The following is a 57,671-nucleotide window of genomic DNA, read 5'->3' on the forward strand; positions in this document are numbered from 1 at the left end:
AAATTGCCATCGGAATCAAAACTGATTCCACGCGGTTGGTTAAATTGGGCAATCGGCAAAGGACCGTCACGATGTGCACCATTGGTAGCGCCGGAAAGTTTTTGAAACGAAGCAAGGCGAACACCATCACTGCCGACTGTACTATCGGTAACATCCACTTTACATATACTATTGGAAACATCTCCTGCTCCGCTTGAATATGCGATCCACAACTCATTTTTATTGATCGGATGCATAGCTAATCCATAGGCAATTCCACTAGGGGTCATTCCTACAATGGTAGCCTTCCATGTTGTCGGATCTATCCGCACTAATTGTCCATCATTGTAGCGGGTATAATAGTTTCCGTCGGCTTCGCTCAAAAGACAGTGGTAATGTATATTACCGGGTAAATCATACTCCTTATTGGTAGCAGTATTTAAACCTCGATCCCATTCTTTAATAAAATAAAGCTTTGGAATCCAACCCGTTCTGGGATCCATAAAGCAAAAACGGTCACGCTCAGCTTCCGAACCCGTTTGTAATATATTTGTGAGAGGATTGGCGATAGGAGGACAACGATGGTTGTAGCCCTGCGCACCGGTAGCAACGACCGTGGCGCTATTTTCAGCCACATTTAACCTTAACAGATTGTCATTAGCTAAGGATACGAAAATATTGAAATCTTTATCAATTCCAATATAAACAGGAGTCAATTGAATCTTATCTAATCCCACACTATAGTCAGGATTCTCTCCGGCATCATTTCCATTACCCGCAACGGTGGTAACAGAAGCTGCAACTTTGTAGAGGAAATGATCGGAATATTCTTTCCGCTGATCTCCCACCTCCACACTCAAAATACAGGTATCACCCGGGAGACGGGGTACCAATGCAAGTATACGCGTTCCGATGGAACCAATCACCGCAGCTTCCTTTGCATTGAAGAAAACTTTAATTTTGGAAGGATCCGTTCCGAAATTATCTCCATCCAATAATACCATCTCAGAGATCCGCCCTGAATCCGGCATAAATGATGTAAGCACCATCGGCTTATTCGGATCGTGCGCCTTACCACCGGTTTCTTCTTCTCCTTTACAGGAACTAAGAAAAAACAATGCCACAACCATACAGAATAGGAACGCAATATTCATATCTTTTTTCAAGTTTAACCCTGAAAAAAAATGAATAATTGGCTCAACATGTGTCGAAACATAATTTTGATTGTTTTTCATATTTAATCTATTTAGAAATAAATTTTTTTATTAATATTCTATTGTATATTTACTTTTTTATTCTCACTGAACAACCAAACAAACCCAATCAGGATGACAACAGCCATCACAAAGGGTACGGTCCATACAGAAACCCAGTTGTATGTACCCTGCACAGTAGTATGCTGATGCACTACGTTTCCGGCAACCAACGTCCCCAGATATTTACCTACTCCGTAGGTGGCAAAAGCAATCAGTCCCTGCGCCGAATTCCGTAATGACGAAGGCGCTTTTTCATCTACAAACAGTTGTCCCGAAACAAAGAAGAAAGTAAAACAGAATCCATGGAGCGGTAATACGGCATAGATGAATCCGGTCTGCCCCGTATGCGCTCCCAGTGCAAAGAATCCGTACATCAGCACCCAGGCCGTAATAGCGGCTACAATACTTCCTTTGTAACGCAACTTAAGGAACATCAGGGGAAAAGCAAAAAGGAAGATCACTTCGGCAACCTGCCCCATGCTCATGGCTGCAGCAGCGTTATTGATCCCTACATTGACGATGAAAAGGTTGGTAAAAGAATCATAGAAAGCAAGCGGAATACAGGTTAGTGCCGAGAACACCAGCAGTACCAAAAACGATTTCTCTTTGGTTAGTTTAAAGGCATCGAATCCGAGTATTTGCCCAACAGTCAGCTTATCTGCACGCTTTTCAGGCGCTTTGTAGGGAAGTAAAAAAGCGTATAACCCGGCGAGGAAAGAAATACCGGCAGCGATTACAAAAGGGGTTGCCAGTGGCTCTAAATTCATTGAACTGATCAACAAACCGGCAATAATCCACCCGAACGAGCCGAATAACCGGATGCGTGAGAATTCTTTCGACGGCTCAGGCAGGTTGTCAAAAGAGATAGAGTTGCATAACGACATGGTCGGCATAAAACAAATCGTATACAGCAACAATACAGGAAAGAATAATGAAAACTGAGTAATTCGCGTCAACCAGAATAATAATACCGCCCCCATAATATTTAAAAACGCTAATACCCTGTTGGCTGAGAAGAACCGGTCGGCTATCATGCCTACGATCACAGGAGATATAATGGCTGCTATGGCTGCCGTACTATATGCCAACCCGATTTGAACCCCTGTAAAATGGAGTGTTTGTCCCAGATAAGTACCCATGGTTACATACCATGATCCCTGAATAAAAAACTGAAAGAACATCATCAGGGATAGTTGTGTTTTTTTGTTTTTGTTTCCCATTATTTAATCTTTATACATTCATTTGTTTATTATAAATTTAAAACCTCCTCTTACACCGGACCATTGATAAAAAACAAAAAATATTCCCTAACAGCACATTAGCATAGCGATGGCTGTTAGGGAATATTTTTCGTACACGGCATAAAGGGGTGCGACAAATATTAATAAAAAAATTATCGTCGAAAAGGAACGAAAAAAAAGCGGGGAATAAATGTTTTGATTTACAGAAAAGTAGTCTGATAAAGAGCTTGTTATCAGCCGGAAAAGAGTCAGATAAGAGAGAATACCCCCCCCCCCATTAACTTTAGTTAACAAAAGAGAGGCATTGAATTTACCCCTGTTTGTTTTCATACGATTAAAACTATTTATTTTCAAAAGTTATCATATAGAACATTTGTATTAAGCTAGATGAGCAGCAAAAATAGACTTCTATTTACAAAGAAAATAAAAAAAAATTAAATAATAAACATATATAGAAGCAAATTATAAAAAAGAATAATCCATATAAAAAGTATCCATAAATGTTATGTACATTAAAAAATTACCATTCGTAATGCTTATTCTATTTCAATCATCACCACCGCTTTAGCGGGTAAAACAACCGAAAGGGCATTGCCTCCCGAAAGGGTTGCCCCTTTAAAATCCTTTACAATTATATTGGAAGGTTGCTCAAAACTGTTGTAATCATTGATCTTATCGGAGGTAAGTACTTTCCCCGTCACCTTTCGCGCCGATATACCCCGTAATTGTGTCCCGATGTGCTGTTCGTTCGAGAGATCGGCATTCACCAACGTGATATGTATCTTTCCGGTTGCGTCTTTCGATGCCGAAACGCTTACCGCATCGATCTCCTCATTACCGTGCCGGTATTTGTTGCCCGTAAAAGAAAGCGGCAGCAGAGTTGCATCTTGATGCACTTTATAGAGATAAAACACCCAGTAGGTAGGTGTGAGCACCATTTTTTCATTATCGGTAAGTATTACAGATTGTAATACGTTGACTGTTTGGGCAAGATTTGCCATCTTCACCCGGTCGCTATGGTTATTGAAGATGTTCAGGTTGATACCTGCCACAATAGCATCGCGCAGGGTATTTTGCTGGTGCAGGAATCCGGGATTGGTCCCCGGCTCCACGTTGTACCACGTTCCCCATTCGTCGATGATCAAACCTATCCGTTTATGCGGGTCGTGGCGGTCCATGAGGGTAGTATGCCGGGTGATCAGTTCATTCATGAACAGCGTTTTCCGGATGGTGGTAAAGTACTCCGCTTCATCGAAATCTATGGCTGAGCCTTTATCGCCCCAGTTCCGGGGTACTGTATAGTAATGCAGCGACAGGCCGTTCATATGCCCCCCGGCTTTTCTCATCAACGTTTCCGTCCAATTGTAATCATCCACATTGGCACCGCAGGCAATCTTATACAGGTGGTTATCTCCGTAATTGCGACAAAAGGTGGCATACTGCCGATACAGGTCGGAATAGAAATCGGGCGTCATATTACCGCCACATCCCCAGCTTTCGTTACCCACTCCCCAGAATTTCACTTTCCATGGTTCTTCCCGCCCGTTTTGCCGGCGGAGGTTGGCCATGGGACTCTCTCCGTCGAAAGTAATGTATTCTATCCATTTGGACATCTCCTCCACGGTACCGCTACCCACGTTACCGCTTATATAGGGCTCGGCATCAATCTGTTCGCAAAGGTCGAGAAATTCATGAGTACCGAAACTGTTGTCTTCTACCACCCCGCCCCAGTGGGTATTGATCATTTTGGGCCGCTGGTCACGCGGACCGATACCGTCCATCCAATGGTATTCATCGGCGAAGCAACCGCCCGGCCACCGTAGGTTGGGTATACGTATATCTTTCAGCGCCTCCGTTACATCGTTGCGGATGCCCCTGGTATTGGGTATGGATGAGTCTTCCCCCACCCAGTATCCGCCGTAAATACAACGTCCCAGGTGTTCGGAAAAATGTCCGTAGATATGCCGGCTGATGGTACCTTTTTCCTGATCGGCATCAATGATCAGTTTATTTTGAGCCGCGATGGGTACACTGCTAATAATAAGCATTACCAGTAAAATAGTTATCGACAGATATTTCTTTTGCATACAATTATTTTTTGACAATGAGGTTGTTTTCTATCTCCCCGGCGACGGGAAATCTGCATTTATCTGCTCAAAAATACTCAAATCCCATTTATCGAACCATGTAAGGAGAGGTAATCCATTCTCGAAGAGCACAGGCAACCATACATATCTGCCGTCAATGGGATTTTGAGGTCTCCATCGGTCTGCCATGAATATAAAAGCGTTCCGCTTTCCCTGTACGGGAAGAATGAATGTACTTTGTGAATGAAATGTAAGTTCCGCATCGTCTCCTCTACATGGATTCGGGTGCAGTGTCCATGGCCCCATAATATGGCCGGCTGTGAGCAAACGGGCGGCATTGGGATCCCATCCCGTGCAACCGGAAGTGATCATAAAATAACGTCCCTCATTTTTGAAGATAGCCGGTGCTTCGTTATGCCCTCCCGGCTCGACTCGGATATATCTCCCGGTGTAGTCCAGATAATCGTCCTTTAATTCGGCTATATGCAGGGTGAGATTGTCTTCAGACGAATAGATATGATACGCCTTGTTATCGTCATCCACAAACAAAGTCATATCGCGGGACATTTGTCCGCCCTCGAAATCGCGACGTACGAACAGGCCGTCTTTTATGGCTGCCATCCATTGGGGTGTCCACCATTTTTCAAAATCGGTTGATTTTACGGGTGAATCCCGCTGCTCTTCTGTCATATTCATGGGCCATTTTCCGGCATTTACCCTGCCGTTTTTTACAAGTTTGTAAGGACCCGTTATCCGGTCGCCGACTGCTACTGCTACATGAGCGGCCTCATAACCTTTGCCTTGGAGTTCAAGATGAAAGTACATCACGAATTTTCCAGTTTTGGCATTATAGATAACTTTAGGACGCTCAATGGTACTGCCTTTTACTATCGGGCTCTCCGGATCATCGCTCACGGGCAGGGCTATCCCTTCGTTTTCCCAGGTATATAAATCGGATGATGAGTAACATGTTACACCGACCAATGCGGCGTTAGACCGTTCGCTTTTATGTTCCCCGAACCAGTAATATTTACCTTCGTGGTATAGGATTCCTCCACCGTGGGCGTTGATATGATTTCCCAGGTCATCTTTCCATATTTCGGCGGGAGTAAAAAAAGCATATCTGTTCGGAGTATCGCGGGATTGCAATTTGTTGTAACCAATAGATATACCAAAAGCCACCACCCATAATATACATATTTTTAATTTCATGACCTTGTTAGTTGAAAGGGATTAGATCGATAAATCCGTCGATATTAGTTTTGCAAAGATAGTTCGCCAATCTTTGAATAAACTCTAATTATCATTCAAAAAGGTTGAAAAATAAGGAAGCGATGGCTGTCGATATGAACTATTTCGTTAAAACAATAACAGAAACAAAGTTTTATTTTGTAGTACCGGTCTCAGAATTATATCATTAACCTACCTGAAGAAGAATTTTTTAATTTTTTGTTTTTGATACATTCTTATATATTTTTTTAAACCACGTTGAATTTTCTTATTTTTGTGAAAAATATGTTGTAATGAAAAAGTTATCGGGCATCCTATCTATTCGTTTAACATTACCTTTTTACACCGTTTTCACTTTGCTGTTCGGTTGTATGGATTTCCTTTATCCTCAACAGAACAGGGGTGAACCGGATTTCAAAATTCTGAGCACGACCGATGGTTTCCCCACCAATGAAATCCAGGAAGTATATCAGGACAGGGAGGGGTTTATATGGTTTGCCACGAGAAACGGACTGTGTAAGTACGACGGATATCAGATAACGGTTTATAATTCTAACCAACCTAAACCGCATGTACTGACGAGCAACAATATTTTTTGTCTGGCGGATGATCAGAATGGAAACCTCTGGATCGGTACTTATAACGGAATAGACCGATTCGATAAATTATCGGGAAAATTCGAGCCGATAGAAATTCAAAATACGACCAATAAGGTGGTTTCATGTATTTTGGTAACGAAAAACAATGAGATCTGGATCGGAATGGATGACGGATTGTTCAGATACGATCCCCGGGAGAACACCTTTACCCACCATAGCCTGCAGAAAATCGGCGATATTGCCGTAACCGCTTCGGTGAAATCCATCATTGAAGACACCTATGGGGAGATATGGGTCGGTACATGGAATAATGGATTGTACCGTTATTCACCTTCCAAAAATATTTTTCATACTTACCCCAAACTGAATTCGCGGAATTCGGCTCACGTAATCTATGAAGACAGTAAGAAGAATATCTGGGTAGGGACATGGGGAGAAGGGCTTCATTTTCTTGAATATCCGCGTGATATGGAGAACTTCCGATGGAAAACATACCGGCACAATGCAAACGATCCGGCAAGTTTATCGGATAATATTATTTATGATATTTGTGAAGATATCAATACAAATTCACTTTGGGTCGGTACCCGTAGCGGGCTTAGTATACTGGGATATGACACCCCGTCCGGATTTATCAACAGGCGTGCGACCCACAAAACAAATGAGCTTCCCACCAATGAGATCAATTCCATTATCCGGGATAACAAGGATAATATCTGGATCGGTACTATCGGTGGCGGTGTCTTGTTTACCAACACGAAAGAATCCAAATTCGATTTCATCAGTGTAGATATTTCAGGAATACCCACAGGCGCAATACGATCGGTTTTTTTAGACAATGATGACAATATGTGGCTGGGCATAGGCACGTATGGAGTTGTCCGTTATGATAAAAAATCGGAAAAGGTCATTCCACAGCATGCCTTGCCTGAATTCAACGGGGCAGGACAAATCTCAATGTATGATATCAAGCAACGTAATACCGGCGAAATACTGTTGGGTACGTATGGAGAAGGGCTATGGGTATATGAAAAAGGAAAACCCATCCGAATGTACACTGAAGCCAATTCCGGTTTTATCAGTGATAATCGCATACGGAGCATCCACGTCGACCGGCAGCAGAATTGCTGGCTGGGGACGCAATATGGGCTGGGTGTCTGGCTCAGCGACGATACTGGATTTATTTTGGATAATATCTTAGTAGATGACAGACAACTGGTACCATCGAGTATGATCGATATCACGGAAGACGTGGCGGGCAGAATATGGATTGCCACAATCGATAACGGCGTACTGTCGGTGGAAGGTGATCCCCGGCATAGAGACGGGCTTACCTTCAGGAACTATACTGAAAAAAATGGAAAGATCTCAGCTCACACTATCAATGTGCTGCATTATGATACCTCCGGACGTTTATGGGCGGGTGCCGAAAACGGAAGATTGTACCTGTATGACAATGAGTCGGACTCATTTATCGACAAATCGCCCCAGTTCTCTATTCTGGGAACCCTGATCAGTTCCATCGAAGAAGACCGGCAGGGAAATCTATGGATCGGCACAAACAACGGCCTGATCAGGCTCACTTTCAATGAAACGGCCAAACTGACGGGGTACCGGGTTTTTACTATGGCCGACGGGCTGGGCGATAACTTCTTTATCCCCAAATCGTCCTATAAGGCCCAGGGAGAATTGTTTTTCGGGGGCTATAAGGGATTGGTACGGTTTAATCCCGATAATATCAATGTAGACATCTATCCTACCCCCTTCTATATAACAGATATAAGAATATTGAACACTTCATTCTATAAGTTGGATGAACAAATAACGAATAAAATATCTGCAAAAGTACCTCCTTTCTCCGATCGGATCACTATTCCGCATAAATATAACAATTTCAGTATCCATTTCGCAAACCTCAATTACAAAAATCCCGAACTGAACAGATATGCTTATAAACTGACAGGATTTGATCAGGACTGGACATACACCGATTCGAAACAAAATGTTGCTTATTACAACAATCTTTCGCCGGGACAGTATGTTTTTCAATTAAGGGCGACTACGCAGAACGGCGTATGGAACGATAAGATAAAAGAAATACAAATCAATGTCCTGCCGCCGTTCTGGCTTACATGGTGGGCTTTTATCATTTATTTTTGTATCCTGGCATTGATCGGTTACGCAATATACCGGAATATCCTGAATCGGATACATCTCCGTAATCAACTTAAATATAAAGAAATAGAGCGGGAGAAAGCCGAAGAGCTCAATCATGCCAAACTGCAGTTTTTCACGAATATCACCCATGAATTCCTGACCCCGCTCACCATTATTTCGGCTACAGTGGATGAGTTACAGCAAACATCGCCTCGAAATGACGACCTATATGCCACCATGGGACGGAATATCGTCCGGTTGACCCGGCTGTTGCAACAAATCCTGGAGTTCAGGAAAGCCGAAGCAGGGAACCTCAAACTACGCGTATCATACGGCAATATTTCTGAATTCGTAAAAAATTCTACCGATTCGTTCTATCCGCTGATCAGGAAAAAAAAGCTTCATTTCTCCTACGTAAGTGATCCCGAAAATATTCAGGGTTTATTTGACATCGACAAACTGGACAAGATACTTTATAATCTGATCTCAAACGCCGCCAAATACGTATCAAAAGGAGGCTCCATACAGGTAACGCTGTCGCACCGGGATGAAGAAAAAGATCATATCCGGATATCGGTAGAAGATAATGGTGCGGGAATTTCAAAGGATGATCAGCAAACACTGTTCAAACGATTCTATGAAGGAGATTACCGAAGGCATAACACCACAGGTACCGGTATCGGATTGTCGCTGGTAAAAGACCTTGTCAATCTGTATCACGGAACAGTACAGGTAGAAAGCGAGATTGACAAAGGAAGTAAATTCACGGTCATCCTTCCCATTGATGCATCCTGTTTCGAAGATTCCGAGATCGATACGGATAAATTTGACTATATCCAAGATACCACACCCATGGAAGTCAACCCGGTGACAGAGGAGAAAGAGCGTACGACTAAAAAACAAGAAACATCATCCGTGTTGGTAGTAGAAGACAATGAAGAGATATTACAACTTGTTCACAGGTTGTTAAACAGGGATTACCATGTATTTACCGCTACCAACGGAAAAGAGGCCATGTTGATTCTCGGGCATAAAAAAATAGACATTATTGTTTCGGATATCATGATGCCTGAGATGGATGGTGTGGAACTTTGCAAATTACTGAAAAGCGATATAGAATACAGCCATATCCCCATTATATTACTGACGGCCAAAACCGACGAGAAAGACCGTGCCGATGCCTATGAGTCGGGTGCCGATGCATTTATCAGTAAGCCTTTTAACCTGAACGTCCTGCATGCACGTATTAAAAATTTATTAAAAAGCCGGGAACGCATGGCCCGGGATTTCAAAAACCAATTGGTATTCGAGTTGAAAGACCTGGAATTTACTAATCTCGACGAAGAATTCTTAAGAAAAGCGATCGATTGCGTGAACCGCCACCTGGATCATTCCGATTTTGACCAGCAGCAGTTCTCAGAAGAGATGAACGTAAGTAAGTCCACGCTGTACAATAAGCTGAAAACCCTTACAGGATTGAATACTTCGGCATTTATCACAAATATCAGGCTGAAAGCGGCCTGCCGGATCATGGATCAAAACCGGAATATCCGAATATCGGACCTGGCTTATGCCGTCGGCTTCAACGATCCTAAATATTTCAGTTCCTGCTTCAAAAAAGAATTCAATATGCGCCCGAGTGAATACATCGACCGGTTTACGGGTACGATGGAAGAATAATATCCATAGGGTACACCATAGCAGCATGCACCGCCATTATTGCACGGGCATACCGGTCCTGCCTTCCGTTCTCTTACTCATCGTATAATTGTGTTCAACAGATTTTTCAACTCCTCTACCTTTTGAGGGTACTTATCATACAAATTATTTTTCTCTTCAGGGTCTGTTTCCATATCGTAGAGTTGCACAGGAGGTAGAGTTCCGTTCTCTGCTGCTGACCATCCCCCACTCCCACCGCAATCAATCAATTTCCAACGCCCTTGCCTGATAGCAAAATACCCATCTCCGGAATGGTGGATTACCTCGCTCCGGGCCGTCTTGCTGCTTCCGTTCAGGACTTGCAGGAAACTTTCGCTGTCTTCGGCTGCACCCGGGGGAACAGTCGTGCCGGTCATTTCGGCAAAAGTTGCCAACATATCTGTCAGGCAAACCAATGCGTCTGAAGAAGTGCCGGATTTGACCATTCCGGGGTACTGAATAATTAACGGTACATGATGACCGCCATCCCATGCATCGGATTTCCTCCCGCGCCAGATATAATTAGCACGATGCGGATAAGTTGCTTTGTCTGTAGCATTCCAGTCGGCACCATTATCGCTGGTAAACACAATAAGTGTTTTTTCCTTTATTCCCAAGCTATCGATCAGAGATGCCACCTGTCCGACCACATCATCCACATGCACTACAAAATCACCGTAATCTCCGGCACTTGACACTCCTTTGAACCGGTTGGCGGGTAACCAAGGGGTATGTGGGGCGGTAAGAGGCATATATAGAAAAAAGGGTTGACTACCGGATGCCCGTTCTCTGATATATTGTTTTGCTTTTTCAGTAAAATGATCAAGGGTCTTATCAATGGAAAAACTTTTCGAGGCTTTTCCTCCGCGCCAAAAATGTCCGCGGGGCGAGTCTGCGCCTTCTATAACCGTCATTATGGTATCGACTACATTACGATCCTCGATATATACATAAGGTATCATATCCAAGGATGCAGGAAGAATGTAACTTTTATCAAAACCTGCATCATTCGGCGTATAAGTCAGTGGTTTGCCGAATGCCGTATTATTTTCGTTTGCTGCTGCACCGTTGGTCGTTTGCCAACCCAATCCCAAATGCCATTTACCGGCGATTGCGGTATGATATCCACGTGTTTTTAACAGGGAGGCGATAGTAGGTCTTTCTTTTTCAATGAGGGGACGACTGAATCCCCCCAAAACCCCACTCTTCAGACTACTGCGGAAACAATAGCGTCCGGTAAGGAGTCCGTAACGGGTGGGTGTACTCAGGGCGGAACCGGAATGGGCTTCTGTAAAACTTATTCCTTCAGCACATAGTTTGTCAAGATGGGGCGTCGGTATAGCCGAACCGGAATTGAACCTGCGGATGTCACCATACCCCATATCATCTGCCAAAATAAATATGATGTTTGGCTGATCCGTGTTTAACGGCGGTTTTATCGGATTTTCTTCCGACGGCTGTGCCGAACAGGAGGGAGTCAGCATCAGGGTTGCACCGAATATCCATTTCATTTGCCGTATGTCGGGAATTCTTAAATTAAAATACTCTTTCATAAATAAATTTCTATTGGATTATAAAAGTTTCTGGTTAGCTAACAGTGCGGCAGCTTCCATAAGCATACAGGCGCTTACGGTTGCTTTTAATGTAGTTTTCATATCCGGTTTTATCGTCCAGTCAGGTCCGAACAATACCGGATTTTTATGAACACCTTTTGTCCACAATGTTTCCGTATTATGTTTCAAAAATTGCAGGTAACGCTTTTTAGTAACGCCGTCTATATCCTGTCGAATCAATTCCGTAAAATAACGGATAAAAATTCCTTTAAACAAATGCGCATCATTGTCAACGGAACTATCAGCCGCCCCTTCGAGCTTCAGTATCGAATTAGTAACCAGGGAGCCGGTTGTATAATTTGCCGTCAACACTGCATCATCGAGATAGCTTTTATTGCCCAAAATCTTATACAACTCCACTGCCGACCCGATAAATGTTCCCTGGTTGTAGGTGAATTTCCAATTGGTGAGGGTGTTATCTCTTCCATCGATATGGTCCAGTACTGCACCGTCGCTTTGCAGCAACGTTGCTTTTTCCCAATTATAAATTTTTAATGCCCATTCTTTGTAGTTCTCGTCACCTGTATCCTGGTAAAGACGGGCGGCAAGAATACAGGCAGGGCCATTGGAACAGGCATTCTTTTTCCACAGCTCCGTTGTTCTCCACGCTATCCCGCCACTGGCATATTCTGCGTTCCAGCCGTCCTTAATGTAATTCCATAGTTCGATAGTGGCATCTTTATATTTCGCTTCTCCAGTGGCTTTATACATACGGAACAAGGCCAGGGCTATCCATTCCATATCATCGAAGAAATTATTTTTCCATTTGTTCCCGTTACCTTTCCGTACGCCATTAAACCATTTATCGAGATACGATTTATAATAGCTGTCTTTGGTACGTAAGTATGCATCGGTCACCACGTCGATGGCATGAGCCTGAGGCCAGTATTGAAAACCCAATCCGCCATAATTGTTTTCTACAAAATATTGTTGCGATTCATTCCAGAAAGCGCTGATAAGAGCTTTACTGCTGCTGTCGGCAGCAGCAGTAAAGTCTATAGAATCAGTGACGGGCTTATATTCAGGCTTTCCGTCATCATTACAGGCACTTAACAAGATAGCCCAACATGCAATAAAAAATAACTTTTTCATTTTATTTTTCCTTTAGCACATGAGAATAAATATTGTCGGCTTGTAGAATAAGTGATATATCGTAGATAAATCCCAGCCATGAAACAGAGTTATTTTGGCTCCGTTTCCATTTGGGATTAAACGCTCTCTGACTTTCAGGAAATAGAGCAGCTATCTCTGTTGCAGTATATTCTTTCGTGTTGAAATAGGCAGGATCACCTGTGGGAGCATTGTCTTCGGTAGGACTAAGAGGTCCCCATACGGTCTCTGTACCGTCACCATACTCCATAATGAGCCTGTATCGTGGATTTTTGTTGTCGCTACTACCAAAATCTGCCTCTGCCATCGTATGATTGTTTAAAGCCCATACGCCCCGGGCGGTATATGGCAGTTCGAGTGTTTTACTCTGTGAATTGCAGTGATACCATTTCACAGCATTAATTTTTGAGTAAACAGCCGTTTCATCATTGAAATTCAGTACAATTTTATAGATAGCTGTTTCGTTCACGGTGGAAGTACCATTCTCTTTTAGTGTTCCGGCTTCGGTTGAAAATTGTTTTGGTATTCCGGTGGTAGTATCCACAAAATAATAACTTTTTCCGGCAGTCAATCTGGTAAATATTTCAAATTTTTCTCCTTCGAGAGCGGTCATTTTGATGGCTTGGGACAATGTACTACCCCCTTCCGACCCTTCGCCTGTTATATATAGGTTGTTAGGAACAACAATGGGTTCCTCTGGAGACTCTTCATCCGGTGTTGTTTCCGTCAATGTGTGTGTATAAGGGTTTTCAGCCTGTAATACCAGTGACATGTTGTAAGTATAGCCAATCCATGATGTGCCGGAAGGTTGGATTCTTTTCCATTTGGGGTTAAACTGGGTTATACCGTCAGCTGCTGTATATTCTTTTGTATAGAAATAAGCGGGAGCAGCACTGGGGAACCCATCTTCGTTGAAATTGGTGGGTCCCCATACAGACTCCGTACCATTTTCGTATTCCATCACAAATCTGTAGCGGGGATTGGTTTGCTCACTACCGAAATCTTCCGTAGTCATTGTATGTTTATTCAGAGCCCACACTCCGAGAGCGATATAAGGCAGTTCAAGGTTTTTGACAGCCGAATTACAATGATACCATTTCACAGCGTTAATTTTAGAGTAAACTGCCATACCGGAATTAAAATCTACCATAATTTTATAAACTCCGGTTTGATCTATTGTACTGGTCCCATTTTCTTTCAAGAGTTCACCTTCTGTGTAATATTGTTTTGCCGTGCCGGTAACAGCATCGGTAAAGGAGTAACTCTGACCGGCAGTTAATTTGATAAATGACTCAAATTCACCTTCTTCTGTCATTTTCATTTTGACAGCTTTCGACAAGTCACTACCTCCTTCGGAACCCTCTCCTGTTATATAAAGTGTAGCCGGAATATCGACAAACCCTGCGAGGCGGGTAACTTCCATCGTGCGGGATTCTGCGGCTATCTTACCATTCACGCCTTTGGAAGACACTACCGTCCAGATAAATTGTCCGGTCGCTGATGCTTCAATACCTGCCAATGCGGCGACTTTATTCAGTTGTTTATGGGTAACGCTTGCATAGGGGCGTAAGCCTTTATTTTCGGATGGCAGTCTGTATATAGGGTTTGAAAAATCACCGCCTTCGCGGTCAAAGACGATTTCATACATCACGAGCTCACCGTCTTCTGCTGTAGCCGCTTCCCATTCAAAATATACAGTGGCAGAAGAGGAACTTTGCAAGGGTACAAAAAGTTTGTCATAGGGGTCGATCAGCTGGTTTACAGCTGTAACATTGAGGTTTAATTCCTTGTTATCGAGACAGCTTGAAAGCATTAACGAGATAAGAAAGGATACCAACAGTGATATTTTAGTAATTGTTTTCATGCTTTTTAACCTTAATAATTGGGGTTCTGTCCTAAATTGGGATTAATATCTTTTTCACTTTGCGGAACAGGCCAGAGGTAGTCACGTTCAGGATTAAACGTCCGCTGATCCAACACAATGTATTCCGTATTGTTATTTTCAAACATAGCACCGTGTGGCCGTTGGTTAAGGACAACTTCTGCGGTCCGCCAGCGACGTATATCAAAAATGCGTAATCCTTCCAATGCCAATTCACTACGGCGTTCACGACGGATAATCAATTGCCTGTCAGCAGGTGTCCAGGCGCTGTTAAAATCTAATGCAGCAGGATCTGTAAATCCGGCACGCTGACGGAGTGCTTGAATGGTTACACCCCACACGTTTTCCGTTAGTTGACCTAGTTCATTTTTGGCTTCAGCATACATAAGCAGAACATCGGCATAGCGTATCATCATCAGGTTCATTCCGGAGTTAATTCCGTTGATGGCTGTCCGATCGTAATATTTGCGCATATAATAACCGGTAGGAGATGTTGTTTCATCGTTGGATACATATATATCAAGCCTTCCCGTAGGATCAGTTGTCGATCCGGGTTTGGTATAGATAGTCCGGCTATTTCCATCGGGTAATGTCCATGTCGAAAGGTGGCGGACAATAGTCATGTCCATTCGCGGATCACGATTGATATAAGGGTTATTTTCATTATACCCCGAACCACTTTCCTTAATTCCTTTTCCATTCTGCATAATATAGTCGTCTATTAATTCCTGTGTCGGGGCCATTTTACTGACACGTCCCCCCAGTGACGATTTAGGCATGAAATCCTGATAATCTGCCCATGTTCTGAGTGATGGAACATATTCTATATTTAGTATCATCTCTTTGCTGTACTCTCCCTCAACCGTAAAAAGTTTGGCATAATTGTCATACAAACCGTATTCCCCGTAAGTTGTATTACCCATCAACCGTTCGCAAGTGGTTACTGTATTTTGCCAGTCGTTTTCAAACAGATAAACGCGCGCTTTCAACGCAATGGCAGCTCCGGCGGTTATACGTCCCCTATCAGCTTCTGTGTATTGTTTATTGGTGGGAAGGATACCTGCAATTTCTTCTAATTCATCACATATAAACCGAATAGCGTCTGCATGGGGAGTGCGTTCAATGGTTTTCGACTCGGAGAGGGTTATGTCTTTTGTGAAAAGCGGTATATCTCCATACCATGTAGTCAGGCGAAAAAATAGCAATGCACGGATAAAACGGGCTTCCGCTTTTGCCCTGTTCTTCAGATTTTCATCCATATCCGGAACGCGATCTACATTCTCGAGAAAAGTATGACAGGTTTTAATTCCTGCATAGCATCTGCTCCATTCGTCTTTAAATCGTGCGTTGGAAGCGTCTGCCTGGCCCGATGAGATTATTTTTTCGTCATGAATACGCCTTTGGTACATGTTGTCGGACAAAGCTTCCGTACGGAAGAAAAAGTCAGCGTTATACATTTGGTTATAGGCCATATTTAGCACCGACATAGCCTTGTTTGTTGAAGTCCAGTAATTTTCATCTGTGAACTTATTGGTAGGTACCTGCTCTAAATCATTACAGGCTGCCAATGAGAACAGGAATAATAAACTATATATAATTAAATTTCTTTTCATAGGAGTATGTATTAAAATTCTAAATTGAGACCACATCCATAATAAATCAGTGTCGGATAATTACGGCCGCTGTTTGAAGCAACGCCGGCAATACCTCCCATATTGTTGCCGAATTCAGAAGATTCCGGGTCGATAAACGAAGTGGCGGACAATGTCAGTAGGTTCTGTGCATTAAGGTACATTCTCAGTTTGCCTGCACCGAGCTTGGAGGTAATGTGTTTCGGTAGGGTATAACCTATTTGTATATTTTTCAGACGGAGATAAGCCGCATCCAATAAATAGATATCCGAATCACGTCCGTAGTTGTTGATGTTCGAAGCTGAACCATCTGCCGTGAGGCGTGGCCAACGAGCATCCATGTTGGTAGGACCCCAATAGTCCAGTTGGTGCTGGAACATAACCTGCGTGAAGTTGGAAGCATACGGACGTATCAGTTCACCGCGAAGCACCATACTACGTTTCCCGACACCTTGAACAAATAAACCTAAGTCGAATCCTTTCCAACTGAGGTTATAATTCAGTCCGAAGGTATACCGGGGAAAGGCATTACCTAACACCTGACGGTCTTTTTCGTCGATTACACCGTCTTCGTAATAATCTACATATTTCACGTCCCCTGGCGCTACTGAAGCGCCAACGGGTAATGCACTATTGGCAATATCATCTTCGTCCTTAAAGAATCCGTCAGTTTTGTACCCAAAATAAGAATTCAGAGCAATACCTTCCCTTATTAAGGACGACATCTGTTCTTTTGCATTAATCCGCTCGTCACCAAAGTCAATAATTTTATTTTTTGAATCGGCAATATTGAAGTTAATGCGGTGTTGCATCCCTATAGTATTAAAGTTGTAATTAATACTAGCTTCCCAACCCCTGTTTTGCATTTTCCCGGCATTCTCTATAGCGACAGCACCGCCGAACACAGCAGGAACTTCAGGGCTCAACAGAATGCCGGATGTCGTTTGGTTAAAATAATCAAACGATACCATCAACTGATTCTTGAGAAATGCAGCGTCAGTACCAATATTAAACGTTGCTGACGTTTCCCATTCCAGATCTTTATTACCGAAGCTGAACCCGGTACCCGATACGGGAGTTTTGTTGAATCCGTAGTTATTGGTATATACAGTGTAGGTAGTCATATAGCGGTAATCACCTACATTTTGGTTGCCCAGCACACCATACGAACCACGTATCTTCAAATCTCCCACAGTATTGCGATATGTTTCCATAAAATTTTCCTGCGATACACGCCAACCTGCCGTTACAGACGGGAAGAAACCCCATCGGTGCTCTTTGGCAAATTTGGAAGAACCATCGTAGCGAAAACTTACTTCGCCATAGTATTTATCGGCAAACGAATAACCGGCCCTGCCAAATAATGAATAAATACTTGTACGGATAGTGGCATCGGGGGTATTATAGCTGTTTATTGGATCTATCTCTGTTAATCCGTCAGTCGCAGGAATACCAAGATCCGGATCAGTAAATTTTTTTCTGATTTCGTTGGCTTGCTGCGTATATGATTCATTAGAAAAACCAACCAATCCCGTAATATGGTGTACGTTGTTAAAAATACGATCGTAATCCAGCAGGAATTGCGTGTTCAGTCGATAATATTTTTCGTTATAATCTTCTGTATTTCTTTCCTGACCAGTATAGCTTGTCGGTTCTTCAGATGTTTCACTGGCGTAATATGCCACTTCAAGGGTTCTGACAAAACGATGATTTGCAGTGAGGTCAAGTCCGAACATACCTTTTGCTTTCAAACCTTTAATGATTTCCAATTCACCGGTTAGGTTGCCAATAATATTGTCTTCATCCCGGTCACGATAACCTCCTGCTTCCAAAAGTCCAAGGCTAGTAAACTGATCAACGTAACGGCCCTTGCTGTCTTTCATTTTATTATAATAATAGGAGGGGAAGCGAGTGGCATTTTGTATGGCATTACCTGCATTCGGAGCATGGTGCATAATCCGATTATAGGCTAATTGGGAGGAAAATTTCAATCTTCCGTATTCAGAGGTTAGATTAGTGCGAAAATTGTAGCGCTTCATACCGTAGTCTCCGCCCACAAAATTGCTTGCCTGATCGTAATAACCTGCTGAAGCCATATAAGTTGATGTTTCGCTCCCTCCCGAAACACTTGCCGTATATGTTTGTTTCAGAGCGGGTTTCAGAATTTGAAACAGGAAATACTCCTGGTCTTCGTGTTCATATAAATCGCGTATTTCATCGGGAGTATAAACCGGGGTCCGACCTACATTAACTTCCGCCTGATTTCTGAGTATAGCATTCTCATACCCTTTTACCGGGGAGAACAGAAAATGAGGTGTTTCGTAACCAACCATGGAATTAAAACGGACAATCGGTTTACGATTTTTACTTCCTTGCTTGGTGGTTACCAGCAATACCCCACTTGACGAACGAGAACCGTAAATGGCGGCACTACCTGCATCTTTTAACACAGAAATGGAAGCGATATCGTCCGGATTTATACGATTTAGGCTGCTCAGATCCGTAATAATGCCATCAATAAGTACTAACGGATCGTTATTGGTTATGGTGCTGACACCGCGTATGTTAATACTTAGCTGGTTGTCATTCGGGTTCATATTGCTTTGCTGGATAATCAGATTCGCAGAAGCTCCCTGTAAAGCCTGCATGGCGTTACCTACCGGTCTGTTTTCAAAAACATCGGAGGCGATCTGATCAACTGCCCCGGTTATACTTCGGCGTTGACGTGTTCCGTATCCGATTACAATCAATTCATCCAATGCTTTGGTATCTTCCTGCAGAACAATATTAAAAGTCGTTTTTCCTACCGTATTAATATCGTAAGTAAGATAGCCGATATACGAAATATACAGTACAGCATTGTTTTCAACTCTCAATGAAAAATTACCGTCTATATCGGTTACCGTACCGTTGGTGGTACCTTTTTCCACAATATTAGCCCCGATAATGGGTTCTCCCGAGGTATCCGTTATAACTCCGGAAACGGTTTTGCTTTGTCTCTGCCTCGATTGGACGTTACTTACCGGGGGTGTTGAACTCACGGAGATGGTGTTATTTGTCCGTTGGAAATAGAGGTTTGTCTGGGCGGTTATTTTATCCAAAACATCCTGAATGGTAGCATTTCGTATATTCAGTGTAATATTGGGCGCTTTGTCCACAATACTCTGGTCGTAAAAGAACTTGTAATCCGTGAGCGTACTGATTTGCTGAAATACCTCACTAAGAGATTGGTTTTGTACATTGAGCGAGAGATTACTGTTTTTCGTGTTCTGCCCGGAAACAGGAGCAATTACAGCAAAAAACAAAATCATCATGATAAAAAAATTAAGAAAAAACGATATTTGTTTTTTTAATTGATGGGTGAATTTCATATATTTGTCGTGTTTAATAATTTTTTAAACAAATTTCTAAACAGGTAACTTCTTATTTTCCGATGTTGCAAGCGGGTGAAATGGCGAAGTTACCCCTTTTAAAGAGCACTTTTCTACAGAGTGCTCTTTTCTTGGTACGGGATTCTTGTTTATAGGGGAATCTTATTCATAGGCGTATTTTTTAGGATTAGAACTCGTATTTATTTATAAAGAAGTACTTCATTGTCTTTTTTAATGTATTTGATACCGCTGGTGTATTCGATGGATCGTAATACGGATTCGAGGCTCTGGTTGTCATGTTCTCCCGAAATCAGGTTATTGAACTCCTGCCCTTCTTTAAATACAATACGGCAACCATATATCCGTTCCAGTTCCCTTGCGATATCGCGGATAGGTGTCCGGTCAAAATAGAGCCAACCTTCTATCCATGCAAAGGAATGTCCGTCATTCCGCACGATCTCTTTCATGATCTCTCCCGTGCGGGTATTGAGAGTTATTTTCTCCTTCGGTTTCAGGACAAGAGTGGCTTCAGCCATCGATACCTCTACGCGACCTTCATTCACAGCCACTGACACGATCTCGTCCTTATCATATACTTTTACATTAAAAGCCGTACCCAGTACCCGGACATCAAAACATTCCGTTTCTACAATAAAAGGAGTTTTATCTTTGCTTACATCAAAATAGGCTTCGCCGGAAAGCTTTATACGGCGCTCGTTTTTACCGAAATTATCAGGATAAGCAATATTTGTACGGGAATTCAACACTACCCGGGTACTGTCGGGAAATACCAACCGTCTTTTTTCCCCATAAGAAGTAACGGTTTCCGTGTACAACACAGAAGATAATTCCGTCATTTTCACATAATGAAATATATATAGGCCTAAAAATAATACCGATGCCATCGCAGCGATATATACCGCCACCCGACGGAACCGTATCCTCTTCTTCTTTTCGAGACGCTTCAACAATTGCCAAGCCTCCTGTTTATATTGTTGATAGCTGACGGCATCGGAAGTTTTCTGCAATCCGGTCTCCTCTTCCAGTTCCCATATTATATTATCTGTCAGAGTGTCATTTCTCCGGTCCTTTACATCCCGAAAAAACTCTTCCGCCTCTTCTTTCGTGTAAAGATTGTCCAGGAAACGCCTGATCGTTCTTTCTTTTTCGTTGTTACTCTTCATAAATATATCATGCAACCAAAAATGCCTGCTCTATTTTTTGTAAAACAAAACAGCCGATATCTGCCTTGTATTGTAAAAAAACGCCGTAGCGAATAAAAACCAGCAGGAAAAATATTCAGCTCGTTCAACCGGGACGTGTATAAGTAATACACGGGATAATCGAAAATCTGGGGTGTCTTTAAATTTTATTAACAACATCTCGCTATAACCCAGAGCCATTTCACATATTTATACAGATCAATATAAGCAGCAAACCGGCCAGATAGTCGGGATAATCTTTCAGATAACGTTTAATGGTTTTTAAAGCGATTGAGATATGTTCTTGTACCGTAAGCACAGATATACCCAGTTCCTCGGCAATTTCTTTATGCGTCATCTGTCCGTTCCGGCTCATTTCAAATATCTGTCGCTGGCGGGGAGTCAATTTCTTTACTGCTTTATCGAGAATAACCTTCAATTCATTGGTCTGAACATGCTGATTAGTAACGTCGGAGTAATCAATAGCATTGGCAAGGATGTATGATTTGAGTTTTTGATCATTTTCTATATCTCTCAGGATATTGAGAATGCGATTTTTCACAATGGTGTAAAGGTACGATGAAAATGTTTTTTCAGGATCGAGGAACCGGCGGCCCTGCCAGATAACGGTAAATGCATCCTGATAAATGTCTTCTGCAAATTCATGTGATTTGACAAATTTCATGGAAAAATATAACAACCGCTCTTTATATCTTGCATACAATTCACAAAATGCATCCTGATCGTTATTGATAAGGCGAACCACTAAATCCCTGTCATTCGTAGTGATATTACTTTCTGTTATTATTCTTTTCTTTGCAGGCATTTTAAAAGCACAAAAGATATCAAATCGAGGAATACTTCTCTCGTATATCTGCAAAGGTAAAATATAAATGTTATAAATATATTTAAAATGAAAGAGAAAAATTACCACGCTGAGACAAGGCGCAAATTTTATTTTATATAAATGGTATTATCTTCTATCGTCCATCTCAATCCGGGATTTAATGTTTCCAAGATGGTCAATACCTGCCGGACATTCTCATAAGGTCTATATTTAACGGAAAACCGTCCTCCTCCGTATTTCCTTATATCATAATAGACGGTAACATTGAAACGGCGTTCCACAGTACGAATAATCTCTTCGAAAGAAGCATCCTCGAATACCAGATAACCTTCTTTCCATCTTGAGACAAGTTCCGCGTCGACCTGTAACCGGGAGGTTTTTCCCTGACGATGGTTATATACAAACTGCTCGTTAGGGCTGATCACTTCCGAAACTCTCACCTTTCCGTCGACATCCACCCGCACCGATCCTTCTTCCAAGGTAACTGCCGCAGTACCCGCATCTATGTATGATCTTACATTGAATGTCGTTCCCAGAGCTTCTACCTGCATGTATTGAGTTTTCACGATAAAAGGTCGCTTAGGATCTTTCTCAACCCGGAAAGTAGCTTCTCCGTTCAGGAACAGGTGTCGGTTCGGTCCGGAAAGATCTGCCGCATACAACAGTGTGGAACCGGCGTTCAGCCATACTTCGGAACCGTCGGGTAAAAGAACTTGCTTTATTTCTCCGTCATATGCAATGTGTTCCATTATTTCCGTTTTCGAAGCAGATGATTCAAATTTATTATGCATGATCCAATAGGTAAGCAACACGCTTACAACAGGCAGAAGTAAAATAGAAGCAATACGAAGTAAGCGTCGGGATAACGATAGATGCATAGGTTTTTTTTCTTTTCCGATCCGCCGGTTTATCTCTTCCAGAGCTTGTAATGTATGCCTGTCAGCTTCTGCCGTTTCCTGTTCCCACAATTCATTCAATACTTCGTTCTTTAACGTGTTGTTTTCTTTGTATGTGAACCATTGCTGGAATTTAAGAATAGACTCTTTGGGGAAATCATTCTCAAAAAAACGGGTCATCAATATGCGCATATGGTGTTTATCCATTTTATTCAATAAATTTAGACTTTTTCTCGCTATGGTATAGTCAAAGCAAGCTTTTCCTATACTCATTTAACTTAACGAAAAAGTTCAATAATATTTTATTCTTTACACTGGTTGTTTTGATATTCCGGCAATATTCACCCCCTGGTTGAACTATCAATTTGACAAAGTTATCTTTTTTTTCTTAAACTCCCTCCTCTTAATGCGATGCGATGCGAAGTATGGATTATCCTGTCCATAAAAGCATCTGCGGTATTACACCTCGGAAATATCCGTTTTTTGTATGGCTCTTTCCATTATATTGCTTTACTGGGTACATTTGCTCCGGATTATTCATTTTGAAGATTATTTTCATCATGCCCGGTTTCAGGCTTCTATTAAGGTAGACAGGAAAACCGGCGAAAACGCACAAGCCAATATGCATTTTTTCAAAAAAACAGGCAATTATTTAAAATTCATTCCCAATATGACTTTCAATTACGAATGTCACAAATAAATATATCCTCTCATTTTATTTCGAAATAAAGGAAGCAAGCAGGCTGAAATAAGAAAGTGTACCTAAATAAGGGAATAAGAATTAACTGAGAATTTCCCCTTCATCTTAAAAAAACAGAAAAGAAATATGTTGAAATGCCTTCCTTAAATCGCTCAACGCATTAGAAATATGATTCTCTACCGTTCGTTTGTGGATATTCAGACGGGAGGCGATTTCATCACTCGAAAACCCTTCTTTCCGGCTCATCTTAAATATGCGCTGACGTTGTTCAGGCATTTGCGAGACCACAAGGTCGATCAGTAAAGCAAGGTCTTTGGCGAACATATCCTGTTCCGGTTCATATGTTTCCGACTGAGCTAACCGGCTAAGGGTATATTTTTCCTTTACAAGGGTATGTTCATAATAGTTATAGATCATGTGACGCGCCATGCTGAACAGATAAGCCTTGAACGACTTGATCTCTTTCATCATTTCACGATTCATCCACACTTTGTAGAATATGTCCTGTGCCATATCATACGCTTCCTCCTCATTTTTTATAAAACCCCATAAAAAATGATATATCTTAGGGTGATATGCAAGGAATAATAATTCGTATGACCGATGGTCTCCCTCAGCAAGATTGGTCAGGCATTCTATTTCAAGCTTTTTATCCATTATCGGAAATCAAATACTATTCACCATTGCTGGATATCGTCATTTCTATTATTGCTTTTTTCAAATTAAAATCATGTTGTTCTAAAATTTTATAGGTATCTTCTTCTTTTATCCCAAACAAAATCTGCATCAGATTTTGAGCTCTTTTAATTAATTTTTGATTGATACATTCGACCTCTACCATATAACAATCATAGACATTTCCCAACAAGATCATAGCTGTAGTCGATAAATAATTCAATACTTTTTTTGTAGCGGTACCTGCTTTCATTCGTGTTGAGCCAGCGACAAGCTCATGCCCGGAATGTAACGCTATGACCCGATCACAAAAAAAAGTATTTCCCTTATCCGATTCGGAGATAAGGACACTAAATGCCCCACAATATTTAGCAAAAGCTAAAGCAGATTGAACATAATAAGCAGAACCACTTACAGATATCCCTATTACAATATCGTTGTGCTGAACATTTACCAATAATAATTCAGGAACGGCACTGGCATCTTCTTCAAAATTTGTTTCAATCTCTATAGAGGCATCTGCAATTCCACCGGAAATAAATGTCATTACTTTATCACGAGGAAAGCCGAATGTACAGGGTATCTCGACTGTATCAATGGCAGCCAATCGCCCGCTTGTCCCTGCTCCCACATAGAGAAGTCGCCCTCCTTTCTTTAGCCTATCGGCAATAAGGTTGGCAACTTCTGCTATTGATGGAATGGACTTTTTAAGTTTTTCAGCAGATTCTCTTTCTGTCAGATCAAGAAGTTCCACTATTGAGATGGCGCTTTTCTTTTCCAAATGGATTGATTTTTGATATGGTATCTCGGTTTCTATCTGCTCATATCGTTTTGTCCGGCTATTTTTCCGGGCAATCTGTTCACCAATAGCCAGCATGGAGGCTCCGATCAATGGTAAACGATTTCCTTCATACATAATTTCTATATCAACTTTTTGAGCTAAAGTCGCAAGTTTTGGTTCTATTTTTGCTTCCAAAACCTCTTTCAACGGATAATCGCCTATTATTTCCGCCAATCCCCCTCCTATCAGAATTTTATCAATGTTATACACCACACATGCGGAATAGATAACCTCTGACAAATGCTGTTCATATTCGGTACGTAACTCTATAAAAAATTCTTCCTTGAATAATTCTGACAGTCGCCCATTCGTCCGGCGGTTTATTTCGGCTAATCCGGCTATCTCATCAAAGCTGCCTTTGGGACTCATTATACTACCTAAAAGAGTATATTTACCACCTGGTCGCCAAAGACGTCCGTTTCGCCAGACTGTAAATCCTACTCCGGTTCCAATGGGCATCACTCCAATCGTTTGTATGCCTGACAAATAGCCTTTTACTGCAGCGCCAACAGCTGTAGCATCCGCGTCATTTATCAGTGCTACCGGTGCCTTTGTCTTTTCTTTCAGATGGTTTATCCATTTGGAGTCAGTTAAGGCCGATATATGTCCACCTGCAATTTCGACCGAGGTTCCGGCATAATTTACTATCCCCGCCGTTGATATGCCAATACCGGAAATAATTGTTTTATCCTTGGGAAAAATCTTATCTAAAAGTTCATCTAAAGCCGTTATAAAATCATCAATCGTTCCTTTATCCCTTAGACGACTATCAACTACTTCAAATACGGCACTATCAATCTGTGAGGAGACATCTACCGGTCTGAGTTGTGTTCCTAAAACCGTAACAGCCTTTATACGGCTTCCTCCTATATCTATACCCAAATAAATTTGACTATCCATTTTTTTTCTTTATTTTTCAAGCCAAAAGATAACATCAATTTTTTATTTAATCAAATACGATGTTATATCTATGAATAGGTCTTCTTTTGGCCAGTTCATCCAGAGAAAGGGATACAACTTTTCCAATCTTGTCTTTATAATAAGTTATACATCGTATTGTCTCTGCTGATTTAGGAATGCTAAGAGGAATCCCTTCGTAACGTTTAGAATAACGATCAGGATCGGTTTCATCAAAGGTATAATATATTTCCGTCCCTTCTATTTCTGCTCCCAGTTCGATATGAGTCATTTTACCTTCTGCATCTTTTACGGGTGAAACTATAACGTTATAAACGCTTTTTGCATAATTCACTCCTGAGGCATCTAAACGTTTCATATGTTGTTCCATTCTGGGAATAAAACTTTTCCAATCACGAACATCTTTTGCAGACCAAAAGGTTTCTGCCAAAGCAAAAGCCCGGGGCCATGTCATATATTCGGCATGTCTTCCGGCAGGTACACTTTCGGTCCAGAGATTTCCTTGCCCACCTAATATGTAGTAAGGATCCACATTTTCCGGAACCGGTTCATAATTATAACAATCACTCAAAAGACACATGGAATAAGTTTTTGGTTCTACTGATGGTTCTCCCTGATATAAATCCAGATAACAATAATCCATAGGAGACATTATTACCTGATGATTTTTACGAGCTGCCGCAATACCTCCATTAATTCCCCGCCAGGAAGTCACAATAGCTCCGGGCGCTAATCCACCTTCCAATATTTCATCCCAACCGATTATCTGCTTTCCCTTGCTTTGAGCAATTTTCTGTACACGTTTAATGAAATAGCTTTGTAACTCATGCAGGTTTTTTAATCCTTCTTCTTCGATACGTTTTTGACATTTAGGACATTCCTGCCAAAAACCTTTAAAACATTCATCTCCGCCAATATGAATATAAGGACTGGGAAAAAGATCGGCAACTTCTTCCAATACCTTATCTACATATTCAAAAACAGCCTCGTTTCCAACACACAAAGCATTGTCTTCTTTTCCATAAAAATTATTCCCTACGTTCACCCTATATTGTTCTCCCGTACATGATAACCCGGGATAAGCAACAATAGCCGCCAAACTATGCCCTGGCATTTCAATTTCCGGGAGAATCAACACTTTTCGTTGTTTTGCATATTCTATGATCTCCCGCATATCAGCTTTCGTGTAGAATCCTCCTTCTGTGGCCGGCTCTCCGGACTGTTGCGGTTCTATTCTAAAGAATCTACCCACACGTTCAGCTCTCCATGCTCCTTTTTCTGTTAATGCAGGTAGAGCATCTATCTGTATACGCCATCCCTGGTCATCAGTCAGATGAAGTTGTAAAATATTATATTTATATTTTGCCATCTGATCAATATAGCGTTTCAGAAATTCTTTTGAAAAAAAATGACGGGAGACATCCAATAGAAGCCCCCTCCATTGAAAACGTGGATAATCAAGGATAGATACACATGGTATATTAATTTTATCTGTTCCATTATAATCGGCAGGTAATAATTGCATAAGGGTTTGAAGGCCATAAAAAATGCCGGCTTCTTTATTGGCTTCTAATCGTACACCTTTAGGTTCAATGCGTAAGCGATATCCTTCATCTCCCAATGTATTATCATTCTGTGATAATAATTCCAAACGGATAGATTGTTTATCTGCTTTATTTTCTGATTTAACTATTAAAGTATGCGGTTTATATAAGCCGGTAAACGGATTAAGTATTTCTTTTAATTCATTTTGATCGGGAGATATACTGAAATAAGACTTAGCGGAAAACAGATAAAATCCAGATAATCTTTCGACTTTTACCGGTTGCGGTATTATTGCTAAGCTTGATTCACCATATATCCCATTACAGTTAAAAAAAAGACACCCCAATAATGAAAAAATGATATTTCTTCTCAAATTCATATTCTTACTATTTTTTAATCAATTAAACATACAATCAATTTATTCAAGGCGCTGATTATCAGACAACGCCTTGAATACTCTGTATAATCAGACTCTAACCTCTATTAGTTTATAGATAAAGTACTACCAGTTCGGATTTTGTTCTAACACAAATCCATTTGCCTGGTAGAATGCAACTTCTTTTGTTGGTAAAGGTTGTAAATAATGTTTTTTCGGATCAAATATTCGACCCGTCTCTACTATTAAGAAGCCTTCTTCATCCGTTTTATTTTGATAATAAATGTCATTGTATGGAGCTTTATTTTCCCATTCTGTATTCTTAATTTTAATACCTTTTATATCTTTTGGTAATTCAGTTTCCCCAGTTTTCCAACGACGTAAATCATCATAACGAAACCCTTCCAATGCCAATTCTACAGTTCTTTCACGCCTAATTTCTTCTCGCATATCCAGATTATTAGATAAAACGAAATCATTCGTTAGTGGTGGCATATTTACTCTGTTTCTTACAACATTGATAGATTTATTTAGTTCTTCATCTGTTATTGTTCCTCGTCTCTCATAAACAGCTTCCGCATAAGTCAATAATACTTCCGCATAACGAAGCAGATGCTTATCATAGTCAAATTTACTCAAATCACCATTATTTCCTCCATTGATTCCGTCTAAGTCCCACGACATATATTTATAGAGAATATAACCTGTGTTAGCATTACTTTGAGGGAAATTTGGCCAATTCTCTACTTTTTCAACAGGATAAAAAACTCTGTTCGTCTTAGTTCCCGGAGGAGTCATAGTTTGAGTCATACGCGGATCACGGTCTTCGTATTCGGAAGTAAAAGTAGAGTAGCCTTTAAAAACAGATTTTTCGTGCATTATCGGATAACCATTTTTATCCAGATACATATCCACTAATTTACGAGTTGGATTATATCCATATCCATTATAATTATACGGCATGCCATGACCTAAAACATTTCGCTGATATCTACGATCCAAGATGCTTTCAGAAGAGTCATCACCTTCCTCTATCGATAAATAGAAATAGCTTTCTTCTCCTTTATCTCTAAATAAAGAATATTGACCACTACTTATAACCTCATTTGAAGCCGCAATAGCTATATCCAAATATTTCTCAGCATCCGCTTCATTCCTGAATTTACGCCAGGTTCCCTCAAATAAAGCAACCCGGGCAATCATAGATAAAGCAGCTCCTTGCGTTATACGTCCTATGTCTCCTGCGGGTAGTTCTTTTTGTCGGGGTAATACTTTTGCCGCTTCATCCAAATCTTTCAAAATAAAATCAATAGTCTCTGTCCGGCTCGCCCGAGGTTTAAACAACTCAGGATCGGTTGCTTCCAATATTTTATCAATCAAAGGAATCCCACCATATATTTTAAACATTTTCCAATAATTATACGCTCTGAAGAATTTTGTTTCACCTATAAAACGTATTATTTCACTTTCAGTTTTTCCTTCAGCTTTTTCCAATATGTTATTAGCTCTACGGATGTACACATAGGAATCTGTCCAAACAGTGGACGTTTCACTTAATTGATAAGAGCCATTACTCACGGCATTGGGGCTTTGGAACGCAATATCGGATGTAATATCGTCGTAGCCGAATCTTTCTAAACTATTATACAAATTATTCGCTGCTGTTTTAAAATCATCTGCCGTTTCCCAAAAGGTTGCATCACTCATATTATCTAAAGGATACAGATCAAGATCTTTACACCTATTTAGATAAAATATAGTTACGAACAGGCATATATATATTGTATATTTTTTCATGATGGATCTTATATTAAAATTTAAAATCAATTCCTATAGAATATACTTTATTAAATGGATAGGCATTTTCATTACTATTTTGGTTCTCTGGGTCATAATTACCCTCCCGCGTACCTTTAGAAAAAGTAAATAAGTCCTGGCCACTAAAATATATACGAGCATTCTGCATGTTTAATTTTGTACACCAGTTTTGGGGCAGATTGAATCCCAATGTTAATACCTTTAATCTTAAGTAACCAATATTATCCATCCTATTTGCCGAAGTACGCCAGTTCCAGTTCTTAATATCATCATATCCTACACTTCCTGGTATAATTCTCGGATATCGGGCATCTGGATTTTCTGATGTCCATGTTTTTCCATAAAAATACTGCAAAGGCTGATACCACCACCAGTAATTTGGTACTGAAAAGTCTCCTGTATACATTGTGGTTCTTTTACCTACCCCCTGAAAGAATACATTCATATAGAACCTTTTGTAAGAAAGATTTACATTAGAAGAAAACGTATAGCGGGGAAGTCTATTACCCAAGTATATCATATCTCCGTCCAATCCTTTTTCCTTATCTCCGTAGGCGGTAATCTTACCATCACCATCAACATCTTTATACATCGCATCACCTACACCAAGTCCCTTTGGCACACCTTCCAGTTTCTTATAAGTTTCCAACTGCTCCTGAGTCTGAATGATGCCATCAAACACATAGCCAAAATAGGAATATATGGGATAACCTTTACGGGCAAAATTTAGTCCTTCAAAATAATTATCACTATTCTTCAATTCTATAAGTTTATTTTTACTATCGTTTAAATTAAATGATATCCCATATTCAAAATCATTGATTTTATCTCTCCATCCAACGGTTATTTCAAATCCACGCGTACGTAATTTCCCTTGGTTTTGAGAAGGAGGTGTACCTCCAAATGTTGCAGGTACCGCCTCATTTACCAACATATCGTTATTGGTTTTATTAAAATAATCAATGGAGAAGGATAGACGGGATTGCAACGCAGCCATATTTAGTCCTATATTTTTATTTTCGATGGTCTCCCATGTTCTTTCTTTTGAGGCAATAGTAGAGATTGCTCCTACCCGACCAACATTAGGAGAACCGATAGGATAATTACCAGATATGGATATTAATTGCATATAATCATATAATCCTAAAGACCCTATATCCTGATTACCCATCTTTCCCCATGATACTCTTAATTTCAACATATCAAAAAAATTCAATGATCGTATAATATTTTCTTCTGATAAATTATAGGCAAGTGCGACAGAGGGGAATACCGAACTCCAACGTTTGTCCGGTGCAAATTTAGAGCTCCCATCAGTACGAAGAGTAATATCCGTAATCAATTTATTCTTATAAGAATAACCTATACGGGAGAAATATGATTGTAAAGCCCAATCATTGATAGCTCCCGTAAAATTCATGTATTCCGTTTTCGTTTTATCCGCCAGATTCAAAGTAAATGTTTTGTTATCTTTAAAATTATATCCGACTATGATCTCTTGATCGAAATCTGCTTCTTCGTGTGAGGCTCCTATCATTACGTTCAAATAATGATCTTCTCTGAGTATTTTATTGTAATCAAAATATGCATTATAGATTTTTTGTATACCTCGAGAATTAGTGAAACTAGCAGAATTAATTGGATTAGCAATATTCTGAACTACTCCTGCCCAATTATAAAGTTCAAATGTGGGATTTGTAAAAACATCCTTAGTAAAATACATTTTTGTAGCAGCTTGAGCAATTATTTTTAATCCGGATAATATTTCAAAATCTCCCTTAAAATTAGTATTGAACTGATGGTGATTCATTTTTCTATTCCCTCCATGTTGTAAAAAATCACCTGGGTTTAAGAATCCCTGATAAGTATAATATTGTCCATGAGGATTATACATGGGGACAAAAGACCACAGTCTGGGCAGCCAACTAATCACAACCGGCAATTGGGTGGGTTCTTCGTTAATTCTATTTACATATGAGCTCTTTGTTTCTATATTTAATCGATCAAAAAGCTTAAAATCATAATTCAATTGCAAGTTATAAGCGTCAGCTTTGTCATTAGCAAAATTCATAATTCCTGGATTATTTTTATAACCTGCGGATAGCAAATACACGTTATTTTCTCCCCCACCTGATATGGTCAGATTATGGCTTTGTTGGATCGAACTTTTGTATGTTTCTTTAAACCAGTCAGTAGAGCCATAAAAACCCGGGAAATCAGTCAATCCAAACATCCAACCCTTCTCTGTAGGAGGAGCATTCGATCGTATTTTATCGAAAACCTCGTCTGAAAAGCCCGGCAATCCCACATTTTTCAACCCTTCATCCAACATAGCTGCGCCATGATAGGTGTCTGCTACTTTTAGAAGATGATGAGGTACTTTTAAACCAAAGTTACCCGAATAAGCAATAGATGGCTTTCCTTTATTACCTTTTTTCGTTGTAATCAGGACAACTCCATCTGCAGCCCGTGCTCCATAAATAGCCGCCGCTGCATCTTTCAAAACAGAAATATTATCGATATCATTGGGGTTAATATTGGTAAGATCTCCCGGCATGCCATCAATCATTATCAATGGAACATTTCCATTAATAGAAGAATATCCACGAATCTGTAGGCTATAATTTTCTTTACCAGGTTGGCCATTTCCCTTCATTATAGTTACTCCAGGTATAGTTCCTTGCAGAGCATCCATACTATTAATAACCGGACGATTTTCAAACACATCGCTTTTTACTGTTGAAATAGCTCCGGTTATAGCTCCTTTAGCACGTGTACCATAACCTACCACAACAACTTCTTCCAAACCTTGGAAATCTTCTTTTAAAATGACTTGTAGATTTTGCTGGTTTCTGACGGTTATTTCCTGTGAAAGATATCCGACGTAAGAAATTTGCAAAATAGTACTTCCTGAAACTGTTAAACTAAACTTTCCCTCTATATCCGTCACACATCCATCTGTTGTTCCTTTTACTATCACATTTGCTCCGATGAGAGGTTCGCCATTTTCATCGATAACAGTCCCGGTGATATGCCATTGGTTTTGTTGTGTTACCAGTGCTGTAGAAATAACAATATGGTTTTCTTTTATAATATACGTACATCCGGTCCCCTGCAATAATACCTCCATGATATCTGGTAAGGAACCGCTTTTCAATGGGATAACAATAGTCTTATTTACATTGATCACTTCCTGGTTATAATCGACTGGCATTTCTGTTTGCCTCTCTATCTCTGTAAAGGCCGTTTTGAGTGTAAGACGCGTATTTGATAGAGAAACGGTCTGCGCAAAAGACTGTTGATTTTGAAAAAAGAAGAGAATTATAAATAACAGGAAGAACATTTTATTTATTAATTCATTTTTTATATTGTTTATTTTCATACTTTTGTTATTAACTTAATATTAATACTAAATAAATTGTCCGAAGTCTCTATTCCATCAATAATATTGTATGGTATTTGACGATTTCAACCCGGGAAGCTTTACAGCAGGAGTTTCTCGGCTTTTTTTTTCATATATATATCCTCCTTCTTTATTAGTTTTAATGTAAGAGTCTACTTTCCAGGCTGACCTTATATCCTTTAAGGGCATAATAGAGGGCATAGATGGTAGTATGTTAATGCTTTCCGGTTTCGCGTTCTTCCCATCCGCTTTTTCCTTCGTCCATATAGACTTCGATAAGGGTTTTCGAAACACGATCATCCACTTCTTCTTCCAATCTGACACGTAACGGGTTGGTTAGGCGTTTGGCCCACTCGAGCACCGGTGTGTAGGGGATTTCCTGATCAACCTGATAGACGAGATAAGCCCATTTTTCATGGAACATACTCCCTTTTTTTACAGGGATCACTTGTTGCATATTGGAAGCGAGAAAACTTAAAGAAAGCGCACGGGTCCAATAAATCCATGGCCCTCCCGTGATGTAGAAATAGGGATTCAACAGGCTGATGCGCGATTCGAGTGAAGCGTTGGCATATTCCAGGTTGATGCCTGCAAAACCAATTCCTGTTTGTTCATTATAAAAAGTAATCCAAGGTATGTCAGCCTCCATTTTCAGATCAGTCAAGTCAGCCATATTCAGCACGTCGTAAACCATTACCTTATCACGGATAATGTCGTACCATGCGGCATGGGTTAGCAACTCCCTTTTGAACACAATTTCAGCATTTCTGAGTGCAAGAGTTTGAAGAGTCTCGTTGATCCTCATGTCTGTTGTCGCAAAAAAATAGGGTACGCCTGGGAAAAAATCATAACGGACAGCAGCATCCACGCCGGGCATATGGCGTAATTGTCCCCAGAATTCACCTGTTGCCAATACCGGACCCGATATGGCATACATATTCTGATCATTTTTCCAGTCGGCTGTATGTGCCCATGCTCTCGGCGGCGCGTAAATATCCGGGTTCCAATGAATGGCTCCATTCGTTTCCATACGGTGGAACAAGGGGTTCGCCACATGAGATTTTAATGTGATCTCATCAATATGACCGGAACTGGGGTGCAAGACAACGTTGAGATAATCATTATCGATAGTCAGGCCGGGGAGTTCGCCCTGAACCTGAAGGTCTGTCCGATACGATTTTGTCAATGCTTTCGGGTTGTTGTAATAAACCAGGAATACCTTACTTGTTTTGGCCGACACATCAGCCAGAAAGGCGACCTTACAGGTAACGGTGGGCATCCAAAGTGGAATGTGTCTTGAGGATTGGCCTTCTTCCAAAGGGTTTAGACTATCTTTGACCATATATTTCTGAATCTCAAATATCTGGCAAGGGACTTCGCTCAAGCTGTAATCTGTAGGATTTACGGCCATTACGCGGATTTCGCGTTTCAGGTCGGTCACCTCGTCAGGATAGAACGGCAGGAGCACTTCGACGGCTTCCTTTTTCCGCTCGATACCGGCAGTTTCGCTCAACACAATAGATTTATAAGCTTTCCATGCCGGATCGAAGCCAGCGACGCCATCCGGAGCCTTCACTTCGACAGTAGCCGAGAGTATTTTATCATTAGGCGAAGGTTTGACCGATTTTTTTATTTTGACTTTTACCTCTATTTTATAGGTTTTCCCGGGTTCCCATCTCACCCATGCAGTGATTAAAGGGGTCTTATAAAGCATATTATCCTGCGATAGAGCATACCCCGAAGGTGGGCGGTGTATAAAACCCGGTTTGTCAGCTTCTTCCACGATATCGCCTTGATAGAGATTGACGAACCTCAGGGTTTTACCGTTAACTATAGCTTCCACTTCAATCATGGAGGATTCAGGCAATTCCAATTCGGCCTTGAGATGATAGAAAGGTATGGCCGGATGCGGATATCCCAATTCAAGATGGTTTATTTTAAGGATTTCAGACTTATTTTTTGCCTGTGTCGAAAAGACAACTCCCCAAAAACACAACATTAATAAAAAAGCTGATCTCTTCATAATGTTTTAATTTCTAATTGTTATCAAATTCCTGTTCTTCAACTCATCCAATACTTTCTGCCAGTCTCCCGCCTCAGCCCACATGTAGTAAGAGAAGTAAGAGGTAGACCTCATAAACAGTGGTACCCATGGCTGAAACTCAGCATAAAAATAATTGGTATCCGGGTTGGAGGGATGATTCATCCACATGTGAAGAAAAATAGGTCGTGTAACGGGATAAGCGCCGACGAAGGCAATATCTTCCTGCGTATCGTAACCGGCATTCCATCCTTCGATGACATCTAACTTTTTTCCGTAATAACGATCGGCTCTCATGCGGTATTCCTGCAATCCGTCTTTTTCCGGAATAATAAACCGATCTTCGAGGCCGTGCGCTTTCCCAATTTCTAAAATAGGTTGCGGCCCGATTATATTCAGTTCGGGATTTATCATCCTCATAGCGAACCGTACTTCGAGCAATGGTGTATTACCGTAAAGGGTATAGAGTTTTTCTATGAAATTTCCGTAATACTCAGCAGTCATACGTAATCGTACGTATTCCCCTTCCCGTTTTTCTACTGTTGCGTCATAAACTTTGTGGGTTTCAATACTCGGCTGGCCGAGAAAATCCTCAAAACCTCCATAGGGATAAAATCCGCGTTCGCGATAGGTACGACGGTCATCATCAGGTTTTTGGGGCCAAAGTTTGAAAAGCACATTATCGTTTTTCTTTTTTACGATATACTCAATTACACGGGCCCCGGTTGTGAGCAGGGTAACCTTTACCTGCTGATTTTCCATCACATATTCGGATATGCCGTCGCCATTGAGATCAACATCTTCCATGCGGGCAAAGCCGGATGAGGCTTCCACACCGAGCTGCGTTGTTGCTTTAAGTCCCAGCGCAGAAGTAGTAACAAGATAGTTCCCCGCCGGCAATTGCAAATCAAATTCCATATCGCAGTAATCGCCGGTAGCTGCGGCGGCGTTTTTCTCCGCTTCAAAAACCCGGTTGGACGGATCATTTATTCCTGCTACATTTATTTTTACAGCAAAAGAATCCTGAGCGGTAAAATTATGCACACTGACGGGGAATTGAATGCCCGATGAAGTACCGTAAAGCAATTCGTGGACCGAAATGACAGGTGGCAGTTCCAGCATGGCAAGGGTCGATTTGGCTGAAAGACCACCCCAATCGTAAGTAAATGCAACTGCATGGCGGCGGTTCATTGCTTTAGTTGTGGGTTCGATACGGAAAGCAAGCGTTTTGGACACTCCCGCGGGCAGGCTAAGGGTCAACTCTTTTTCCCCGCTTATGGACAATTGTTGGGGAAGGTTCACTTTCAACTGTCCTGTTACGGAATGGTCATAAGTATTTGTTACGGTAAGCAAGATCTGATTTCCCCGGGTTTCGGTTTCAAGATTCACCCGGTCCCCGAAATAGTCTTCGAGGTAAACCTTATCGAGGAACAGCAATTGAAGGGCATTGCGGTAATGTTCCGCTCCCATCATGAACCCTCCTTCGGCAATGGCTACGGCGCGGCGGCCCATAATGGCATCCCAAAGTTTTACCTTGTCGAAAGGCTGGCCTTTTTTGTTAAAAAGCACCATATGTGAAGTGGCACCTGTCAGCAGGTCGCCTGTCTGAATGACGAAAGGCATATCTTCATCATTTATTTGCCGGGCGTTCCCCGGATTGGCATAATACCCGTTGTACGGCAGGTTGTCAGCCTGCCTGTCATCGATCTGACGGAAGACATATCCGTTTTTCCTCTTGGCATATTCAATCCAATCCTGAGGAGTAAACATCAGCTGTATCTGCAGGTCGTCGTAATCGGAGCAGTTGTAAACTGGCGGGAACCCCACATCGGCCACGACCGGCAGCCCGCTTTCAGCAACCCAGCCGTCTATTTCCTTTTTTGCCAGAAACTCCATATAGCCATCGAAAATGAACCACGAATTACCTTCATTCAGTCCTTGTCCCATCACATCAATGGGTGTTCCAGGCGTACAGGTTACGCTTTTAATCAGCGTCTGGGCGCCGAACCAACCTCGTTTCAGGTCGTATTCCGAAAGAAGTCCAAGGGTATTTTCAAGCACGGTACGAAAACGAGCCAGTTGTTCCTGTGAAGTTCCGACTACCGCATACAATGTCCGGCCACTCTTTTTCAATACAAAGGCATGGATATTTGAACAGCCTCTTGCTTTAGCCTGATGCCCTACGTTATAATCTTGATTATCTTGAAAAATTCCTTCAGCCTTTTCCAATAGTTTTTTCCCTGTTTCGAATCCGGTATTTGCATAAATCAATACATCGCCCTGGCCGATCGCATCATTCAATTCCTTCACCGACGGATTATCCAGTAATCTGTACGTAGGATTCCTTTTCAGCAATGCCTTGATAAAACCTTCCTGCACCTGAAGGCCTGGCATATGAAGGGCTTCACCCACATCTGCTTTTGCCTGAAGGACAGAGGCATTGATATCGGGGATATTTAGTCGAAAAAGGTTTCCGTATCGATAACGATGCTGATAAACATCCTGCCAATAATAGGTATAACCGTTGAATTTGTAGTTGCTGAAGATTGCTGCGGAAGCATTTACCCTTTCTCTACCGGGAAAAAAGTCGTCAAGCGAAGGTTTCCCCGAGCAGGAAAAGAGAGTACTACAGACAATGATGAACATTAATTTTTTCATCTTAATCTTGTTTATCTTCGGGAAATAGTTTACTGCGCAGGAGTTGTTCCACCCATTGGATATGGTTGGCATTGGGACTGAAATCCTCCCTAATTATGGTCACATTGAATTCTTTAAGCAGGGCCATAAACTCCGTGAGTGCCGTTTCAGGGTCAGGAAGTGTCACGGGGGAACTACCGTTTTCTTTTTCATACGCTTTAAACCGTTCATTCTCGAGCAACAAAACGAATTTAAGCGGAATTTCCTCGCGGTGGATACGATTCCTAAGGGTCTCGTCTTTGGTTACATCAAGCGCCTGTTTCATCAGTAAAGCAGCTTCAGCATACACCGGGACCGTGAGCCAATCAGCCGTATTTTTCATATAACAGCGGAGATAAACTTCCGATTCCTTGATTCTGTTGGTAAGTAAATCCCAATATTGACGTAAGTATGGAGCAGCTTTTTCCCCGTAATAACCGGTGAGAAACTCGTCGATAAGTTGATTTTCATCGAGACCGGGGTTCCACATCAGGCGGGAGATGACCCAATTGCGCATTCTGACAAAGTCGCCTGCGTCGCAATATACGTCACCCTGCTCGAAGAGTCCGATCGTATTGTTTTTTATGAAAAAACGGATGTTCGATGCCAGCGTATGGATATTGGGGTGAGGCAACATATAAGAAGTAAAGTTGGTTACGTAGTCCCATACAAAGAGATGATCTGCTATCTTACTCCATGCCTCGATATCTTCACGGAAAGACTTGTTATGCTCGCCTTCATCCAAAGATTGGGAAAAAGAACATTCGATCGTGCAGAGGCGGACGACTACATTTCTGCGTGGTTTGACTTTCTGAGGCGCTTTGCGCGTATATTGATAAGCAAGCGTTTCCACCCAGATATCAGGAAATTCCTTTTCAATTTCTTCAGCCACACTGTTGACAAACCGGATCAGCGGGCCTGACTCACTGCCTTCTTCCTTTACAATTGCCTGGCATTTTTCGCACTGGCAGGCTCCATGACAGTCGTTCTGGCTAATAGAAATAAAGTCCATGCCGCGATGATTGCGAAGAGTGTCGATTGCATTTCTGATAAATTCTTCACGCATGGCATCGTTTGACAGACAAAGCTGGGCCCATTGATTAGTGCGTTTGCCGTTAACAAGACTGTACCATTCGGGGTGTTTATCAAAGTATTTTTGTGGAGGTAAAATAGGATAGAAAGAATGTACGAAATACTGAAATTTATGGTAGTCTCCATATTGGGGAGTAATTTTTGAAAAGTCACCGTTACATTTCATTCTTGCCGCAAAGACTTCATTGCTGAGTGCTTCCTTGTAAAAGGCTTCACGGTAAATCAGATGCGGAGCATAGTTTATATGCAACATCGGCACTTTCAGTCTTTTCGCTTTAGGGATATATGATTCGGTAGAAGTCCACCAACGCACACCGGCTGCTTCTTCGAGAAAGGTATTTACAGCATAGAGCGTCCCTCTTACCGGATGGCCGACCATAACGATATTTTTTCCGATGGTCTCAATCACTATCCCGTCGTAGGGAAGTTGTGTTACATCGACCGCTGGCAGGAAGGCTTTAACAAGGGAGGAGTTTCCCACAATTAACAGCGGCTTCGAACTGTCGGCTTTTGATTCGCCAACAATAGCAAAATCTGCTCCGGTGATCTCGTCAAGGTGTTTTTTAAGTTCTCTGGCAGCAGTGGTCTCCACAAGTGTCGGCGCATCCGGAAGCACAATTGAATACTCTGCTTTTCCACCGCTCGATAATGTCAGTTTATCAGATTCGGAACAGGCGCTTATCAGTAATAATGCGCCACACATAGTCAAAAAAAGAAAACTCTTTTTTCCAGACTTGCGTATTATGTTTAAATGAAAATGGTCCATGTCATTAATAATTTATTGTTTTTTTAATAGTAATTATCCCCACTGCCTGACACCGTAAACACCCTTAGACTCTCTTGGTCTATTTCACTTGCAAGCCGTTTCCTGCTACGCTCTTTTTAATTTTTTTGCAAAACTTATCGACTATGTAATAAATTTCCATTAATATTGTATCCATAGCTTAAGAGTATTTTATGATAAATTTAGTATTTACAACATCTTAAAGACAAACAAAATTTTTTTCGTATGAAACGACCCCCGTCTAATAAGGGTATATAAGATGATAAATTACGAAATAGTCGACATAGTCAACAATGCGAGTTCCGTACGACATTAGCGTTAAAAAATAAATTATGTTCATTAAAATTAGTCATTTTAAGTCGCCTTCGTTCCTCGATTGTTAATTCTCGCAATGGTATAATGCAAACAAGTTTACCTTCTGCTCGTATTGCTTAGCGAAAATGTTCGTATGAAAATAACACTTTCTCAGGTCTAACCCTGTTCGATAATATTTCATTCTTTACACTGATTGTTTAAAGATTCCTTTCATTATACCGCATTCACGCTTCTATTAAGGTAGACAGGGAAACCGGCGGAAACGCACAAGCCAATATATATTTTCTCAAAAAAATATGAAATTATTTAAATTTTACTACTGAGATTATCTCGATTACGAATATCATAAATAAATACATCTTTTATTTCATTTAGAAATAAGGAAAAGTAAACAGGGGTAAGTTGAAATAAGAATGGGGCTTAAATGAAGAAGTAAGAATTAATTAAGGATTTCCAATTCATTTTAAAAAAACAGAAAAGAAATATATTGAAGCGCTTTTCTCAAATCGCTCAACGCCTTGGAAATATGGTTTTCCACCGTTCGTTTATGGATATTCAGACGGGAGGCGATTTCATCACTCGAAAACCCTTCTTTCCGGCTCATCTTAAATATGCGCTGACGTTGTTCAGGCATTTGCGAGACCACAAGGTCGATCAGTAAAGCAAGGTCTTTGGCGAACATATCCTGTTCCGGTTCATATGTTTCCGACTGAGCTAACCGGCTAAGGGTATATTTTTCCTTTACAAGGGTATGTTCATAATAGTTATAGATCATGTGACGTGCCATGGTAAATAAATAAGCCTTGAACGATTTGATTTCTCCCATAGTCTTGCGGTTTACCCACACTTTATAAAATATCTCCTGTGCCATATCATACGCTTCTTCCTCATTTTTTATAAAACCGTATAAAAAATGATAAACCTTAGGGTGATATGCAAGGAATAATAATTCGTATGACCGATGATCCCCCTCAGCAAGATTTGTCAGGCATTCTATTTCAAGTGTCTTATCCATGTAAAAACTATTCACATGTAAAAAGAGAGTTCCCCTTAGGGGTAAATCTCATAGGTTGTTGTCAGTAGGATATCAAAAAATAATATTTACATTAAGTAAACACAGAACATACTTATTGAACGTTTTCTTTAAGCTAAATGAGCAAAGTCAAACTTATTTGAATGTTTTCGATAAGCGAGCACAGAGGAAAAATTTGTTTTTACTATGTCGAGCATAGAAAACAACTGAATTTATTGAACATATTTTTGCAAAGATGCGAAAATATTATGAAACAAAACAATGGCTACTAATAAATTAATGACTCAATTGAATCTAATTTACTGACGTTCGTTTCTTATTAAAAAGTCATTATATAGGATTCACCTTCGTTGATTTGAATATGTTCCAGTTTTTTTTCTCTGCCATCCGAAAGTGAAAACTTATCCAAAGACAAAGATCCCTTCAGCACTTCCAGTTTCGCACCTGAATCCTCCACCTCACAAAGGCCCCAGGCATAGCCATTACTCCAAAAATATGTTCCGGGACGAGAAGTAATAGACATAGTCTTATCTGTTCCTGAGTACTGAAACTCACTTAGTGCAACAACAGAGGCCCAACTGGCCATTGAACGGGCATAATGATGTCCGCATTCGGGCTCACTAAACGGGTTTCGTTTAGCCCCGTCATGACGTTTACGGATTGCCCCGATACATTTCAAAGCATCTTCCTCCATACCCTCATAAATCATTCCAACTGCTGTACTGTATTCAAAACCCGTCATAACCTCTGCGAAATAAGGGAAAGGGACTTCTAACCGGCCGTTTGGCCAGGAAGCCATCAAGAGGCCGGACTCATCCCCCATTACATAAGAACGCATATTATTAAAGTGACGGCTAAAGTCTTCCACATAATTGTATTTCATAATGCTTTTCAGGGTTGTTCGTATATGTTCTTTATTACCCAGATACTCCAAACCACAAATATGTGCCATATATTGCCCTACCAATTGATCCACAAGACATCCCCGACCTAACTGGAATGGAGGAATAGGTGTATCAGGTTCATTCATATCCAGAAACTCAAATGTGCGGGGATCTGTAATTTTATGTTCGTAATATTCTCCATTAAAAAGATTATCATCCATCCAGGCACTTCCTTTTTCAAAAAGACGACGGCATTTTCCTGCGAAAGCTTTATCCTTCATGGCTAAAGCCATTTTTTCCGCAGCACGTAAAGCTCCCATATACCAAAAACCCATCTGAGGATTAGGACCATAGTAATCAACATCCATTGTATTATGTTGACGACCTTCCATAACTCCATCCTGATTCCCGTCCCAGCCTTTTTCAGTCCATGCATATGAGAGCACTTTCTTTATCTGCTCCCAATTAGATGTCAGAAATTGATTATCTCCCGAGAGTTGCCATTCCCTATAAACTTTCATGATACACCCCATCTGTCCGTCCGCGGCGGCGGCATTCCCTCTATCAGCTTCCGACAAAGGTAAGGACGCCCGAAAGTTCATCAAGCCATTCTCTTTTGTTGCATAGTTAAATTCCACATCCCGCATCGTCTTAGCCAGATTCCCAAAAAGAAAAGGGGTTGCCACTTCATAATTCCAGACGTGGGTACATGAGCCGGCACAGGATCCAAAACGGTCCATGACACCTTCCCAGCCCATCAAATGTCCACCGGGTAACCGGAATACTGTTTGCGAGCGTAATGTTGCCAGATTAAATAAAGCTGCCTCTTTCACTATTTCCGGGTAAGAAGCTTTTAATAATGCATTTACAAAAGAAAGTGTTTCTTTTTCCAAACCGGGGATTTGAGGGACCATCTTTTCTGCCGCGTCCCAGGCATCGGTATATAACTGACTATAATAATTTCCTACAATCGTATCCGACCAGGCTTTACGGTTTGGGAAATTCCAGGTAAGGAAAAAAGTGAATGTTTTTTTACCGTGAGGTGGAATTATTTTCTTTATAGCTAATGAAGCCATTGGATCCTGATCTTCTGATTTATCCCGCTCCGTCAAAACACCATCTTCACTAAAATCATCCCAAAAATTAAGTATTCCGTTATTCCAACTATCTTGCTTCGACGAAGTACGGAATGTAATTCCCTCCATAGTCTGGGTTACTAACGCCATTGTACCCCAAGCGGAATCTTTCCGACCTACACTATCCGAATAGAAATAAATCCCTTGTAAACCCTTCGTCTGTCGGTATTCATTTTTATTATTTTTTGCCCCTGTGGGTATATAATCTCCTTTCCAGTCTGTTCTGAACTGACTTCCGTCTTTTCCTATAAAATTACGTATAGAACCACAAACGGCTACTTCGAGCGATTGGCCGGTAGTATTCTCTACTTCATAAGAAAGTATAGCGATAGGAAGGCTACTCGCATCCTCATCAGTAGGGACTAAAGGATTAAATCCTTTAATAGTTACCTTTACCGGCATTGTTTTATCTGACAAGTGAACCTGTCCAAAAGGATAAGCAGCATCAAAAGAAGCCTCTTCGAAACGGGGTAATCCATGATGATTTACCGGACGTCCCTCATAATGAAGATATTCATGTGTATATAATGGCCCAGATAAAAGGGATGTAGAAGATTTTCCATCCAGAGGTTTTGTATAGATGGCAAAAAAAGGAGCGTTGTTGCCTGTTGTTACCGTACTGTATTTTTTACCTGGGACATTCATAATTTCCCAGTCACGAAGTTCACCACGGCCACCCAAAGAAACAGTTCCGGTACCGATACCTCCTAACGGCAGCGCTATTTGAAAAAGATGATCCCTGTCATAACTTTTTAAAATCGGCCATTCCTGCGGTTTCCACTCCTGAGAAAAGACCTTTGAATACATTAGAAAACAGAGAAAAGTCAATCTGAGTATTTTCATTGTTATTTATTTTTGAAAATCAAAGGAGTCTTTTATTGTTTTGTGATAACTACCCGGTTCCGGTCGTCTGTATGTTCAATGGTGATGCTTGCAACATCATCCACCGATAAATCATGAAATGATTCACCTCTTTTCGTTTCCCCGCCTGCTATTTTAACTTCGTAGTTGCTATAAAACTCGTCCACTTCCAAGGCCGCCAATTCCTTAAAATTTCCGGGAGAAACTTTCCTCACAAGTTCTTTCAGAAGAGCAAAATCGAATTCTTTGGTACAGATGAAAATTGCACCGTCCGGGAAGTTCAGCGTATCCGCCTTCTCAACCCTAAAATAAGCAATATCTTCCGGGATTATAAGATTGATATCTGTTTTTTTATTATCCAGATATACATCGGAACTCTCCCGCCAAGGTTCTACATACTCTTTTCTGTAATAGACAAAGATGTCATCTTTCACGGTCGGTTCAAAATCCGTTAAAGTCCAGGAAATCGTATTTTCTTCTTTTGTATATCCTGCGGGAGTAATACGCCAAATATCCTGATCGGGGATATCATGGATATTTACTTTTATCGTTGCCTTCCCGATAGTTTCACTCCAATTGGCACCGGTATGCAACACATAATTGAAAAAATCATTCCGTTTGTTAGTTCCTTTCGGTAATGAGTAACGGACCTTTATCCACCGGGTTTCTCCTTTTGGGAATGTCGTGTTCCAAATATACCAGGGCCTTACATTCGGACTTCCGTCCTTCGAAGCGACGACGATGACACCGAGCTGTCGGGACTGTCTGTTAGCCTCCCGCATTTTAACTGATAAGAGACTGTCTTCTTTCAGGATATCCTGTTTTTTATGAGCGATGGATTTTTCCTGTGACGATACTTCCTGAAAATCAAAACCGTATATTTTTATATCTTCCACCGGTTGGTCGTCAACCCAAACCTTAAACCGGTCGCCTTCCGAATTTTGCCCGACAAACAACGACGTTTTCCATCCGAAATAAAAATCCATAATAGGAAAACCAACTTCCACTATTTCCGTTTCCCCGAGATTTTTCATTTCGAAAAGAACCTCCACTGTAGAACTATCTTTATACAAATCCACCGTAACTACCTCCGAAACCATTCGTACCGAGGTCGAGGAAAGTGGGCTCAAATTAGGTGCCGATACCCGATTGGGTGCAATATCCCCTATTGCAAGTGACGGTAAAAGAAGGAAGAGGCACAGGCATACAAGGCAGTTTGTTTTCAATTCCTGTTTCATTTTAATCAAGATTAGCAATGTGAAAAATAAGTTGATCGTTTATAAGTAATCAATAATTATATTTTGAAATTCTCATCTTCGGTTATTATGTCTCGCTCATAGGCAAGACAAAGCTACCAATTTATTTTCACATAATAACTGCATTAAACGGTTACTCTACATTCCGTTTGTGGTGATTTTCAAAAGAAAATCATGTTCTAACGGATAAATCCGGAAAACAGTGAAAATTTGTCCAAAACAGATAAGATAAAATTCTTAATTGATGTTATATTTGTACTGGAAAGCAAAATCTAAAAAACATAGTAAATTATTCACTAAAGTATATACACATGAAGTCATTTTCTTATGTTATTTTTTTAACAATGTTGATGTGCACAATATTTATTCGTATCCAAGCGCAGGATAAAGCTCCGGATTGGGAAAACCCGGAAATTTTTGCGGTAAATACCGAAAAGACAAGGGCGACGGCTATTCCCTATGCCGATGAACGGACCGCCATCGCCGATGAGTATGAAGGCTCACCTTATTATCAATCTCTGAACGGAACGTGGAAGTTTCACTGGGTACCGAAGGTAGATGAAGTACCGGCCAGTTTTTTCACTGAAAACTATGACGACAGTGCCTGGGGAAAAATGCCTGTTCCCGGCAACTGGGAATTCAACGGTTACGGTATTCCCATGTACGTGAATATCGGTTTTGGATTTCCGAGCAACCCTCCCCATATCGATCGGAACGACTCGCCGGTAGGCACCTACCGGCAGACGTTCACCATTCCTGAAACATGGAACGGCAGAAGGGTATTGCTTCACTTTGAAGGGGGTACCAATTTCATGGTTGTCTTTGTAAACGGGCAGCAAGTCGGGATCAATAAAAATGCCAAAAGTCCGGCGGAATTCGACATTACCCCCTACATCCGTCCGGGAGAAAATCTATTGGCGTGTCAGGTACATAAATTCAGTGACGGTTCCTACCTCGAAGACCAGGATATGTGGCGCCTGGGAGGGATCAACCGCAGCGTTTACCTGTACAGTACGGATGACACCCGAATACAGGACTTCTTCGCCCACCCCGGTCTGGACGACACATACCGGCACGGGCAATTCAGTATCGAAGTGCAGTTAAAAAACTACACCAGTCAGGTGCAGAACCGCAAACTGGAGGTCTCTATCCTGGACAACAATGGAAAAAGTGTCTTCCGCCAGACAAAGAATGCAACGATAAGCGCTTCTCTTTCTCAAGAGATCAGCCTCTCCGGAAGGATATCCAACCCGGCCAAATGGACGGCAGAAATTCCGAACCTCTACACGCTTCTGCTGACCCTTAAAGATGAAGGAGGTAACCTGATTGAAGCGACATCCACCAAAATCGGGTTCCGCAGAGTGGAGATCAAAGACGGACAGTTACTGGTGAACGGACAAAAAGTATTCCTGAAAGGTGTCAACCTGCATGAATTCAATACAAATAAAGGGCAGATAGTGGACAAAGAGATCATGATGCGTAATCTGCAATTGATGAAAGAACTGAATATAAATGCTGTCCGCACCTCGCATTATCCGCAGGCTCCTTTATGGTATAAACTCTGCGACGAATACGGTATCTATCTGGTGGACGAAACCAATCTGGAGTCGCACGGACTGGGTTACGGCCCCAGGAATGTTTCCAACTTCCCGGAGTGGCACGGACAACATATGGATCGCATCACCCGTCTGGTGGAAAGGGATAAGAACCATCCTTCGGTGATTATCTGGTCACTGGGCAACGAAGCCAGTAACGGAAAAGCTTTCTTTGATATGTATGACTGGGCCAAGCAGCGCGATCCGAGCCGTCCGGTGCAGTACGAACAGGCCGGACGCAACAGAAATACCGACATTATCTGTCCCATGTATCCTTCCTGGGAAAGCATGAAGCGCGACGCCGCCGAAGACCTGGGACGCCCCTTCATCATGTGCGAATATGCCCATGCAATGGGTAACAGTATGGGTAACTTTCCGGAATACTGGGAACTGATGCGCAGCAGCAAAAATATGCAGGGCGGCTTCATCTGGGAATGGTATAACCACGGATATCCTACCCACGACGAGCAGGGACGTTTCTACTGGGCATACGGGGGCGATCTGAAGGGATACAACAAGATGAACGATGGCAATTTCTGTATGGACGGCCTTATCACTCCCGACCAGAATTATATGCCCCATACCCATATCGTGAAAAAGGTCTATCAGAACATTCTCTTTGAAGCGAAAGACCTGAGCAGAGGACTTATCACCGTTATCAACGATTTTAAATTTACGGATCTGACCAATGAAGGGTTCGGTTATAAATGGGTACTGCTGAAAAACGGAAAAACGGTTACCGAAGGGGATTTCAATGTGGAAGTCCCGGCAAATTCCAGCAAAGATGTCCAACTGAAGCTCCCTACGCTACAACCCGAAAACGGTACGGAATATTTCCTCCACCTGTTTGCCTACGACAAGAAAGGAAATGAATTCATCGAACCCGGTTTTGAAGTAGCAAAAGAGGAGTTCGCTTTTGAAGCCAATAACTATTTCGTTTCTACAGAACATGCAGGTAGACTCGAAACATCCCGCCAGGACGAAACCGTAACCGTGACATCCGGCAACATAGAATATATCTTTTCGAAAAAAGACGGCAGGTCGCTGATCAGTGTAAAAGCAAACGGACGGAATATTTTCAGAGAGTTGCCCCGTTTGAATTTCTGGAGGGCTCCCGTCGACAATGACTTCGGTTCCTGGGAACAGTATAATCTTCGCCTCTGGGATGCAGCAGGGCATAATGTGATTTACCGGTACCGCAATATGGAAGAAAATAATAACGGCACATCATTTATGTATCGGGCCAAACTCAGGGGAATCGAAGCTTTTGTGGATGTCACTTACACCGTCAATAACAACGGAAGCCTTACCATCGACCTCCATTACCAGGCACAGAGCGACGAACTGCCGGAAATGATGCGTTTCGGTGTGCTGATGGTCTTACCGGAAGAATACAATCAATTCCGTTGGTACGGACGCGGACCGTGGGAGAATTATGTAGACCGGAATACCGATACATTTATGGGTATCTGGGAAAGTCTTGTAAAAGATCAAGCCTATACTTATTATCGTCCGCAGGAAACCGGGAATAAAACGGATGTCCGCTGGCTAACACTCCAAAACGAAGCAGGTAAAGGTATACGGGTGGAGGGGGCACAACCGCTCTCGGTAAGTGCGACCAACCACCGGCCGGAAGACCTTGACCCGGGAATGACTAAGAAACAGCAGCATTGGTCGGATGTACTTCCCCGTAAAGAGACCGTACTCTGTGTGGACCTGTTCCAGCGGGGTGTAGGCGGGTTAAACTCCTGGGGAGCCAAACCGCTGAATGAATATAGGTTCTCAGATAAAGAGTACCGGTACAGTTATACTATCAGTTTATTAGAGAATTAAAAAATCTGCCCGCCTCGGCGGGCAGATACTATCGTCAATACTAAATAAGTTCGAAATGTTGCAGTGCCTTTAAGATACCGTCATTATCCACCGAATCGGTGACATAATCTGCAGCCCGTTTGACATCGTCATTTGCATTTCCCATTGCGATGCCTGTACCGGCATGACGAAGCATTTCAATATCATTTCCGCCATCGCCGAAAGCCATTGTCTCTTCCAACGAGAATCCGTAATAGTCACAGAATTGATCTATCCCCACGCCTTTGTCCACCCCCTTGACTATGACATCGGCAAAAGTCGGATACCACCGCATAGCCGAACAGTTCGGTAACAGGCTCATCACTTCCTCTTCCTGTGAATCTTTGAAAAAAGCCGTCAACTGAAATAATTCCTTGTCCCTATAATAATCAAGGTTATTCATCGGAGCCATATCCTGTTTCAACAAGTTCATCAGGAATTTCATCTCTTCATCGATATAATTTAAAGAAAGCTTATGTTCTTCCACAAAAAGACAGGGAAACTCCCTTTCCTGTTGTAAATAATCGATGAAACGATTGACATCCGACCGGTCAATACTCTTTTTGAATATCACGGTATCAGTGCCCTGCAGACAGTAACAGCCATTCATCGTAATATATCCGTCAAATTCCATATTGTCCAGATTATTGATCACTGAAAAGTGCCTGCCGGTAGCGATAAATACTTTAATCCCTTTTTTCCTGATCATCTCGATCGATTTCCGGGCGGAATCGGGTATCCGATGTGTTTTGAAACTGACTAATGTACCGTCAATATCAAAAAATATTGCTTTAACCATAAATGCCTTTAACCTGACTTTTGTACAAAAGTACAAAATATTCACCGTTTTACCTCATTTCGGGGGAACATGGTTTTGAAAAATGCCTCAACAAGGTTTCGAAACGTATATATATAACATGGGAAATACAAACAAAGAGGCGCATAGATGTAAGATTATATATGGGGAAATTCACTGATCCTTCAGCATTCCCCGGGCTTTTTCGATAATAGTATCCCGGTTCATTTCTTTGTCGCCTTCCAGCATATTTACATATATATCGGGCTCCACGCCGAACTCAATATGCTCTTTCTCTGCATTGAACATAGGAGATGCTGAAAAACGGACCGACCAACCGTTGGGTAGTTCGGAAGTGAACGGCAATCCGCTGCCTCCTCCTGTCTTGTCGCCTATAACGGTTACATTGGGGGCGTATTTCATAATACTGACAAACTCGTTGGTAGCGCTGTAACACCCTCTGTTCGTGAGGACAATTACCGATTTCTGATAACGCACCCTGTCGGAACTCTCTACATATTTAGGATACAACGACGAGAAATCATTATGTCCGGGACCGACTTTATGAGAGATATAACCGATGAGGCGACGTTCGTTAAAAAAACGGCTTACCATCCTCTCCACATTGGTGAGACTACCGCCTCCATTGCTTCTCACGTCAATGATGAGTCCTTTGCAGATAGCCATCCTGTTTAATATCTGATCGAGATTTCCCTCCCCCACATCATTGGAAAAACTTCCGTAATAGATATAACCGATATTGTCTTCCAGTATCTTATACTTCATTCCGGAGGCAATACTATAATCTTTTCCGAGATAATACTCCTGAACAGAGGAATCAAAATTAGCAGGATAATCCTCCTGCCATTCCCAGTAACGGGTTACATCGTGCGCAGCGGATAAATTCACATGCCCGTCCTTCAATTCCGCGAGCATTTGCCCCATGAGTTTGAACAGGGCATCATTATCCATATCGGAAGTAATGCGTGCACTGTATTCCCCGTATACCGCATCCCAATCGATATTTTTATACTCAAAAAAACAGTAATTCCTGTCCAGAATAGTCCACAAAGCATCGAAATTACCCCTCGGATGGTCATCGAACTGCATACCCATATCATTGCAACTCAACCAAAGGATAAATTGCAATAATAGAAGTACGGTATATTTTCTCTTCTTCATCTGTATATTGAACGGTAAAACAGTTCCATCTCTCGAAGAGTTCCACAGCCGGACAATTTGCCGGAACGGGAAATTAAATTATCCGCAGGGAATCTTGCTGACCCTTATAGAGTGCCTTCCTCCTTCAAAAGGGGTATTCAGGAACATCACCAGGATCTCATAGATTTCCTCTTCACTCAGAAACCTCCCCGGCAGCGCGAGTACGTTTGCATCATTATGAGCCCGCGCAAGGGAAGCCACTTCCGGATTCCAGCACAAAGCGGCACGGACGCCCCGGTGCTTATTGAGTGCGATGCTGATCCCTATTCCTGTTCCGCAGATAGCCACCCCCGGATAGCATTCGCCGTCCTCTATAGCCTGAGCGAGGGGATGAGCGAAATCCGGATAATCACTTCTTTCTTCTGAGTAAGCCCCGAAATCCCTGTACGGGATTCCTTTTTCTTCGAGCACTTTGATAATGAATTGCTTTGCCTTATAACCCGCATGATCGGATGCCAGGCCTATGGGTTTTTCTGAATTATCGAATAAAGACATGGGGATGAGTTTAAAGAGGGACGGCCATCGGCAATCACCGATAACCACCCGTTTTTTTATTATAACAACTTCTTAACCTGTTCATAGACGTTCTCACCGGTGTATCCCAGTTTCTCGTCAAGTATCTTATAAGGAGCAGAAAAACCAAAAGAGGTCATTCCCCACACAGCTCCGTCGGAACCAACCAGTCCTTCCAGAGTTACGGGAAGTCCCGCAGTGAGGCCGAATTTCTTTTTTCCTTTGGGTAATACCGCATCCTGGTATCCGGCAGGTTGAGCTCTGAACAGCCCTTCCGACGGAACGGAAACAATACGTACCTTCACTCCATCTGCGCGCAGCAGATCGGCGCCTTCCACCAAAGTAGCCACTTCCGATCCTGACGCGAGCAATATCACATCATAATCCGCATCATCCTGCACAATGTAGGCTCCCTTTTCTGCGTTCAGCGCTTCACTGAAACGCGCTTCACCAGCCGGAAGGTCTTTGATATTCTGGCGGGAAAGGATCAGTCCTGTCGGCGTTTCACTATTTTCCATTGCCATTTTCCAGGCTACGGTCGTCTCGTTGGCATCGGCAGGACGAAGTACGAGCATGGAATTCTTACCGTGATGATTCTGGAGTTTCTCCAACAGACGTATTTGTGCCTCGTGCTCTACCGGTTGATGGGTCGGGCCGTCTTCTCCCACACGGAATGCATCGTGTGTCCAGATAAAAATAACCGGCGTTTGCATCAATGCCGCCACCCGGATGGCGGGCTTCATGTAGTCGGAGAAGACAAAGAACGTTCCGCAGGCGGGAATAACCCCTCCATGAAGGCTCAATCCGATACTGAGGCAAGCCATGGTAAATTCGGAAACCCCCACCTGTAAAAAAGCACCCGAGAAATCATCTTTTGCAAAGGCTTTGGTATATTTCAAAAAGCCGTCTGTCTTATCTGAATTGGAGAGGTCGGCAGATGCCACAACCATATTCTCCACCTGTTTTGCCAATTCGCCCAGCACAGCGGCCGAAGCTGAACGAGTCGCGTCATTCGGCTTCTGCTGAATGGCCGACCAATCGATTTGCGGCAGTTCGCGCCCGAACCACTTACGCTTTTTCTCCGCCAGTACGGGATTGGCCTTAGCCCATTCCTCCTGTCTCGCTCTTTTTGCAGATACTATTTCTTTTAGTTCCTTCCTGCGTCCGGCATAAAGGCTTTCCGCCTCGGGGAAAATCACGAAAGGATCTTCCGGATCTCCACCCAGATTCTTGACCGTCTGTCCGAAATCAGCCCCCGCAGCACTTAACGGTTGCCCGTGTGTGGATACCTGGCATTCGAATGAAGTGCAATCTGCCGCCAGTGCACCACGTCCCATCACGGTATCCCCTATGATCAGCGTCGGTCTTTCTTTTTCAGCTTTCGCCTCAGTCAATGCACTGCGGATCTCGTCCACATCATTACCATCGATGGTAATCACTTTCCACTTCCAAGCTTCATATTTTTTCGCTACATCTTCACTGGTAACCACCTCGGTGGTAGTAGAAAGTTGTATATTGTTGGAATCATAAAACATGATCAGGTTGCTCAACCCCAAATGGCCGGCAATCCGTCCTACTCCCTGGGAGATCTCTTCCTGGATACCACCGTCGGAGATAAAACTATAAATAGTATGATCCATGGTATCTCCCAACCTTGCCTCCAAGAATTTAGCTGCAATAGCAGCACCGGCGGCATAAGCATGGCCTTGCCCCAACGGGCCGGATGTATTCTCCACACCCCGCATCACATCGATTTCGGGGTGCCCTGGCGTGGGACTAGCCCACTGGCGAAACTCCTTTAATTCATCTAACGAAAATTTGCCGCTGAGACAAAGCACAGAATACAGCATCGGCGACATGTGCCCCGGGTCGAGAAAAAACCGGTCTCTTGATTCCCATGTCGGATCTTCGGGATCATACTCTAAAAATTCAGAAAAGAGGACATTGATAAAATCGGCGCCGCCCATTGCTCCGCCGGGATGACCTGATTTTGCCCGCTCTACCATTGATGCCGAGAGAATTCGAATGTTGTCGGCCGCTTTGTTCATTAATGCATTATCGTTCATAAAGTATAGGTAAATATAGTGTATGAAAAAGTTATAATTTGCAATTCATTCGTAATTTAACGCTGACAGGGTTAATTATTCGCAAAGGTAATTCTTTTTTTAATTAGCGGACTGAAATAATTGACATGATTGAGAGTTTTTTTGGCATGCTTTTGCGGATTTTTACGATAGATTGCCGATCCTGTAATAGGAATAACCATAATTTTGTTACTTTTACACCTTTCATAGCGTAGTTGTCCGGTGGTTAGCCAACAGTAGCGCGGAACCGAATAACAACGGAGTTGAATAACGTGAATGCAGTGAAAGAATAACACGTTGTGAATAACACGAACGCAATGAGCAAATAACGAGCGAAGCACGAATAACGGCGTAGCCCAACAGATAATGAGTTTAAGTAAAAACAAAATAAAATATATCCGGTCGTTGAACGAGAAAAAATTCCGCAACGAACACAATACTTTCGTAGCTGAAGGAACAAAGTTGGTTTTCGACCTGCTGGGAACCTGCCGCTGTCAACTGATCACCGCACTACCCTACCTCTTATCGTCTCATCCCGAATTAAAGGCAGAAGAGATTATCACGGCGAATGAAAACGAATTAAAAAAGGCTACTTTCCTGAAAACAGCACCGCAAATCATGGCTGTTTTTTATCGTCCATCGCAGGAGATTGAAAAAATTGATCTGAACAACCGGTTATGCCTCGTGCTCGACGGTATCCAGGATCCCGGGAATATGGGCGCCATTGTCCGTATTGCAGACTGGTTCGGTATCGAACATATCATTTGCTCCTACGACACAGTGGATATCTTTAACCCTAAAACCGTACAAGCCACTATGGGAGCCATTGCCCGGGTAACTGTATTTTATACCGATCTTGTGGAGTTCCTGCAACAACAATCGCATTTCCCCATCTACGGGACTTTCCTCGAAGGGGATAATATTTATTCTGCCCCGCTTTCAGATAATGGTTTCATTGTTATGGGAAGTGAAGGCAGGGGTATTGGCAGTGAAACGGAAAAGTTGATCAATAAAAAACTTTTTATCCCGAATTTTCCGGAAGGAAGAGCTACTTCCGAATCATTGAACGTGGCAGCAGCCACCGCTATCACCTGTGCGGAGTTTCGGCGTAGGGAAAGATAGTATCTGTAATTTTTCCGGATAACCGGCTATAGAGGAATTTTAAGAAATCCGTCCCCCGGTATGTACAGGATAAGACAAAAAAATCACGTATGTAAAATACGTGATCACCTAAAACAAATCTAAAAAGGATAAAAACTCACTTCCGTGAGAGTGGGTGGAGAACGGGGCTCGAACCCGCGACCTTCGGAACCACAATCCGACGCTCTAACCAGCTGAGCTACATCCACCATGTTCTTAAATCGAGTGCAAAGGTACATCTTTTTTCTAAATTCACACCCAAATCAGCAAAAATTTCTTTGTTCAAAATATCTAAATTCGTAATGATAGCAGAAAAGGATATCACGCGTGTATATCCTCGTATAACATCATGCCAACCTGTCCGCTAAATGCGTTTAGTTCGTAAATCTTTAAAAACCTGCAACAATTCCGTCAGGCATAATCACATGATAGATTTCATTCTTGGACTGCTGCCTCACCTCTGATGTTATATGTACTGTCACATCTGTATTTTCAGAAGTAACATACGCACAGTTTGGCGTATTTCCATTTGGCTCGGTAGTAGCGGAAACAGGTTGATGAGCCACAAGCCCTGACAAGGGTATTGGTATATCGCCGATCATTGGGCGCTTGAATGTTATTTCAGCTTCAGGTATATACCGCTTGTTATCCTTAAAACAATATATCTCCACGAAAGCCTTATTATCATTGCGCCATAAAAGCTTTCTACCGGAAAATAACAATCGTCCAATCCGCGTAATCGTCCCATCCTTCCTGTCCGTTATTGTCATACAAACCCAAGTATGAGGCTCACCTTTAAACTCTATCGTTTCCTCTTTTATTAAAGACAATGTATATGTCCCTTTTGTCCATTCGTAAGGACGCCTTACACTGCAAAATTCACCTTCATTGCCTGCACTGGCGCACAACCCATTCTCATACATCTCCACATATTCTACTCCTATGGGCGTTACCTGATCATAGCTCCAGCGGGAAAAGATACCCCCTTTTCCTTCCTCTCTTGTCTCGGTCAAATTCTCTTTTGTAGGAGATCCGCCTATATTTGTCTGGATTCCGGCATAAAATTGTTCACCATTAAAAGTTCCGTTAAAGGGGGATATATACAGACAATAATCTGTTGACACCTCCTGATTAATCATTATATCCATATCTATACGCTGGAAATCAATAATACTGTCGGCATAGGACCATTTAACCTGCATCAGATGCCAGGGTAACGAAGGAAGAGTAATATTCTTCAACTCTGCAAGTTCATAAATGTCACCTTTAAATTCATTTATTGTGCCGGCATATTCTTCCAGCCTCTGCCTCTTTCTTTCTTTTTGTTTCAAGAGAAACGGATCCAAAATTTCGACCGTTTTCAAACCATTTTCATTATCTCCTTTATTGAAATATAGAGATCGCAAGAAAGGTATCATCTCATCTTTAAACACACTTCCATAATATTTTTCCATGAACGAGGGCAATTGCAGGAAAAAGCTATCCGGTTTATTCAGGTGTATGTTGGTTAAAAGTTTATAGGAATCCGTAGTAAAAGGATGAAAAATACTGTCCTTGTGTTGGCCGTAAAAATCGATGGCCTCTTCGAATCGCAATCCGTATAACAGATCGGCCAATTCCTGATCGTAATTTCTCGTTTGAGCGGGGAGTGTCAGCGCTCCAAAACCAATTAACAAAAATAGAATAATGGAACATTTCATAATATTTCTTTTAATAAAGTTGATGAATGTCTTTTACAATCTGGCAAGATTATTGATATACTCATTTTTTTATTAAAAATCAACCCGATATAATTGGGAAATATAGAGGAAAAAACGACAAAAAACAAATTTTTATACATTTTTAAACAATATACAGAAACATATGGATAACTTCCTCATTCACAAGATCCGAAATCCTGTGATTGCGAAGACAACCTATGCAAACCTCATTCGGTTGACCTGAGGTCTTTTATGCGCCAATCCGGTAAAATTTTCATGTGATATACTCTTCTTGCCTGAAAAAAATAGTATATTTACAGAATATTAGGATGCGCCTCGGACAAGCTTAAACAAGTTGGGCTTGTCTCTCGGCTTTCATTATATTGAAGTTGTTTCAATTCAAAAAACGAATCGACTGTGTCAAAAAAAGTCAAACTGTCCGTATTGGGAATATCTTTCAGCCAGGTGCAAGCCGGAGCCTATGCGCTTATCTTCGCAGAAGAGAACGGTATCCGCCGGCTGCCGATTGTCATAGGAACACCCGAAGCGCAATCCATTGCCATCGTAATGGAGGGGATTACCCCTCCCAGGCCTCTCTCGCACGACCTGATATGCTCTATCTGGAAAGAACTGGGGATTGAATTGCTGGAGGTTTTGATCCATAAGTTTGAAGACGGGGCCTTTTTTTCAGAACTGCTGCTGTTACAAAACGGCAAAGAGTACCGTATCGACTCCCGCACCTCCGACGCGGTAGCGCTCGCTATCCGCACCCACTCTCCCATCTTCACTACGGAGGAGATCATGCAGAAAATGGCGATCGTATTCGATGAACAGACACCCGAAAGCTCACCGGAGTTGAAGGGTAATGAGCCCGTTCAGGAAGACGAGGAACTGTCGGATCTTCGCCTGGACGCCCTCAAAAATCGTCTTGATGATGCTGTGAGAGAAGAGAATTACGAGTTGGCTACCCGCCTGCGTGATGAAATAAACCGAAGGGAAAATAAATCCTGAATCCGGGCATATGGCTGATACACTCTTCTATTCTCCCGGTATCCGGCAAAATTCCCTGCTTCCCGAAAAGGAATCGCAACACTGTGTAAAAGTGCTCCGTATGCGGGAAGGTGACAGGCTGACCGTCACCGACGGGGAAGGTTCTTTTTATGAATGTATACTCATCCAGGCCCATCCGAAACATTGCCTGGTAAGTATCCAAAACAGCGTTGATAAACCCAAAGGGTGGAATTACGGGCTCCGGATAGCTTTTGCCCCCACTAAACAGATGGAGAGGAACGAATGGTTCGTAGAGAAAGCCGTAGAGATCGGAATCGACCGCTTTACCCCTATCCTCTGCAATTACTCCGAACGAAAAGAGATCAAAAAAGAGCGGCTGGAAAAGATTGCTGTTTCGGCAATGAAACAATCGCAGCAGGCTTATCTACCGGAGATTGAAGAGTTGACCGGATTTGAAGAGTTTATTTCCCGACCGGTCAGCGGAAAAAAATATATAGCCCACTGCTATGATCTTCCCAAAGAGCCGCTGGCACAACTCTATCAAAAAGAAGAAGATGTGCTTATCCTCATCGGGCCCGAAGGAGATTTCAGCCCTGAGGAGGTGGAA

General features: G+C 41.9%; 34 protein-coding genes and 1 tRNA gene (1 of these 35 running past the window's edge). 6 read left to right on the top strand and 29 right to left on the bottom strand.

Translation table 11 applies throughout. From position 1 onward, the window contains the following. The 4 genes from Q0502_RS15520 to Q0502_RS15535 all read right to left on the bottom strand — a co-directional run. Positions 1-1,133, bottom strand: a 1,133-nt coding sequence (locus tag Q0502_RS15520; protein WP_298652666.1) for an IPT/TIG domain-containing protein, incomplete at its 3' end; no start/stop codon positions are given. A 119-nt stretch (positions 1,134-1,252) separates the two neighbouring features. Beyond that, positions 1,253-2,455, bottom strand: coding sequence for an MFS transporter (locus Q0502_RS15525; RefSeq protein ID WP_298652669.1), 1,203 nt, complete (start codon positions 2,453-2,455; stop codon positions 1,253-1,255). Between the two features lie 557 nt (positions 2,456-3,012). Next, positions 3,013-4,563, bottom strand: coding sequence for an alpha-N-arabinofuranosidase (locus tag Q0502_RS15530; protein WP_298652672.1), 1,551 nt, complete (start codon positions 4,561-4,563; stop codon positions 3,013-3,015). Positions 4,564-4,593: 30 nt separating this feature from the next. Beyond that, positions 4,594-5,775, bottom strand: a complete 1,182-nt coding sequence (locus Q0502_RS15535; RefSeq protein WP_298652675.1) for a glycoside hydrolase family 43 protein — start codon at positions 5,773-5,775, stop codon at positions 4,594-4,596. A gap of 311 nt (positions 5,776-6,086) precedes the next feature. On the opposite strand from Q0502_RS15535, the gene Q0502_RS15540 reads away from it, so the two are divergent. Then, positions 6,087-10,229, top strand: a complete 4,143-nt coding sequence (locus Q0502_RS15540) for a hybrid sensor histidine kinase/response regulator transcription factor (protein ID WP_298652678.1) — start codon at positions 6,087-6,089, stop codon at positions 10,227-10,229. 77 nt (positions 10,230-10,306) lie between these two features. Here the strand turns inward: Q0502_RS15540 and Q0502_RS15545 are convergent, their stop codons facing one another. The 8 genes from Q0502_RS15545 to Q0502_RS15580 all read right to left on the bottom strand — a co-directional run bounded on the left by Q0502_RS15545 (position 10,307) and on the right by Q0502_RS15580 (position 23,006). Beyond that, on the bottom strand, positions 10,307-11,800 hold the full coding sequence (locus Q0502_RS15545) for an arylsulfatase (protein ID WP_298652680.1): 1,494 nt from the start codon (positions 11,798-11,800) through the stop codon (positions 10,307-10,309). Between the two features lie 18 nt (positions 11,801-11,818). Then, the gene (locus Q0502_RS15550) at positions 11,819-12,952 is read right to left on the bottom strand and encodes a glycoside hydrolase family 76 protein (protein ID WP_298652683.1); all 1,134 of its coding nucleotides are present in this window, start codon (positions 12,950-12,952) and stop codon (positions 11,819-11,821) included. Between the two features lies 1 nt (position 12,953). Further along, positions 12,954-14,834, bottom strand: coding sequence for a SusE domain-containing protein (locus Q0502_RS15555; protein WP_298652685.1), 1,881 nt, complete (start codon positions 14,832-14,834; stop codon positions 12,954-12,956). 11 nt (positions 14,835-14,845) lie between these two features. After that, on the bottom strand, positions 14,846-16,465 hold the full coding sequence (locus Q0502_RS15560) for a RagB/SusD family nutrient uptake outer membrane protein (RefSeq protein WP_298652688.1): 1,620 nt from the start codon (positions 16,463-16,465) through the stop codon (positions 14,846-14,848). An 11-nt stretch (positions 16,466-16,476) separates the two neighbouring features. Continuing rightward, a complete protein-coding gene (locus Q0502_RS15565) occupies positions 16,477-19,797 on the bottom strand; it encodes a TonB-dependent receptor (RefSeq protein ID WP_298652692.1) in 3,321 nt (1,106 codons plus the stop codon). 257 nt (positions 19,798-20,054) lie between these two features. After that, complete coding sequence (locus tag Q0502_RS15570; RefSeq protein ID WP_298652694.1) at positions 20,055-21,038, bottom strand: FecR domain-containing protein; 984 nt, start codon at positions 21,036-21,038, stop codon at positions 20,055-20,057. 220 nt (positions 21,039-21,258) lie between these two features. Continuing rightward, positions 21,259-21,882, bottom strand: coding sequence for an RNA polymerase sigma-70 factor (locus Q0502_RS15575; protein ID WP_298652697.1), 624 nt, complete (start codon positions 21,880-21,882; stop codon positions 21,259-21,261). A gap of 128 nt (positions 21,883-22,010) precedes the next feature. Continuing rightward, the gene (locus Q0502_RS15580) at positions 22,011-23,006 is read right to left on the bottom strand and encodes a FecR family protein (RefSeq protein ID WP_298652700.1); all 996 of its coding nucleotides are present in this window, start codon (positions 23,004-23,006) and stop codon (positions 22,011-22,013) included. Positions 23,007-23,286: 280 nt separating this feature from the next. Between Q0502_RS15580 and Q0502_RS15585 the strand changes: the two genes are divergently transcribed. Further along, the gene (locus tag Q0502_RS15585; protein ID WP_298652702.1) at positions 23,287-23,499 is read left to right on the top strand and encodes a hypothetical protein; all 213 of its coding nucleotides are present in this window, start codon (positions 23,287-23,289) and stop codon (positions 23,497-23,499) included. Between the two features lie 105 nt (positions 23,500-23,604). Here the strand turns inward: Q0502_RS15585 and Q0502_RS15590 are convergent, their stop codons facing one another. The 11 genes from Q0502_RS15590 to Q0502_RS15640 form a co-directional block, all read right to left on the bottom strand. Beyond that, entirely contained in the window at positions 23,605-24,156 is a 552-nt protein-coding gene (locus Q0502_RS15590; protein WP_298652704.1) for an RNA polymerase sigma-70 factor, read from the bottom strand. A gap of 16 nt (positions 24,157-24,172) precedes the next feature. Further along, a complete protein-coding gene (locus tag Q0502_RS15595; protein ID WP_298652707.1) occupies positions 24,173-25,915 on the bottom strand; it encodes an N-acetylmuramic acid 6-phosphate etherase in 1,743 nt (580 codons plus the stop codon). A gap of 46 nt (positions 25,916-25,961) precedes the next feature. Then, complete coding sequence (locus Q0502_RS15600; protein WP_298652710.1) at positions 25,962-27,857, bottom strand: family 20 glycosylhydrolase; 1,896 nt, start codon at positions 27,855-27,857, stop codon at positions 25,962-25,964. A 123-nt stretch (positions 27,858-27,980) separates the two neighbouring features. After that, positions 27,981-29,651, bottom strand: coding sequence for a RagB/SusD family nutrient uptake outer membrane protein (locus Q0502_RS15605; RefSeq protein ID WP_298652713.1), 1,671 nt, complete (start codon positions 29,649-29,651; stop codon positions 27,981-27,983). Positions 29,652-29,664: 13 nt separating this feature from the next. After that, the gene (locus Q0502_RS15610) at positions 29,665-33,054 is read right to left on the bottom strand and encodes a TonB-dependent receptor (protein WP_298652715.1); all 3,390 of its coding nucleotides are present in this window, start codon (positions 33,052-33,054) and stop codon (positions 29,665-29,667) included. A gap of 235 nt (positions 33,055-33,289) precedes the next feature. Next, positions 33,290-35,098: a hypothetical protein gene (locus Q0502_RS15615; protein ID WP_298652718.1), complete on the bottom strand. Its 1,809-nt coding sequence runs from the start codon at positions 35,096-35,098 to the stop codon at positions 33,290-33,292. 6 nt (positions 35,099-35,104) lie between these two features. Next, positions 35,105-37,774: a hypothetical protein gene (locus tag Q0502_RS15620; protein WP_298652720.1), complete on the bottom strand. Its 2,670-nt coding sequence runs from the start codon at positions 37,772-37,774 to the stop codon at positions 35,105-35,107. Position 37,775: 1 nt separating this feature from the next. Beyond that, entirely contained in the window at positions 37,776-39,587 is a 1,812-nt protein-coding gene (locus Q0502_RS15625) for a DUF4838 domain-containing protein (protein ID WP_298652777.1), read from the bottom strand. Between the two features lie 859 nt (positions 39,588-40,446). Continuing rightward, the gene (locus Q0502_RS15630) at positions 40,447-40,998 is read right to left on the bottom strand and encodes an RNA polymerase sigma-70 factor (RefSeq protein WP_298652723.1); all 552 of its coding nucleotides are present in this window, start codon (positions 40,996-40,998) and stop codon (positions 40,447-40,449) included. 337 nt (positions 40,999-41,335) lie between these two features. After that, positions 41,336-43,879 (bottom strand): GH116 family glycosyl-hydrolase, encoded by a 2,544-nt coding sequence (locus Q0502_RS15635; protein WP_298652725.1) that lies wholly within the window; start codon positions 43,877-43,879, stop codon positions 41,336-41,338. Positions 43,880-43,911: 32 nt separating this feature from the next. Next, positions 43,912-45,123, bottom strand: coding sequence for a hypothetical protein (locus tag Q0502_RS15640; RefSeq protein ID WP_298652728.1), 1,212 nt, complete (start codon positions 45,121-45,123; stop codon positions 43,912-43,914). Between the two features lie 380 nt (positions 45,124-45,503). Here Q0502_RS15640 and Q0502_RS15645 point away from each other — a divergent pair, with 380 nt between their 5' ends. Then, on the top strand, positions 45,504-48,581 hold the full coding sequence (locus Q0502_RS15645; protein WP_298652730.1) for a glycoside hydrolase family 2 TIM barrel-domain containing protein: 3,078 nt from the start codon (positions 45,504-45,506) through the stop codon (positions 48,579-48,581). Between the two features lie 40 nt (positions 48,582-48,621). On the opposite strand, the gene Q0502_RS15650 is transcribed toward Q0502_RS15645, so the two are convergent. The 4 genes from Q0502_RS15650 to Q0502_RS15665 form a co-directional block, all read right to left on the bottom strand. After that, complete coding sequence (locus Q0502_RS15650) at positions 48,622-49,398, bottom strand: Cof-type HAD-IIB family hydrolase (protein WP_298652733.1); 777 nt, start codon at positions 49,396-49,398, stop codon at positions 48,622-48,624. 171 nt (positions 49,399-49,569) lie between these two features. Continuing rightward, entirely contained in the window at positions 49,570-50,577 is a 1,008-nt protein-coding gene (locus Q0502_RS15655) for a S41 family peptidase (RefSeq protein WP_298652736.1), read from the bottom strand. 78 nt (positions 50,578-50,655) lie between these two features. Beyond that, entirely contained in the window at positions 50,656-51,111 is a 456-nt protein-coding gene (rpiB, locus tag Q0502_RS15660; protein WP_298652739.1) for a ribose 5-phosphate isomerase B, read from the bottom strand. Between the two features lie 59 nt (positions 51,112-51,170). Continuing rightward, positions 51,171-53,195, bottom strand: coding sequence for a transketolase (locus Q0502_RS15665; RefSeq protein WP_298652741.1), 2,025 nt, complete (start codon positions 53,193-53,195; stop codon positions 51,171-51,173). Positions 53,196-53,579: 384 nt separating this feature from the next. On the opposite strand from Q0502_RS15665, the gene Q0502_RS15670 reads away from it, so the two are divergent. Next, positions 53,580-54,335, top strand: a complete 756-nt coding sequence (locus Q0502_RS15670) for an RNA methyltransferase (RefSeq protein WP_298652744.1) — start codon at positions 53,580-53,582, stop codon at positions 54,333-54,335. A 152-nt stretch (positions 54,336-54,487) separates the two neighbouring features. Here the strand turns inward: Q0502_RS15670 and Q0502_RS15675 are convergent. Together Q0502_RS15675 and Q0502_RS15680 are read right to left on the bottom strand one after the other, a co-directional pair. Next, positions 54,488-54,563, bottom strand: a tRNA-His gene (locus Q0502_RS15675). 179 nt (positions 54,564-54,742) lie between these two features. Continuing rightward, a complete protein-coding gene (locus tag Q0502_RS15680) occupies positions 54,743-56,053 on the bottom strand; it encodes a hypothetical protein (RefSeq protein ID WP_298652747.1) in 1,311 nt (436 codons plus the stop codon). Between the two features lie 417 nt (positions 56,054-56,470). Here Q0502_RS15680 and Q0502_RS15685 point away from each other — a divergent pair, with 417 nt between their 5' ends. Both Q0502_RS15685 and Q0502_RS15690 read left to right on the top strand, forming a co-directional pair. After that, the gene (locus Q0502_RS15685) at positions 56,471-57,064 is read left to right on the top strand and encodes a bifunctional nuclease family protein (protein WP_298652748.1); all 594 of its coding nucleotides are present in this window, start codon (positions 56,471-56,473) and stop codon (positions 57,062-57,064) included. 10 nt (positions 57,065-57,074) lie between these two features. Further along, a protein-coding gene (locus Q0502_RS15690) for a 16S rRNA (uracil(1498)-N(3))-methyltransferase (RefSeq protein ID WP_298652751.1) crosses the window boundary here: on the top strand, positions 57,075-57,671 show its 5' portion. 114 nt of this gene lie beyond the right edge of the window; 597 of the gene's 711 nt are visible here — the first part of the coding sequence; its start codon is at positions 57,075-57,077; its stop codon lies beyond the right edge, outside the window.

The sequence above is a fragment of the uncultured Proteiniphilum sp. genome, from assembly GCF_937873925.1.
Lineage (GTDB): Bacteria > Bacteroidota > Bacteroidia > Bacteroidales > Dysgonomonadaceae > Proteiniphilum.

Coding starts and splice junctions, on each gene's coding strand:
- Q0502_RS15575 (WP_298652697.1), bottom strand. CDS start 21,882: ATGCCTGCAAAGAAAAGAATAATAACAGAAAGTAATATCACTACGAAT.
- Q0502_RS15615 (WP_298652718.1), bottom strand. CDS start 35,098: ATGAAGAGATCAGCTTTTTTATTAATGTTGTGTTTTTGGGGAGTTGTC.
- Q0502_RS15590 (WP_298652704.1), bottom strand. CDS start 24,156: ATGGATAAAAAGCTTGAAATAGAATGCCTGACCAATCTTGCTGAGGGA.
- Q0502_RS15610 (WP_298652715.1), bottom strand. CDS start 33,054: ATGAAAATAAACAATATAAAAAATGAATTAATAAATAAAATGTTCTTC.
- Q0502_RS15530 (WP_298652672.1), bottom strand. CDS start 4,563: ATGCAAAAGAAATATCTGTCGATAACTATTTTACTGGTAATGCTTATT.
- Q0502_RS15595 (WP_298652707.1), bottom strand. CDS start 25,915: ATGGATAGTCAAATTTATTTGGGTATAGATATAGGAGGAAGCCGTATA.
- Q0502_RS15670 (WP_298652744.1), top strand. CDS start 53,580: ATGAGTTTAAGTAAAAACAAAATAAAATATATCCGGTCGTTGAACGAG.
- Q0502_RS15650 (WP_298652733.1), bottom strand. CDS start 49,398: ATGGTTAAAGCAATATTTTTTGATATTGACGGTACATTAGTCAGTTTC.
- Q0502_RS15635 (WP_298652725.1), bottom strand. CDS start 43,879: ATGAAAATACTCAGATTGACTTTTCTCTGTTTTCTAATGTATTCAAAG.
- Q0502_RS15655 (WP_298652736.1), bottom strand. CDS start 50,577: ATGAAGAAGAGAAAATATACCGTACTTCTATTATTGCAATTTATCCTT.
- rpiB (WP_298652739.1), bottom strand. CDS start 51,111: ATGTCTTTATTCGATAATTCAGAAAAACCCATAGGCCTGGCATCCGAT.
- Q0502_RS15545 (WP_298652680.1), bottom strand. CDS start 11,800: ATGAAAGAGTATTTTAATTTAAGAATTCCCGACATACGGCAAATGAAA.
- Q0502_RS15535 (WP_298652675.1), bottom strand. CDS start 5,775: ATGAAATTAAAAATATGTATATTATGGGTGGTGGCTTTTGGTATATCT.
- Q0502_RS15600 (WP_298652710.1), bottom strand. CDS start 27,857: ATGAATTTGAGAAGAAATATCATTTTTTCATTATTGGGGTGTCTTTTT.
- Q0502_RS15560 (WP_298652688.1), bottom strand. CDS start 16,465: ATGAAAAGAAATTTAATTATATATAGTTTATTATTCCTGTTCTCATTG.
- Q0502_RS15585 (WP_298652702.1), top strand. CDS start 23,287: ATGGCTCTTTCCATTATATTGCTTTACTGGGTACATTTGCTCCGGATT.
- Q0502_RS15570 (WP_298652694.1), bottom strand. CDS start 21,038: ATGAAGAGTAACAACGAAAAAGAAAGAACGATCAGGCGTTTCCTGGAC.
- Q0502_RS15620 (WP_298652720.1), bottom strand. CDS start 37,774: ATGAAAAAATTAATGTTCATCATTGTCTGTAGTACTCTCTTTTCCTGC.
- Q0502_RS15555 (WP_298652685.1), bottom strand. CDS start 14,834: ATGAAAACAATTACTAAAATATCACTGTTGGTATCCTTTCTTATCTCG.
- Q0502_RS15680 (WP_298652747.1), bottom strand. CDS start 56,053: ATGAAATGTTCCATTATTCTATTTTTGTTAATTGGTTTTGGAGCGCTG.
- Q0502_RS15540 (WP_298652678.1), top strand. CDS start 6,087: ATGAAAAAGTTATCGGGCATCCTATCTATTCGTTTAACATTACCTTTT.
- Q0502_RS15565 (WP_298652692.1), bottom strand. CDS start 19,797: ATGATGATTTTGTTTTTTGCTGTAATTGCTCCTGTTTCCGGGCAGAAC.
- Q0502_RS15525 (WP_298652669.1), bottom strand. CDS start 2,455: ATGGGAAACAAAAACAAAAAAACACAACTATCCCTGATGATGTTCTTT.
- Q0502_RS15665 (WP_298652741.1), bottom strand. CDS start 53,195: ATGAACGATAATGCATTAATGAACAAAGCGGCCGACAACATTCGAATT.
- Q0502_RS15580 (WP_298652700.1), bottom strand. CDS start 23,006: ATGGATAAACACCATATGCGCATATTGATGACCCGTTTTTTTGAGAAT.
- Q0502_RS15550 (WP_298652683.1), bottom strand. CDS start 12,952: ATGAAAAAGTTATTTTTTATTGCATGTTGGGCTATCTTGTTAAGTGCC.
- Q0502_RS15630 (WP_298652723.1), bottom strand. CDS start 40,998: ATGGATAAGACACTTGAAATAGAATGCCTGACAAATCTTGCTGAGGGG.
- Q0502_RS15625 (WP_298652777.1), bottom strand. CDS start 39,587: ATGTGTGGCGCATTATTACTGATAAGCGCCTGTTCCGAATCTGATAAA.
- Q0502_RS15645 (WP_298652730.1), top strand. CDS start 45,504: ATGTGCACAATATTTATTCGTATCCAAGCGCAGGATAAAGCTCCGGAT.
- Q0502_RS15605 (WP_298652713.1), bottom strand. CDS start 29,651: ATGAAAAAATATACAATATATATATGCCTGTTCGTAACTATATTTTAT.